This window comes from Heyndrickxia camelliae, assembly GCF_002844575.1.
In the GTDB taxonomy this organism is placed as follows: Bacteria; Bacillota; Bacilli; order Bacillales; family Bacillaceae_C; genus Margalitia; species Margalitia camelliae.
Genome location: NZ_PIQO01000005.1, coordinates 57,672 through 115,342, shown reverse-complemented (window position 1 = coordinate 115,342; position 57,671 = coordinate 57,672). Strand labels below are relative to the sequence as shown.

Annotated in this window: 58 protein-coding genes and 2 pseudogenes (1 of these 60 only partly in view); 13 read left to right on the top strand and 47 right to left on the bottom strand. The window is 36.1% G+C overall.

What is annotated here, in order from left to right; genetic code table 11:
* A protein-coding gene (locus CWO92_RS09160) for a DUF5367 family protein (protein ID WP_101353906.1) crosses the window boundary here: on the bottom strand, positions 1–260 show its 5' portion. Its footprint begins 148 nt before the window's first position; the window shows 260 of its 408 coding nt (coding positions 1–260); the start codon lies at positions 258–260; its stop codon lies beyond the left edge, outside the window.
* On the bottom strand, positions 260–847 hold the full coding sequence (locus CWO92_RS09155; RefSeq protein WP_101353905.1) for a TetR/AcrR family transcriptional regulator: 588 nt from the start codon (positions 845–847) through the stop codon (positions 260–262). Before CWO92_RS09155 ends, CWO92_RS09160 begins: the two co-directional genes overlap by 1 nt.
* Before the next feature lie 260 nt (positions 848–1,107).
* On the opposite strand from CWO92_RS09155, the gene CWO92_RS25835 reads away from it, so the two are divergent.
* Positions 1,108–1,830, top strand: coding sequence for a VC0807 family protein (locus CWO92_RS25835; protein WP_367593486.1), 723 nt, complete (start codon positions 1,108–1,110; stop codon positions 1,828–1,830).
* A gap of 89 nt (positions 1,831–1,919) precedes the next feature.
* Positions 1,920–2,258, top strand: a complete 339-nt coding sequence (locus tag CWO92_RS09145; protein WP_101353903.1) for a YmaF family protein — start codon at positions 1,920–1,922, stop codon at positions 2,256–2,258.
* Positions 2,259–2,512: 254 nt separating this feature from the next.
* Here the strand turns inward: CWO92_RS09145 and CWO92_RS09140 are convergent, their stop codons facing one another.
* The 5 genes from CWO92_RS09140 to deoR all read right to left on the bottom strand — a co-directional run bounded on the left by CWO92_RS09140 (position 2,513) and on the right by deoR (position 6,884).
* On the bottom strand, positions 2,513–3,157 hold the full coding sequence (locus tag CWO92_RS09140; protein ID WP_101354025.1) for an AmiS/UreI family transporter: 645 nt from the start codon (positions 3,155–3,157) through the stop codon (positions 2,513–2,515).
* A gap of 134 nt (positions 3,158–3,291) precedes the next feature.
* Entirely contained in the window at positions 3,292–4,470 is a 1,179-nt protein-coding gene (locus CWO92_RS09135; protein ID WP_101353902.1) for a NupC/NupG family nucleoside CNT transporter, read from the bottom strand.
* Between the two features lie 90 nt (positions 4,471–4,560).
* A complete protein-coding gene (locus CWO92_RS09130) occupies positions 4,561–4,959 on the bottom strand; it encodes a cytidine deaminase (protein WP_101353901.1) in 399 nt (132 codons plus the stop codon).
* Between the two features lie 31 nt (positions 4,960–4,990).
* Entirely contained in the window at positions 4,991–5,662 is a 672-nt protein-coding gene (gene deoC, locus CWO92_RS09125) for a deoxyribose-phosphate aldolase (RefSeq protein ID WP_101353900.1), read from the bottom strand.
* Between the two features lie 277 nt (positions 5,663–5,939).
* Positions 5,940–6,884, bottom strand: a complete 945-nt coding sequence (gene deoR, locus CWO92_RS09120) for a DNA-binding transcriptional repressor DeoR (RefSeq protein ID WP_101353899.1) — start codon at positions 6,882–6,884, stop codon at positions 5,940–5,942.
* 449 nt (positions 6,885–7,333) lie between these two features.
* Between deoR and nhaC the strand changes: the two genes are divergently transcribed.
* Positions 7,334–8,731 (top strand): Na+/H+ antiporter NhaC, encoded by a 1,398-nt coding sequence (gene nhaC, locus CWO92_RS09115; RefSeq protein WP_101353898.1) that lies wholly within the window; start codon positions 7,334–7,336, stop codon positions 8,729–8,731.
* Between the two features lie 52 nt (positions 8,732–8,783).
* On the opposite strand, the gene CWO92_RS09110 is transcribed toward nhaC, so the two are convergent.
* The 7 genes from CWO92_RS09110 to CWO92_RS09080 all read right to left on the bottom strand — a co-directional run bounded on the left by CWO92_RS09110 (position 8,784) and on the right by CWO92_RS09080 (position 14,973).
* Entirely contained in the window at positions 8,784–9,458 is a 675-nt protein-coding gene (locus tag CWO92_RS09110) for a YdeI/OmpD-associated family protein (RefSeq protein ID WP_101353897.1), read from the bottom strand.
* 206 nt (positions 9,459–9,664) lie between these two features.
* Positions 9,665–10,912 carry a multidrug effflux MFS transporter gene (locus CWO92_RS09105; protein ID WP_101353896.1) on the bottom strand — a complete coding sequence of 416 codons (1,248 nt, stop codon included), beginning with the start codon at positions 10,910–10,912 and terminating at the stop codon, positions 9,665–9,667.
* 304 nt (positions 10,913–11,216) lie between these two features.
* The gene (locus CWO92_RS09100) at positions 11,217–11,798 is read right to left on the bottom strand and encodes a hypothetical protein (RefSeq protein WP_101353895.1); all 582 of its coding nucleotides are present in this window, start codon (positions 11,796–11,798) and stop codon (positions 11,217–11,219) included.
* A gap of 72 nt (positions 11,799–11,870) precedes the next feature.
* On the bottom strand, positions 11,871–13,055 hold the full coding sequence (locus CWO92_RS09095; protein ID WP_101353894.1) for a hypothetical protein: 1,185 nt from the start codon (positions 13,053–13,055) through the stop codon (positions 11,871–11,873).
* Between the two features lie 9 nt (positions 13,056–13,064).
* Positions 13,065–13,901, bottom strand: a complete 837-nt coding sequence (locus CWO92_RS09090) for a hypothetical protein (protein ID WP_101353893.1) — start codon at positions 13,899–13,901, stop codon at positions 13,065–13,067.
* Positions 13,898–14,587 (bottom strand): ABC transporter ATP-binding protein, encoded by a 690-nt coding sequence (locus CWO92_RS09085; RefSeq protein ID WP_101353892.1) that lies wholly within the window; start codon positions 14,585–14,587, stop codon positions 13,898–13,900. The genes CWO92_RS09090 and CWO92_RS09085 overlap by 4 nt, the downstream gene beginning before the upstream one ends.
* Positions 14,584–14,973 carry a GntR family transcriptional regulator gene (locus CWO92_RS09080; RefSeq protein ID WP_101353891.1) on the bottom strand — a complete coding sequence of 130 codons (390 nt, stop codon included), beginning with the start codon at positions 14,971–14,973 and terminating at the stop codon, positions 14,584–14,586. The genes CWO92_RS09085 and CWO92_RS09080 overlap by 4 nt, the downstream gene beginning before the upstream one ends.
* A gap of 337 nt (positions 14,974–15,310) precedes the next feature.
* On the opposite strand from CWO92_RS09080, the pseudogene CWO92_RS09075 reads away from it, so the two are divergent.
* A pseudogene (locus CWO92_RS09075) lies at positions 15,311–15,625 on the top strand (FCD domain-containing protein); the annotation flags it as partial.
* A 93-nt stretch (positions 15,626–15,718) separates the two neighbouring features.
* Here CWO92_RS09075 and CWO92_RS09070 read toward each other — a convergent pair.
* Positions 15,719–16,501: an arginase family protein gene (locus tag CWO92_RS09070; RefSeq protein WP_321207762.1), complete on the bottom strand. Its 783-nt coding sequence runs from the start codon at positions 16,499–16,501 to the stop codon at positions 15,719–15,721.
* Positions 16,502–16,768: 267 nt separating this feature from the next.
* Between CWO92_RS09070 and CWO92_RS09065 the strand changes: the two genes are divergently transcribed.
* Together CWO92_RS09065 and CWO92_RS09060 are read left to right on the top strand one after the other, a co-directional pair.
* The gene (locus tag CWO92_RS09065) at positions 16,769–18,061 is read left to right on the top strand and encodes a serine hydrolase domain-containing protein (protein WP_101353889.1); all 1,293 of its coding nucleotides are present in this window, start codon (positions 16,769–16,771) and stop codon (positions 18,059–18,061) included.
* 361 nt (positions 18,062–18,422) lie between these two features.
* Positions 18,423–19,334 carry a DMT family transporter gene (locus tag CWO92_RS09060; RefSeq protein ID WP_101353888.1) on the top strand — a complete coding sequence of 304 codons (912 nt, stop codon included), beginning with the start codon at positions 18,423–18,425 and terminating at the stop codon, positions 19,332–19,334.
* Between the two features lie 127 nt (positions 19,335–19,461).
* Here the strand turns inward: CWO92_RS09060 and qoxD are convergent, their stop codons facing one another.
* The 4 genes from qoxD to qoxA are packed head-to-tail and all read right to left on the bottom strand — an operon-like array spanning position 19,462 to position 23,252.
* Positions 19,462–19,749 (bottom strand): cytochrome aa3 quinol oxidase subunit IV, encoded by a 288-nt coding sequence (gene qoxD / locus CWO92_RS09055; protein ID WP_101353887.1) that lies wholly within the window; start codon positions 19,747–19,749, stop codon positions 19,462–19,464.
* Complete coding sequence (gene qoxC, locus CWO92_RS09050) at positions 19,749–20,354, bottom strand: cytochrome aa3 quinol oxidase subunit III (RefSeq protein ID WP_101353886.1); 606 nt, start codon at positions 20,352–20,354, stop codon at positions 19,749–19,751. Before qoxC ends, qoxD begins: the two co-directional genes overlap by 1 nt.
* Entirely contained in the window at positions 20,351–22,297 is a 1,947-nt protein-coding gene (gene qoxB, locus CWO92_RS09045; RefSeq protein ID WP_101353885.1) for a cytochrome aa3 quinol oxidase subunit I, read from the bottom strand. The genes qoxC and qoxB overlap by 4 nt, the downstream gene beginning before the upstream one ends.
* 19 nt (positions 22,298–22,316) lie before the next feature.
* Entirely contained in the window at positions 22,317–23,252 is a 936-nt protein-coding gene (gene qoxA, locus CWO92_RS09040) for a cytochrome aa3 quinol oxidase subunit II (protein WP_133120546.1), read from the bottom strand.
* Positions 23,253–23,835: 583 nt separating this feature from the next.
* Between qoxA and CWO92_RS26000 the strand changes: the two are divergent.
* Positions 23,836–24,334: pseudogene (locus CWO92_RS26000) on the top strand (orotidine 5'-phosphate decarboxylase / HUMPS family protein); the annotation flags it as partial.
* Here the strand turns inward: CWO92_RS26000 and CWO92_RS09030 are convergent.
* From CWO92_RS09030 to CWO92_RS08985, 11 genes are all read right to left on the bottom strand, one after another.
* A complete protein-coding gene (locus CWO92_RS09030) occupies positions 24,333–24,926 on the bottom strand; it encodes an alpha/beta fold hydrolase (RefSeq protein WP_437177531.1) in 594 nt (197 codons plus the stop codon). The pseudogene CWO92_RS26000 and the gene CWO92_RS09030 overlap by 2 nt on opposite strands.
* 37 nt (positions 24,927–24,963) lie before the next feature.
* The gene (locus CWO92_RS09025; protein WP_101353881.1) at positions 24,964–25,443 is read right to left on the bottom strand and encodes an alpha/beta hydrolase; all 480 of its coding nucleotides are present in this window, start codon (positions 25,441–25,443) and stop codon (positions 24,964–24,966) included.
* Positions 25,444–25,458: 15 nt separating this feature from the next.
* Positions 25,459–26,019: an SF0329 family protein gene (locus CWO92_RS09020; RefSeq protein ID WP_321207763.1), complete on the bottom strand. Its 561-nt coding sequence runs from the start codon at positions 26,017–26,019 to the stop codon at positions 25,459–25,461.
* 224 nt (positions 26,020–26,243) lie between these two features.
* The gene (locus CWO92_RS26740; protein WP_496197110.1) at positions 26,244–26,411 is read right to left on the bottom strand and encodes a YjcN family protein; all 168 of its coding nucleotides are present in this window, start codon (positions 26,409–26,411) and stop codon (positions 26,244–26,246) included.
* Between the two features lie 688 nt (positions 26,412–27,099).
* Positions 27,100–27,270: a hypothetical protein gene (locus CWO92_RS25335; RefSeq protein WP_158175811.1), complete on the bottom strand. Its 171-nt coding sequence runs from the start codon at positions 27,268–27,270 to the stop codon at positions 27,100–27,102.
* A gap of 272 nt (positions 27,271–27,542) precedes the next feature.
* Positions 27,543–28,073: a nucleotidyltransferase domain-containing protein gene (locus tag CWO92_RS09010; RefSeq protein WP_101353878.1), complete on the bottom strand. Its 531-nt coding sequence runs from the start codon at positions 28,071–28,073 to the stop codon at positions 27,543–27,545.
* Positions 28,074–28,405: 332 nt separating this feature from the next.
* Complete coding sequence (locus tag CWO92_RS09005; protein WP_101353877.1) at positions 28,406–28,753, bottom strand: hypothetical protein; 348 nt, start codon at positions 28,751–28,753, stop codon at positions 28,406–28,408.
* A 79-nt stretch (positions 28,754–28,832) separates the two neighbouring features.
* Positions 28,833–30,158 carry a sensor histidine kinase gene (locus tag CWO92_RS09000; RefSeq protein ID WP_235851588.1) on the bottom strand — a complete coding sequence of 442 codons (1,326 nt, stop codon included), beginning with the start codon at positions 30,156–30,158 and terminating at the stop codon, positions 28,833–28,835.
* A 141-nt stretch (positions 30,159–30,299) separates the two neighbouring features.
* Positions 30,300–31,496, bottom strand: coding sequence for a beta-ketoacyl synthase N-terminal-like domain-containing protein (locus tag CWO92_RS08995; RefSeq protein WP_101353875.1), 1,197 nt, complete (start codon positions 31,494–31,496; stop codon positions 30,300–30,302).
* 686 nt (positions 31,497–32,182) lie between these two features.
* On the bottom strand, positions 32,183–32,749 hold the full coding sequence (locus CWO92_RS08990) for an NADPH-dependent FMN reductase (RefSeq protein ID WP_101353874.1): 567 nt from the start codon (positions 32,747–32,749) through the stop codon (positions 32,183–32,185).
* A gap of 12 nt (positions 32,750–32,761) precedes the next feature.
* Positions 32,762–33,820, bottom strand: a complete 1,059-nt coding sequence (locus CWO92_RS08985; protein ID WP_101354023.1) for an LLM class flavin-dependent oxidoreductase — start codon at positions 33,818–33,820, stop codon at positions 32,762–32,764.
* 140 nt (positions 33,821–33,960) lie between these two features.
* On the opposite strand from CWO92_RS08985, the gene CWO92_RS08980 reads away from it, so the two are divergent.
* Positions 33,961–34,302, top strand: a complete 342-nt coding sequence (locus CWO92_RS08980) for a winged helix-turn-helix transcriptional regulator (protein WP_101353873.1) — start codon at positions 33,961–33,963, stop codon at positions 34,300–34,302.
* A gap of 180 nt (positions 34,303–34,482) precedes the next feature.
* Here the strand turns inward: CWO92_RS08980 and CWO92_RS08975 are convergent, their stop codons facing one another.
* The 10 genes from CWO92_RS08975 to CWO92_RS08930 all read right to left on the bottom strand — a co-directional run bounded on the left by CWO92_RS08975 (position 34,483) and on the right by CWO92_RS08930 (position 43,639).
* Complete coding sequence (locus tag CWO92_RS08975; RefSeq protein ID WP_268877587.1) at positions 34,483–34,953, bottom strand: RibD family protein; 471 nt, start codon at positions 34,951–34,953, stop codon at positions 34,483–34,485.
* A gap of 297 nt (positions 34,954–35,250) precedes the next feature.
* A complete protein-coding gene (locus CWO92_RS08970; protein WP_101353871.1) occupies positions 35,251–35,790 on the bottom strand; it encodes an HAD-IIIA family hydrolase in 540 nt (179 codons plus the stop codon).
* A 175-nt stretch (positions 35,791–35,965) separates the two neighbouring features.
* Positions 35,966–36,469 carry a DNA topology modulation protein gene (locus CWO92_RS08965; RefSeq protein WP_101353870.1) on the bottom strand — a complete coding sequence of 168 codons (504 nt, stop codon included), beginning with the start codon at positions 36,467–36,469 and terminating at the stop codon, positions 35,966–35,968.
* A gap of 302 nt (positions 36,470–36,771) precedes the next feature.
* On the bottom strand, positions 36,772–37,245 hold the full coding sequence (locus CWO92_RS08960; RefSeq protein WP_101353869.1) for a DinB family protein: 474 nt from the start codon (positions 37,243–37,245) through the stop codon (positions 36,772–36,774).
* A 101-nt stretch (positions 37,246–37,346) separates the two neighbouring features.
* Positions 37,347–38,102: a class I SAM-dependent methyltransferase gene (locus CWO92_RS08955; RefSeq protein ID WP_207767792.1), complete on the bottom strand. Its 756-nt coding sequence runs from the start codon at positions 38,100–38,102 to the stop codon at positions 37,347–37,349.
* Between the two features lie 91 nt (positions 38,103–38,193).
* The gene (locus CWO92_RS08950) at positions 38,194–38,838 is read right to left on the bottom strand and encodes an SDR family oxidoreductase (RefSeq protein WP_101353867.1); all 645 of its coding nucleotides are present in this window, start codon (positions 38,836–38,838) and stop codon (positions 38,194–38,196) included.
* A gap of 137 nt (positions 38,839–38,975) precedes the next feature.
* Complete coding sequence (gene pepF, locus CWO92_RS08945) at positions 38,976–40,772, bottom strand: oligoendopeptidase F (RefSeq protein WP_101353866.1); 1,797 nt, start codon at positions 40,770–40,772, stop codon at positions 38,976–38,978.
* 26 nt (positions 40,773–40,798) lie between these two features.
* The gene (locus CWO92_RS08940; RefSeq protein ID WP_101353865.1) at positions 40,799–41,413 is read right to left on the bottom strand and encodes a 3'-5' exonuclease; all 615 of its coding nucleotides are present in this window, start codon (positions 41,411–41,413) and stop codon (positions 40,799–40,801) included.
* 287 nt (positions 41,414–41,700) lie between these two features.
* Complete coding sequence (locus tag CWO92_RS08935; protein ID WP_233269792.1) at positions 41,701–42,957, bottom strand: beta-ketoacyl-[acyl-carrier-protein] synthase family protein; 1,257 nt, start codon at positions 42,955–42,957, stop codon at positions 41,701–41,703.
* Positions 42,958–43,147: 190 nt separating this feature from the next.
* A complete protein-coding gene (locus CWO92_RS08930) occupies positions 43,148–43,639 on the bottom strand; it encodes a PTS sugar transporter subunit IIA (protein WP_101353863.1) in 492 nt (163 codons plus the stop codon).
* Between the two features lie 356 nt (positions 43,640–43,995).
* On the opposite strand from CWO92_RS08930, the gene CWO92_RS08925 reads away from it, so the two are divergent.
* The 3 genes from CWO92_RS08925 (at position 43,996) to CWO92_RS08915 (ending at position 45,955) form a co-directional block, all read left to right on the top strand.
* The gene (locus CWO92_RS08925) at positions 43,996–44,469 is read left to right on the top strand and encodes a low molecular weight protein-tyrosine-phosphatase (protein ID WP_101353862.1); all 474 of its coding nucleotides are present in this window, start codon (positions 43,996–43,998) and stop codon (positions 44,467–44,469) included.
* Positions 44,470–44,595: 126 nt separating this feature from the next.
* On the top strand, positions 44,596–45,261 hold the full coding sequence (locus CWO92_RS08920) for an MgtC/SapB family protein (RefSeq protein ID WP_101353861.1): 666 nt from the start codon (positions 44,596–44,598) through the stop codon (positions 45,259–45,261).
* A 280-nt stretch (positions 45,262–45,541) separates the two neighbouring features.
* Positions 45,542–45,955, top strand: coding sequence for a hypothetical protein (locus tag CWO92_RS08915; protein ID WP_101353860.1), 414 nt, complete (start codon positions 45,542–45,544; stop codon positions 45,953–45,955).
* Here the strand turns inward: CWO92_RS08915 and CWO92_RS08910 are convergent.
* Entirely contained in the window at positions 45,952–46,623 is a 672-nt protein-coding gene (locus tag CWO92_RS08910) for a GNAT family N-acetyltransferase (RefSeq protein ID WP_233269793.1), read from the bottom strand. The two genes, CWO92_RS08915 and CWO92_RS08910, sit on opposite strands and share 4 nt — an antisense overlap.
* Positions 46,624–46,789: 166 nt before the next feature.
* Between CWO92_RS08910 and CWO92_RS08905 the strand changes: the two genes are divergently transcribed.
* Positions 46,790–47,863, top strand: coding sequence for a branched-chain amino acid aminotransferase (locus CWO92_RS08905; RefSeq protein WP_101353859.1), 1,074 nt, complete (start codon positions 46,790–46,792; stop codon positions 47,861–47,863).
* A 51-nt stretch (positions 47,864–47,914) separates the two neighbouring features.
* On the opposite strand, the gene CWO92_RS08900 is transcribed toward CWO92_RS08905, so the two are convergent.
* From CWO92_RS08900 to CWO92_RS08875, 6 genes are all read right to left on the bottom strand, one after another.
* The gene (locus CWO92_RS08900; RefSeq protein WP_101353858.1) at positions 47,915–49,948 is read right to left on the bottom strand and encodes a Na+/H+ antiporter; all 2,034 of its coding nucleotides are present in this window, start codon (positions 49,946–49,948) and stop codon (positions 47,915–47,917) included.
* A 186-nt stretch (positions 49,949–50,134) separates the two neighbouring features.
* Positions 50,135–50,512, bottom strand: coding sequence for a RidA family protein (locus tag CWO92_RS08895; RefSeq protein ID WP_101353857.1), 378 nt, complete (start codon positions 50,510–50,512; stop codon positions 50,135–50,137).
* Between the two features lie 54 nt (positions 50,513–50,566).
* Positions 50,567–51,757 (bottom strand): MalY/PatB family protein, encoded by a 1,191-nt coding sequence (locus CWO92_RS08890; protein WP_101353856.1) that lies wholly within the window; start codon positions 51,755–51,757, stop codon positions 50,567–50,569.
* A gap of 289 nt (positions 51,758–52,046) precedes the next feature.
* Positions 52,047–52,694, bottom strand: a complete 648-nt coding sequence (locus tag CWO92_RS08885; protein WP_101353855.1) for an SIMPL domain-containing protein — start codon at positions 52,692–52,694, stop codon at positions 52,047–52,049.
* A gap of 116 nt (positions 52,695–52,810) precedes the next feature.
* Positions 52,811–53,893, bottom strand: coding sequence for a metallophosphoesterase (locus CWO92_RS08880; protein WP_101353854.1), 1,083 nt, complete (start codon positions 53,891–53,893; stop codon positions 52,811–52,813).
* A gap of 45 nt (positions 53,894–53,938) precedes the next feature.
* The gene (locus tag CWO92_RS08875) at positions 53,939–55,768 is read right to left on the bottom strand and encodes a PAS domain S-box protein (protein WP_158175816.1); all 1,830 of its coding nucleotides are present in this window, start codon (positions 55,766–55,768) and stop codon (positions 53,939–53,941) included.
* Positions 55,769–56,932: 1,164 nt separating this feature from the next.
* Here CWO92_RS08875 and CWO92_RS08870 point away from each other — a divergent pair.
* Positions 56,933–57,457: a DUF6886 family protein gene (locus CWO92_RS08870; protein ID WP_101353852.1), complete on the top strand. Its 525-nt coding sequence runs from the start codon at positions 56,933–56,935 to the stop codon at positions 57,455–57,457.
* Positions 57,458–57,671 lie beyond the last annotated feature (214 nt).

Sequence of the window (57,671 nt, the reverse complement as noted above, 5' to 3'; positions counted from 1 at the left end):
AACGTGTCCAATGTTAAACCAATGATAGTTCCAATTATTCCAAACTTTAATGGTGCATTTTTTGTTTTATCCAATAACAGATAAATATAAGTGATCCCCCACAAAAAAAGCCCTGTTATTATCACTAATAATAAAATGCTTATTGTAAAGTTTTCCGTTCCAGGACTAAATAGCACATGTTCTCCAAATAATACAAAAAACATTGTAGCAAAGAACCAAACTAACACACCCCATAATACAGTGATTAAATATCCTTTCATTACTTATCCCCCTCGTTAAGTAATTGAGTAAGACCTTTAAATAGTTGTCCAAGCTCTTCATATGTTTTTTCTACTGGAAAATCTTTTTGTACCAATGCTTGTAATGCTAACCCATCAACAATTGCATTGATGAGAATTCCCCACGTTTCTACAGAAACACCATCAATCGGTGTTTTTGACCATAAAGTTAATAAGCTTTGAGTCAATGCATTGTTTTCAGATTGCGTTATCTCTCCTAATTTACCTCTTATTGTTTCGTTGTTAAAACCTGAAACAACCAGTGTAAGAAATAATTTATGAAAAAAAGAATCATAAGAACACCGACTTTTAGCCGATTCTATTGCTTGACTGATAATATATTGATTACTTAGTTCTGATATCTCTGACCACGAGCTTTCACAAGTATCTTGAACAATGTCTAATAACAGCTGCTCTTTAGTTTTAAAATGATAATAGATTGTTCCCTGCGTTACTCCTGCCTGCTCTGCAACTGCCCGTAAGGTAAACTTGTCGATTCCGTTATTCACTAAACACTCCTTTGCACTTTTAATTAAATCTCCCTTACTAATAATATTAGGTTTTGCCAATTCGTCACCACCTTATTAGTTATTCAACTAACTAACTTAATGTAAATTTTACCATTTATTTTTTACAATTACAATATTTTCTTTTTAAGAAAATCCTGCTAGGTTCCATAACCATAGATGTACATCAATAGGTGCTAATCCATCTCTTTTCATCCCATTTACAAAGTGGGTAAATGGATAATAAAAAGGATAGTCATCTATGTTCTTTTTATAATTGAAAATCATATATTTTAAATAACGCTAGAAAGCACGGTGAAATTATGAAACCAGCCTTAATGTTAATATTTGATGTATTTCTGTTTTTTTTATTTCCTTTAGTATGCTGGGAAACTTGTCGGGGACTTGTAGGAGACTATCCTGCTATGATTCTCACCACTATACCTGGAATTATATATAGCTTATACAGGTTCAAAAATAATCAAAAGCTAACCTTTACAGGATTATTTGTTATTCTAAACTTAATTGTTGGTCTATTATTGGACCTACTTTCCGGTTCGGCCTTACAACTTTTATGGAATAATATTTTTTACTCATTAACCTTATTATTTATATATTTAATAAGTCTTATTTTTAAGAGGCCTCTTTATTTATATTTTGCGCTCGATCTAATGACGTTGAAAGGATATGACAGAAAGATAACGAAAGAGTTGTTTTTTGAGAAAAAGATATACAAGCTTTTTAAACTAACAACAATCATTTACTGTATAAACGAACTTATATATACCTTTTGTTTAATACAATGGATTCTCAAGTACGGTGTTGAGGCATATCGACTTGATATTATTCTGGATAATATACTCAATATGTTCTTGTCAGGTACTTCGTTTGTTGTTTTTATCATCATTCATCTGCGTGTAAACGAAATAACTCCGGTAAAAAATATCGCCTTAAAAAAAGCAAGAGAACGAAGTATATATTCCATTCAGGCGTATTCGAAATCCATTAATTTTGAGCGTGTTTTCTTTTACTTTAGTACACATTAATTTATAAACACCCCATTAACAAAACCTCGAATATAAAGGGCTATAAATGCATAATTTTTATAGAAAATATGCATCTAGGAGGGACTTTAATGAAAAGGGTGGCAAAGGATGACTTTGTGGAGGGTTTCGTCGCACATCATAATCATGGATCCGTTGACTATACATCTGTAGATAATGGGCATGTTCATCAATGTCTTGATGTTACATCGCCACCGATTCAGACGGAAGATGGAAGTCATATTCATTATACGGAGGGTTATGTATTATACGAAGACGGACACACACATTACTATAAAGCCTATTCAGGTCCGGCTATTCCAGTCGTCAATGGCATGCATGTTCATTATTATGACTTTTACACAAGTGAAGCGAATCATCATCGTCACCATGTAAAGGGTGTCGACCAACCCGCTCCCGGTACAAAATAATACAATGAAAAATGGATGAAGTCCCTGTTAAAAAGGACCTCATCCATTTTTTACTACAAGATCCCACTTCGTAGTTTTTCCATCATTTTCGCTTCAACTACTTGTCCGTTCGTTCAATAAGATTGTGATTTATCGGAAGGGATTTAACCTTAACAATAGAAAAACTGGCAGTATTATTTTGTTTGCCAGTTTTATGTCACTTTACCGTACTTAACCTCAAAATGGAGCCCTTTCGTATTCTCACAGAGAGTTCTTTATGATTTTAAGATTGGATTTATGGATACATTCTTTTGTTTTCTTTGCTTACTCGCAGCCGTTATCTCCTGTACTGTACATATACAGAAATACACTATTGATATCACTTGCACATACACCCAGATATGAGACATAATATCGGTGTTCCACGCTCCCATTAAGGACAATAGGGAAGGAATCGTAAGTGTCACCCATGATTGCACAAATGCCACTTTTCCAACATAGTTGTTGATTTTTTTATTCAAGGACATGGATAAAAAGAATAAACACCATAAATAGGCCCACATTCCCCATGTCAATGCATTGACAATATCATGAAAATGAATTAGATAAACACCCATATAAACTATGGCGATGATGGATACCCAAAGGGAAAACCACCCTAATCCGTTTCCGCTAAAGCCTGATAAATTTGTAATACCAACAAATAAATAAGTTAAACCAAATAGAAAAACACAGGCTAAATGAAAAATCGTCCAGTGCTGTTGATCCGACACAATAATTAAATAGAAAGGAATAATCACTTGCAGTAATCCCACAAACAAATTGAATACTCCTACACTCTTATGATCTGCTTTTCCAAACAACATGAGGCTGTTTAAAAATAACGTTGCTCCTGATAATAATAATCCGACATCACCCATACGTACATGCTGTGAAATCACCCTGGTATCTCACGGCATTTTGTCACCTCTTCAACTTGAATTTTAGTACCGTTACCGTGTCTAAAAAAGAAAAAGCAAATCCTAATTGATCTAGGAAATGCTTTTTATCCTTTTTACAAAATAAAGCTAACAATAATTGCTGATAAAACACTTACTAATGTTGCGCCGAATAGAAGCTTTAATCCAAATCTTGCAACAACATTTCCTTGCTTTTCACTTAAGCCTTTTACTGCCCCAGCAATGATTCCGATAGAGGAGAAGTTCGCAAAGGACACTAGAAAGACAGAAATGATTCCAATTGATCTCGGACTAAGACTTGCTTGTATTTTGGTTAAATCCATCATGGCTACAAATTCATTCGTTACAAGTTTTGTTGCCATAATCCCACCTGCTTTTACCGCTTCTGAAGCAGGAATTCCCATCAAAAATGCAAACGGTGCAAAGATATATCCAAGTATTTGCTGGAATGAGACTCCAAAAATTAAATCAAATACATTATCAATAGCCGCCATTAAAGCTACGAAACCAATAAGCATTGCACCAACAATAATTGCTACTTTAAATCCATCTAAAATATATTCGCCAAGCATTTCGAAAAAGCTTTGTTTTTCTTCCTGTATTTCCAATATATCTTCCTTACTATCCACAGTATATGGATTGATAATAGAGGAAATAATGAAGCCTCCAAATAAATTAACTACTAATGCCGTTACAACATATTTCGGTTCTATCATCGTCATATATGCCCCAACAATAGACATAGATACCGTTGACATCGCAGAAGCACATAACGTATATAGACGATGGGATGGTAAATGATGTAATTGTTTTTTAACAGTAATAAAAACCTCTGACTGTCCAACCATTGCAGACGCTACCGCATTATAAGATTCTAATTTTCCCATGCCATTTACTTTACTAAGTAATAACCCAATACCCTTCATAATAAATGGAAGGATTTTTAAATATTGAAAAATACCAATTAATACGGAAATAAATACAATTGGAAGTAATACATTTAAGAAAAAAGGAGCTTCTCCCTTATTAGTTAACCCGCCAAATACAAACATTACCCCTGCATTTGCATATTCGAGTAATTTGCTGAAAACCTCTGATATTCCTTTAATAATAAGTAAACCAAATTTTGTATTTAATAGTATATAGGATAATGCCAATTGCAAGACGATCATAATAATAATAGGCTTATATTTAACCTTTTTCTTATTATTACTTACGAGAAATGCAAGACCAAGAACGACTAAAATACCGAGTATAGAAATTAAATATTTCATTATGCTTTCTCCCTAAGTTGTAAGTTTTTTAACAAAAATGGATACGTTTACAAAAAATATAAAACTATTAATTAGTAAAGGTTAAAGCCGTTACCCGGCTAAATCCTTACTAGAAAAAAAGCCAGGTAATAGCTCCTCAATGGATGTTTCCACTATGTCACCGTTGAGATTTGCTAGAATAATTTTCGTATTCTCATCACAAAATTCGGCTAGAACTTGCCGACAAGCACCGCAAGGAGATATTGGTCCATCTGTATCACCTATGATAGCGATTGCTTTTAGTTGGTTCTCCCCTTCGGATACTGCTTTAAAGATTGCTGTTCTTTCCGCACAATTTGTTAGTCCATATGAGGCATTTTCAATATTGCAGCCTAAGTACAGCTTATCACTTTTTGTTAGTAAAGCTGCTCCAACTTGAAAAGAAGAATATGGAACATATGCTTTCTTCCTTGCTTCCATTGCTTGTTCAACGAGCCATTTTACATCCATTTTTTACATCCCCCTGTCATGATTATCATTATTAATAAGAAGAGGTAGAGGTTTGACCGTTTACAATCGCAACCCCAGAGCTTGCACCAATGCGTGTTGCACCTGCTTTAATCATTTTTTCAGCATCCTCTAAGCTTCTTACGCCACCGGAAGCTTTAACACCAATTTTTGGTCCAACTGTCTTTCTCATCAATGCAACATCCTCTGCAGTTGCACCTCCTGTTGAGAAACCAGTAGAAGTCTTCACAAAATCCGCACCAGCTTTAACCGATAACTGACAAGCGATTTCCTTTTCTTCATCTGTTAAAAGGCACGTTTCAATAATAACTTTTGTTAAGGCTTTTCCTTTTGCTGCTTCTACAACTGCTTGGATGTCTTTTTCAACCATTTCGTATTGCTTGTCCTTTAAAGCTCCAATATTAATAACCATATCAATCTCTGTGGCACCATTTTCAATCGCATTTTTTGCCTCGAAAGCCTTTACTTCAGATGTAGTAGCCCCAAGTGGAAAACCGATAACCGTACACACTTTAACCGGTGTATCTTTTAATATTTCAGCAGCGGTTTTCACCCATGTAGGATTTACGCAAACCGACGCAAAAGAATATTCTTTTGCTTCTTCCGCTAGTTTTTGAACTTCCGCTTTTGTGGCATTTGCTTTTAATAATGTATGATCGATCATTTGTGCTAAGGAATGATTCATTTTTTATATCCTCTTTTCTATTAATCTCTTATATGAAAGAAATGAAATGATGTATTTTACTCATTATCATTTACTATACAAACCATTTCTATTTGATAGCATCTTGAAAACCTTTACACAAATAATATATCAGCATATAGAACAAATGTAAATATTCATTTGAACAAATGTAAGATTTAAAATTTTCCAGATGAGCATAAAAAAGGCCTCCCAGATTAAGAGCGGAAAGCAATAATTCCTGATAACCCCTTATTGGGATAGCCTTTTTATTAATACATTATTCATCTTTCTCTAGCAGAAACTTTGCAGTTAATTGATCTACAATAACGACATTAGCGTATCCCGCCTTGAGTGCTCCATAAATCCCTTCGATTTTTTGAGGTCCCCCCGCTACAAGTATAGAATATTCCTTTTGCTTTAAATAATGTAATTCGATTCCCAACGTTCTGCTATTTAAATGTTCATTCAAAATATTACCATCTTGGTCAAAAAAACGTGAACAAATATCTCCTACAGCTTGAGAACGTATCATGCGCATATCCTCATCAGAAAAATACCCTAGCTGAAAGAGCAGTGACTCTGACTTTGTTGGACCAATTGTAAATACAGCTATGTTAGCAGCTTTCCCCATATCAAGTACTTTCTTAATATGCCGATCGGCTTCCATTGCCTGCTTTACGACAATATGATCCACAATAGCCGGAAGCGGCAAATGGATGGGATTTGTATTAAACGCTTTCCCGAAAAGATATAAAATCTCAGAGGAGTATGTGTTTGTTTCTGAGTGACTTACTCCTCCTTTCAATTGAACAACTTTGACATCTTTTACAAACTTCTGCTTCAATGCAATCGCAGTATGATATAAAGTGGTCCCCCATGTAACCCCTATAATATCTCCATCTTTTACAATATCGTGCAAGTACATTGCCGCTTTTTCACCAATATAGTTTTTTATAATACTGTCTTCAAATTGAGGGACAGAAGCAACGATTGCCTTTTTTAAATTGAACTTTTTTTCAAGTTGTTTTGATAATTGTTCAGAATCTTCCATCGGATCTGTAATTTTTATTTGGACAATCCCTTCATTTTTCGCTATTTGCAATAATCGCGATACCGTCGGCCTTGATACTCCTAACTTATCAGCAATTTGATTCTGATTGTAATCTAATAAATAATACAGCCTGGCAGCCTCAATAACCTTTTTCAATTTTTCTGATTCCACTCTTTCCTCCCCCTTTGTACGTCTTTATTTTAACAAATCATCTCAATAGATTGAACGTTTGTAAATAGCCATTCATTACCATACTAAAATATTTAGATTCATTTTCTGCAAATCTCTTAATTTTTCTCTTGATTATTTTTGAAAAACTGTTATATTAGTAATCAATTACTTTATTGCATAAAAGCTTAAAAGCGTCTAAGTGTAAAAGTTAATATTTTATCCAAATCACGAACCTTAGTAATTCTCTTATTAGCAGCAAGAAGAGACTGGATGGTTGCTGTAAATCCAGGCGATAAGAAGGATGAAATACATCGTGTGCAGTTTTGGAATGTAAAAGAGTGAATGAGTGACATCATTAACTAGGGTGGTACCGCGGAGAGTCTCCGTCCCTACTTTGGGACAAGAGGCTCTCTTTTTATTTTTAATACATCACAGGAGGTAATCAACATATGAATCAAGTGAAGAAAGTATACACCCCCACTCTCATAGAGGCACTTATTCTTACCATTTTAATTATCGGGATGATTAGTGTCAGCATTATTAGATTTTCGGCAGCACCACATATTCCGATATTATTATCCATTTTCCTATTAATCATTTTTGGATTTATTAAAAAGGTTCCGTTTAAGATTTTAGAGGATGGCATGGTAAAAGGAGCACAATCAGGATTGGCGGCTATTTTCCTATTTTTCTTAATCGGACTATTGATTGCGACATGGATGATCAGTGGAACAATTCCAACTCTTGTTTACTCAGGTTTTCAAATTGCAACAGTCCATTTCTTCTACGCCATCGTCTTTGTTGTTACGGCTATTGTCGGGATTGCAATTGGGAGTTCTTTAACGACCTCCGCCACTCTTGGCGTTGCCTTCATCGGTATTGCGTCTGCACTTGACGCTTCCTTAGCCATTACGGCTGGTGCGGTTGTATCTGGGGCCTTTTTCGGAGATAAAATGTCCCCTTTATCAGACACCGCAAACCTTGCATCCACTATCATGAAGGTAGATTTATTTGAGCATATTCGCAATATGGCCTGGACCACCGTACCAGCATTTATTATTAGCTTTATTGTGTATGCGCTGCTGTCTCCAAGTGTAACAAATGCAAATTTAAATAAACTAGAAAGTTTTCAGGACGGATTGAGAGCTACCCATTTAGTACATTGGTATAGCCTGCTTCCCGTTATCATTCTTGCAATCTTTGCATATAAGAAAGTTTCTGCTTTTATAACGTTGGCGTTTAATTCTCTATTTGCCATGATTCTTTCTTTTTTTCACTTCCATACAACTGGGAAGGAATTGTTCCAAATTATCCTTAACGGCTATGTCTCCTCGACCGGAAACAAAGCCATAGACAGCCTCCTTACTAGAGGCGGATTAAATAGTATGATGTTTACCGTATCCTTGGTTATATTAGCTTTAAGCATGGGTGGTCTCACATTTACATTGGGAATTATTCCAGTATTACTGCGATCAATCGATAAAGCATTGAACAAAGTTGGTACAGTTATTATGACAGCCGCTTTTACCGCTATCGGGGTGAATATTTTCATTGGTGAGCAATATTTGTCGATTATTCTTCCTGGCGAAACATTTCAACCATCATTTGCCCGACTTGGTCTCGCAAATAAGAATCTTGGGAGAGTAGTGGAAGATGCTGGAACAGTTGTGAATCCGCTCGTACCGTGGAGTGTTTGTGGAGTATTTTTAACGAATGTTCTTGGAGTTAATACTTTACACTACTTGCCATTCGCCTTTTTCTGCTTATTATCCCCTATTTTAACGATACTTTTTGGTTTTACAGGCAAGACATTAACTTATAATAAAGTAAACAAAATGAGTGCTTAAAAAACGAAGCTGATTACAAGAAAGAACACTGTCTCTTGCAATCAGCTTCTTATTACTTTTTATCCCTTCTATATAAATCCATCGTTTTATACCCCTCGCCTAAAACCTTCTCCATTTCCAATAAGCGTTTTTCTTGTGTTTCTTTGCGTTTTGCACTGTACACATATCGTGCCCAATCCTTTTGATATCCAGGGGTTAATTGATTATAGGCATTTAGTATTTCTTCTTTTGACTGTAAATATTGCCTAATATCTTCTACATTTGCAATATAATCGTCGACACATTGGCTGTTTGCACTTGTTAACTTTTTCGTTTTCCTAGGTGCTGATTTGAGACCCACAACCGTAAACACATCATTTAAACTTACCATTCTCGAAAATTTCAAATTACCTCCAGGTACATATCCATCCTCATCTAGATTAATTTCTTGTAAAAAACGGTCTCGGTCAATGTATTCCTTGTATTGTGGATTATTCTTTTTTGGATACGCAAAGAATAAATAACCATTGTTCTTAACTATTTGTTTTTCGGTTATGAACTGTAAGTTTTGGAGGAATTCCTCTATCGTAAAAATGAACTGGAAAACGAGATCATATTGCTCCTGCTTCATCATCGTATCATATTCCAATTCATTGAAATCCTTTATGTCTTCAGGCTTGTTCAAAATCAGCTTTGTAGGATATTTTGTTAAATTTAGTTTTTCAATCACTGTTTTGGGTGCACTCATGGTTTATTCAATTCCCCTTCTATATTTATTTGTTAAATTTAGTTTATCATTTTCTTAATCAATAAACTTTTTTTGAATCTGTCTTTTGTATTGGAGTACACCAATGCGAATAGCCTATTAGGATGGAGTAGAATGTATATAACACAACAATATAGAAAAACACCCTTTATAAAAGAAAAAATGTTTGGAGTAAGTCCCAAACAGATTTATTGAATAGTGTGTTGTGGTGCTACTTCTTTCCGGTTGCCTTTTTTAATTAGCAAAAATAAGAACAGTGCTCCAATATCACATACAGCAATAACAATTGCCATTGGCAATGCAGTGTGGCTGCCGCCAATTCCAACAAGTGGCGCTGCGATTGATCCGAAAATAAACGGCAAGAGTCCAAGTAAAGCCGATGCACTTCCTGCTGCATTACTTTGATTTTGCATTGCTAAGGAAAAGGAAGTAGTACCTACTATCCCTACGCAAGAAACTACTATGAATAGAGAAGGGATTACAGCAATTAAACCTCCTCCTGTCAGGATGACTAACAGGAAAATAGCCCCGCCAACAGCAGCTAAACTTATCCCAAAGATAAATAACTTCAGCTCAGAAATTTTTCCTGCAAGCCTCCCCGTGACTTGCGAAGCGATAATAATCCCAATCCCATTTATCGCAAAAATAACACTGAATACTTGAGGAGAAACCCCATAGATCTCCTGCAGCACGAACGGAGAACCGGAAATATACGCGAACATCGCGGCGGAAACAAATCCTTGTGAAAAGGCAAAACTCATAAAGTCACGATCTTTCAATAAGCGAAGGTAAGCGGAGAAAGTGTGGGAGAGATTCCCTTTTGCTCGCCTTTCGATTGGCAATGTTTCCTTTAATCCAAATACAACCGTAGTCCACATAAGTATTCCGATAAAGAATAATACGATAAATACTCCGCGCCAAGAAACGAAATGAAGAATTTGCCCCCCAACAATCGGTGCCAAAATTGGTGCTGCGCCATTCACAAGCATTAATAGCGCAAAAAATTTGGTTAGCTCGGTTCCGGAAAACATATCCCGCACAGATGCCCGAGCAATGACAATGCCAGCAGCACCAGATGCCCCCTGGATAAAACGCAAAATAATAAGCATCCAGATAGAGGAACTCACCGCACATAACAGGGACGCAATGGCATAAAGAATGAGGGTCATTAGCAATGGTTTTCTCCTTCCCTTGACATCGCTTAGCGGGCCAATAAAAAGCTGTCCTGCTGCCATCCCAATAAGACAGGCTGTCAGGCTCAACTGTGCAACGGAGGCACTAGTTTGAAGTTGTTTTGTTAAGGTTGGCAGTGCGGGTAAATACATATCAATCGATAATGGACCAAAAGCGGTAAGCGATCCTAATATAAGCGCTAATTTTAGCCGCCTTAAATTCGTCTGCCCTTTTATTTCTAGTATGTCATGATTATTTTTCATCGAGCTAATACATCCTTCTTTTCTTTAAGTAAAAATATCAAGTAGCACATGTACACGCATCTTTTAGGTTGCCACTTCATTTATTTTATTTTTGATAATTCCATCTATTCCCTTAATTCTAATATATCTCTCTTATAAAAAGCAAAAAAAAGAATCCAATGTACGGATCCAGTTAGATAGCTTGAATACCTAATGATAAACTAAAGCGTATTGTTATGTGAAGAACAGGAATAACCTCTTCTTGTGTCCGACGATTACTCTCCTGCCCCTTTATCGTTTTATGACAGCGATTCTTCCTTATCCTTCATTCACCAAATTTTATGGCCTCGTTTCTAAATAGACGATCATATTTCTCATATTTATCCCATTGCTTTAAGTGCTTGGCAAAGCATTTGGCTTTATAAAATTTATGATATGAATTTACTTCACCCTCGATTTTTTTAAAAGCATGTTCAATATTGGAATACCTTTCCAACCATGGCACACCAGTTAATAGAAAGGTATTTTTAATATCGTCCATTATCTCTTCCATATTTTTTCCGTCCGAACAAAACCACCAAGTATTATCTTTTTGCCATTTTTGACTGCATAATTCCATTTGTAACTGACACTCATCATACGTTGGAAATTTTTCTCTTCGGTTGTTCTCATTCCAGATGGGAGGAATAAAGTTAAAATATATTCCAACCATAGCATTTAAAGATTGAGCTGACCAACCTGATAAGTCAGAAATATAATTTCCAACATGATCTAAATTCAATACCCAAATACATTCTTTATGGAGGGCATAATAATTACGGCAATTCATGCTAATAAATCCGTATTCTCGTAATATAGGTAATAGAATCCGTTTAATCTTTCTATCCACTTTATTGCGAATCATCATATTTTTCCCTCCCTGATTTGGTTTTTTTAGTTTAAACGGCCATTATTAAATTCTAATAACGGCTGTTTATCATTAATCTATTTCCATGTCATAAAAATCTAAAGATAACCTATTCCATTTTTTGTATTTTTCTACATTTACAATATTACCTTGGAATAATTTTTTACTTGTTTTTACATCATATACATTTAAAACGCCTGCAGTTTTACCTTGTAAATAAGGTATGCACAAGTATAGCTTTTCATTTTTAATGGCATAAATCGACGTATCGGCATTCTGTCTGTTTATACTAAACTCATTTTCTACGCGTTGATTGATGAAATTATAGGCTGTAAGTTTTAATTCATTTGGATTCATTGTAACAAAATAGATAACATCTCCATGAAAAGATACCAGCTCTTCTATGTTTATTGTTTTTGGCAGTTTAATGAGTTCTTTTTTGGAAGTTTCGGTGTTGTAAGCAATTAACTCTCTATTAAGAATCTGGTCTCTACCTCTGCTCGTAGTTTTCATTAAAGAAATATTATATAATACATATTTACTTGGATCTGAGATGTTTGTATCTTGTAGATTTTGAATATTAATATAAGTATTTTTTTGTAGCCTTTGATTCGAAACCCCTGGTTGGATTGTTTCATCTTTTACAAGTTTTTGATTAGTAATGTCAACCGTATATACATGTATTTCATTGAAGTCATTTTCTTTAGATGCTACGGTATTTTGGGTAGCTATTTTCAATTGCTTTCCCACAAGTTGGACATCATCCACCGTAACATAATGATTTTGTTTTGAAAGAGGAATATGAATTTTCGTATTCTTTTTATCTTTTTTCTTCAGCAAGGAAATTTCAAGATATGGATTTTTAGTACTTCCGCTCCAGTTAGAGGAGGTGTCCGCATAAATAAGCCAAACTTTATCCTGATAAAAGGAATTTTCCTCCATCTTTCCTCGCATAAAATTCTTATACTGTTTCCTTAACTCTTTCATTCTCTTTGTACCATTATTGAATCTATCTAAAAATGAAACTTCACTGCTATAAACTGTTCCATTCCATGATAAATTAAAGTTTTCATGACCATTCCCTAAACCATAACCTCCAGTGATTTGAAGGGTTCTGATTTCTTTTGCGTCTCCGCTTTCCTTTTCTATTTTAAAATGTGGAAATGGACTCGCTGACACTGCTGAATAAATATAGAAAGTGCTGAGAGTTAAAAGTAAAACTGCTACTATAACAATCGAACTAATATACCGTTTCATATTACCCTCCTAAACTGTTACCTTATTCTTTAGTAAATAGCCGCTTACGGACAAGGAACCAAATAATACAATCAAAGCAGTAATGATGGACAAACCAAGTACTTCAATCGGATAAAAAATTCTATTTTTTAATACTATTCCTGCTACTATAAATGGAGAAAATAAAACAACGGCTGCTACAGCACAATAAACAATCCCCAGAATAATCCCTTTCAGACGATAGCTTCTTTCAAATAATATTCCTGTAAAAATAATGAAGATGCTGACAAGTCCCGCACCGTAATAAATAACAAAATTGAAAAAAGAATGAGGAATGATCAAACTCATATATTCATTTGATCCAAGTAACGCTCTTATCCCCAAGTCATATTTTAATTCGCTAGGTACAATCCCTTTAAATAAGGCATTCTCAAATGGGAGTATGATGAGTTGAAAGGCAATTAGCCCTAGTACATATAAAAATATCGCTGCAGCTTTGGATAAAAAAAGATTGATTCTAGAAGTTGGGAGCATAAGCAAGCGAAAAATAAAGGTGTTTTTCCCAAACCAATCCCGATACCAAATCAAGAAAATATACAAACCAAGCACCACTGCACAGATAGCTATTGGACCCATAAACCATAATGATTTTGAAACAATTTCAAAACTCGCATACCCATTTTCCTTTACAAATTGTGCCGGAGTCATCGACATCTCTGCCATCATCTTATTTGCTCTGTGTGTAAATGAAAATGATGTTACAATAACACCAGCAAATTGCAGCACGAAGGTAATAAGTAATAGGACAAAGAAAAATTTTCGAAAACGATTCATTTCAAAGTTTACTAGCTTTAAAAACTTATTCATGGCTGATACACCTCTCTCATGACATCCACAACTGATTTCCCTTCGGTTAGCCTAATTTCCTCTGTATGGAATTCTTTTAAAACCGTTCCGTTATCCATTAGTACAACCTTATCTATTAAATGCTCAATATCATTAATCTCATGGGTAGTAATAAGAACCCCTCTGTCTTCCACAAGACGGCTCGTGAATACCTCAGCAATTTGCTCTCTACTAAAAATATCAATTCCAGAAAATGGCTCATCCATTAAAATATAATCCACATCTAAACAAAGACCTAATAACAAATTCACTTTCGCAACATTTCCTTTTGACAATTCAGAAACTTGGTCACCTTTATCTAATTTAAAAAAAGTCAATAATTCATCTGCTCTAGTTTGATTCCAGCTATGATAGAAGTCATTCATAAATACCATTGCCTCATGAATGGTCATCTTGGGCGGAACAGTTATTGCATCAGGAATGAACGTTATTTTGTCATAGCTGTTTTTATTTAATTTTTCCCCGTCGATAAGAATACTCCCGCTTTGGATAGGTGTAAGACCCAAAATGGCCTTCAATGTCGTCGTCTTCCCTACACCGTTTATACCAATTAGACTAGTAATTTCACCTTTATTTACCGTAAAAGAAACACCATTTAGCACTTTTTTACGTCCAAATCTTTTCGTCACATTTTGTAATTCAATCACTCTATTTCCTCCCTTCCAATGTTGGCTGACTGGTATTTTTCTTTTACAATGTGCAGCAATTCGTCCACTGGAACATTGATTGGTCTTATCGATTGAATGAATGAATCCACAGCTTCCATGATGAGCTCTGAACGAACCTTATTTAATATCGACTCATCGCTTGTAATTCGACTTGGAAAGTTTTTTTCAGTATGAATCAACCCTTGCTCCTCCATTTCTTTATAGGCTCTTTGCGCGGTATTCGGATTAATTTTCAACATGGATGCAAGCTCTCTTCTCGAAGGAATTTCTTGACCGCTCTCGAGCATACCAATGGCAATCTGTTCCTTGAAATACCGAACAACCTGTACATACACAGGATCACGATTATTAAAGTTAATCTTCATAGAAACAACTCCTGTTTAGTGTGTGTATTATATAGTTCATACACTAAAGGTAAAACAAACTATGTATTACATGATTAATACACCTTTTGTGTGTATTATATGGTTCATACACATGCGTGTCAACCACTTTTTAACAATTACGTTTTTATTTGTTGAAAAGATACACACTATGTAATCTATAATAGCGTATAGAATTACTACTCTTATATCCCCCAAAAAAAGAATCCAGAGTAAGAAACTCTGAATTCTTTCATAAATAAACCTTAAGAAATAATCATAATTATAGTTAATACACCGTACCGGAATGAGAGCTATAAAAACGCTTATCCTGTTTTATCAATGTGTAGAGATTGGAAGATGCAGGACTATAGAGGAAATTATGAATGCCAATGAAGGTTTTCATGAGATCATAGTCCAGGCGAGTAATAACCCTGTCATGATTGATATTGTAGACTGTATGCAATCCATCATCTATCTTTTTAGACATACCGTTGTATATTACAATCGGCCGTTCTTAATTGACGAACTTGAAAACATTTATAAGGCAATTAAAGAAAGGGACGGAGAAAAAACGGAAAGTCTTATGAAAGAACATTTACAGTCCGACTTAGACTTTTGCATCCACTTATTTGGTGACGGTGAAAACAGATAGAATATGCAAAATAAGAAAAATTAGCATGAAGATGTGTATTTCATGCTAATTTTTTTGATTTTTTACTTCCAATCTAAACTTGTTTATTTCTTACTAAGCACCTTTTAATGTTACTGCAGCTTCTTTTAGGCAGCTTTGTAAAATTTTTAGATTTGCCTTTTCATTTTTAAGAATAATGGTTTGATAGTCCGGCAGTATGGCTTGGAGAGGAGACAGCTTTTCTTCTCCGCAAATGTCCACCCCCTCTACTTTTTTAAACTGAAGGATAGACGTTAAGTAGTGGATTAACATATCGACTGTCATCACACCTTGATCCCAGTTTGTTTGAACCTCGTTTGTATTTAAGACATCTTTATCAATACTTATATATACGTTATCGGTTGGAATAGCAGATAGAATAGCTGTTGTTGAATAGGTTTGTTTATCCTTGAATGAATATACAGATATACGCGGGTTATGAATACTCGCCGCTTGCTGGACAGTGGGACCAATAATGACGACTTTTTTCAAGAGTGGGTTGTTGGAAAGAGCATAAGAGACCCACGATCCACAAGAGAGCAGACGATCTCCTTGGTGCTGGCTAAGGTCAGGGTGATTATCGAATAACACTAAAGTAAATGGTTTTTTCATTTCTTTTAATAATAAATAAGTAACATAATGATAGTTTCCACTACCAATAAACGTAATTCCTCTTCGCTGTCTTTTTTGCAAAAAGCTATACAGCCTGGTGATAGAATCTTCTTCACAATACAGATTAACATGTTTTAATTGCTGAACATTAATGTTTTCATGTGGAAATTGTTGAAGTTTTTGCTGTGTAAAATACGTTTCGTCAAAGTTCATGATGGTTATTTCTTTATTTAATAATCCCATCATCTTTCATCTCCTATTTTTTGATCATAAGAGATTGGATTTAACACGAGCATTTTTTAAGAGAGTAATATTGAAGTTGAGGTGAAGTCAGCGCTGCATGTCATCCAATCTCGCAAAATCTCAGAAATGGCAAAAATGCTGCTGAAATGAACTTTTATCTATATTATAAGATTTTAGGTGTATAAGGTAAAAAGATTTGCATATGGGATGAAGGGTCAGGTCCCATATTTTGATACTATAATAGTAGTACTTTTATAAGAGGTGATGGAAATGGATTGGGCAACTTTTGAAAAGAGAGTGTATGAACGAATGGAGTTGGAGCATATTCCAGGGCTGGCCATTGCAGTCAGTAAGAATGGTAAGATTCTATATGAAAAAGGATATGGGGTACAAGATTTGGAAACACAGGAGTTAGTCAATACGAATACTATTTTTGGCATCGCTTCTGTTACGAAATCTTTTACTGCACTTGCGATTTCCATTTTAGAAGCGGAAGGAAAACTTTCCATAGAGGATCCGGTTACGAAATACTTGCCTGAATTCAGCATACCTACGATAACAGAGATGGATTCTATTAAAATTCACCATTTGTTAACCCATTCTACCGGTTTGGCACCGTTAAAACGGAGAGAGGAATTAAACAAGCTTGAAGAGCATTTGGATTACTTGGCTGGGGATGACCACGATATATTGGGTAGTCCTGGAGAATATTTTAGCTATTGTAATGATACCTTTCTATTACTTGGCGCTATTATTGAAAACGTTACCGGATGCTTATTCAGGCGTTTTGTTACGGAACGAATACTCACCCCATTGAAAATGTACCGCTCCACTTTTAGCCTGGAAGAATTAGCTAAAATGGACAATGTTTCTACTCCATATGTTTTTACAGATGGCCACTATCAAAAGCAGCCCTGGCCACCTCTGGGGAACTATGAGGTTGGCGGCGGTATCCGTTCGACAGTTCATGATTTACTGAAATATGGATTCATATATATTAATCAGAAGCAAGATATCCTTCCAACGGGATATATTGAAAAGATGTGGAAACCCGTTATTCAATATGCTACGAATTCCTATTACGGCTATGCTTTAGAGGTGACCCCTCATTATCATGGCGTTACCTTAGTGGAACATGGCGGCGGTCAACCTGGTGTTTCATCTAATTTTGGTTTTGTTCCGGAGGAGGGGCTTGTTGCAGTAGTTTTAACAAATGTGTCCGGCGCTCCGGCCAGGGATATTTGGTTGGAAGCAGTAAATACAGCCCTTGGGATTACCCTTGAGGAGAAAAGAAGTGTGGAACCTATTGCAGAAAATGTTTCGGCAGAAGAATTGATGTCTTATGTTGGAACGTACCAATCCAAAGAAGGTTCACATTTAGAAATTCGTTTGGAGGATCATCGTTTGTACGCAATAGTAGAAAATGATAAATGGCCATTGGAAGTTGGAGAAAATCAAACCCTTGTTAGTGAGAATGGCAGAGTTATTCGATTTTATTTTAATAAACAAAATAAATCATGGGCAGCCTTTTTCGGAATGAGGATGTTATTGAAGACAGAGTAATGGCGGTGGGATGAGCCAGTTTTTAGCCTGGCTCTTTATTATAGCTTTTAAAAAGGTTTCTTCCTGTTTAGCCCCGGGTTTTTTCCTTACTTCTTTTTGGGCACCTATCTCCCTCTTTGGTGACAGGGTGCACCATTCCAATCTATTTCTCGTTCAAGCACCTATCTGCTGATAGCTTTCTCGTTTTCCCCTGTTATACATGGCTGGCATCAACTCATATCTCCCCTGTGATAATAAGATTCTCATTTGCCAGTGATTGAGCCTCTCCTACCTTTCCATTGTTGGCGATTCTTGTATGTAGTCAATTTTTTATAGGAGGCGTATAATCTTTTTGTATGTAAAAAATGAAGGAGGAATCTTCATGGGTGAAATATCACGAACCCGTTCTGTATTGTTGATATCATTTCTAGTGCTCGTATGGGGTTTGTGCTGGCCTATATATAAAGTTGCATTAAACTACACACCGCCTATCTTATTCTCTGGAATGCGAACTTTATTAGGAGGAATTTTACTCCTGATTGTAACGATTCCAAGATATAAATTAATCCATCTGAAAGAAAATTGGCCCGTATATTTGATCTCCACTATTTTTAACGTCATTTTGTTTTTCGGCCTGCAAACCGTTGGATTACAATACTTACCATCTGGCCTATTTTCCGTTATTGTCTATTTCCAGCCAGTTTTAGTCGGATTTCTTGCATGGTTATGGCTTGGTGAAAAAATGTCTGGATTAAAAATTTTAGGTCTGATTCTAGGTTTTCTTGGCGTCGTGGTTATTAGTTTTAAAAGCTTAAGTGCTACAGTTTCTGTTATTGGTGTTGTTTTAGCGCTTATCACAGCTATAAGCTGGGCGATTGGGACAGTATTTTTGAAAAAGTCAGGAGATAAGGTTGATGCCATTTGGCTTGTTACAATCCAATGTTTAGTCGGCGGATTCGTTATGTCAGTTGTAGGAGTAGATACAGAAAGCCTAGCTGCCATCCACTTGTCCTTACCTTATATTTCCGGTTTACTATATGGGGCTATCTTCGGAATACCGTTGGCTTGGCTAGCATATTTTGTCTTGGTACGTTCCGGTGAAGCCAGCAAAGTGGCAACCTGCACATTTTTAGTTCCACTTATCGCTTTAGTGGTTGGAACCATCGTTCTTCATGAACCAGTTACGATGAATTTAGTTATTGGACTTATTCTTATTGTTTTCAGTATTTATTTTGTCAATCGCACACCCACAATGCACAACGTTGCAGATATTCAGATCAACTCATCTAAATAAACTGCAGTTTTATAATGATAAATTAAGAGATACCTATATTGTCATAGGTATCTTTTTTGTACGGTGCCAGGCACCAAAAAAGGGACACTTTATGTCCCAATTTTGGTGCCTGGCACCCGTCATTCGTTTAGTTGTGCATTACCCAGATGGAGCCGAGGACGATGGTTAATGCGATGATGATGCTGTATATGATGTTTCCGATTTGAACGGCGGAGTTGTCGCTTTCTTTAATATGCATGAACATGAAGAGCTGCATGCCAGCTTGCATGAAAGCTAAGACGCCGATTATGCTCATAATTGCTGGTTTTGGCAGACCAGAACGCAGTGCCACAATCGCAGCAAGTATGGTCATCGCTAACGATAGAAGGAAACCAATAATATGACCAATTGGATATTTAGTATGCCCGTGTTCCATTATTGTATCAGCCCTCCTAAATACACAAATGTAAAGATGAAGATCCAAACAACATCAAGGAAATGCCAATAAAGGCTAATGATAAAGAATTTTCTAGATGTCACTGGGTTTAGACCGTTTCTAACCACCTGGATAATCAGTAAAATACCCCAGAGGATCCCCAATGTAACATGGGCACCATGTGTACCAAGTAGGACAAAGAAGCCAGATAAGAAAGCACTTGTTTGCATGGTGGCTCCTTCGTGTACATAGTCAATGAACTCATGCAATTCGAAGTAAATAAAGCCGGCACCCAGAAGTAAGGTTATGATAAACCATGCTAGCATTGCGTTTTTATTATGGTTTCTCATGGAAAAAATAGCAAGACCACAAGTGAAACTACTGACTAAAAGTAATATAGTTTCTATCATAACATCTTTTTCTTTAAACAAATCCAGTTGACTCGGTCCCCCCGCGGTCATTCCGGAAAGGACAAAATAGGTGGCAAAGAGAGTCGCAAACAATGCGATCTCCGCTCCTAAGAAAATCCAAAAACCAAATATATTTAATCGACTTTGTTCTGATTGATACTCTAACGGTAAAGAAGTGTCTAAATGATCACTCATACTACCTCACCCCTTGCAGCTTCTTCCGTTTCCAATATTTCTTTCACCGGGATATGATGGCCTTTATCAGGATCAAAAGAACGCCATGCTAGACATCCAAGTACAATGATTAATCCAACAATCGCAAGCCACCACCATGAGAAGACAAGTCCGAAGCCCCCAAGTCCAAAACCAACTGCGGCAACGAATGGCATACCTGTATTATTCGGCATATGGATTGGCTTCACATCTACTTTTTTATATAAAGGTGTTTTCTTTTGTTTCATATTCCAATAGGCATCGATCTCTTCTGCAACAGGAGCTACAGCAAAATTGTAATGAGGAATAGGAGTTGGTGTAGCCCATTCCAATGTACGACCATCCCATGGATCTCCTGTAACATCCCGCTCACCATGGCGAATACTGTATGCTATGTTCCATACAAGAACGAGGAAGCCGATACCCATTAATACACCGCCGACTGTGGAAACCATATTTAAATTATCCCAGCCAAGTCCTTCCTGATACGTATACATACGGCGAGTCATACCTTTTAAACCAAGAACGAATTGCGGTAAGAAACATACGTTAAATCCAACCATCCAGAACCAGAATGTAATTTTTCCAAGCTTTTCGTTCAACTTATGGCCGAACATTTTCGGATACCAATAATGTAATCCAGCAAAACAAGCAAAGGCTACACCAGGTATCAATGTGTAATGGAAATGAGCAATCAAGAAATAACTATTATGGTACTGATAATCTGCTGCAGCCATAGCTAACATAACCCCTGTTACCCCACCAATAAGGAAGTTCGGGATAAAAGCTAAGGACCAGAGCATGGCAGATGTCAGCTTCACCTTTCCTTTATGGATCGTAAATATCCAGTTGAATAATTTTACTCCCGTCGGTATCGCAATTAACATCGTTGAAATCGAGAAAAACGAGTTAACCGCTGCCGTGTTCCCCATCGTAAAGAAGTGGTGAACCCATGTAAAATAACTAAAAAGGGCGATGGCCAACATGGAAAATACCATTGATTTATATCCAAAAAGACGTTTTTTCGCGAAAGTACTAATAATTTCTGAGTAAATTCCTAATGAAGGAAGTAATACAATATATACTTCAGGATGTCCCCAAATCCAGAACAGGTTGCTCCAAAGCATCGGCATACCGCCGCCTGCCATTGTGAAGAAATGAGTTCCGGCTAAGCGATCAAATGTCATTAATGCCAATGCCACGGTCAATACAGGGAACGCAAAGATAATAATGATACACATGATTAAAACAGACCATACAAACATCGGCATTTTCATCATGGTCATACCTTTTGTTCGCATTTTTAGTATCGTAACTAGGAAGTTAATTCCGGTAATAAGCGTACCAATCCCGGCAATTTGCAAGGCAACTGCATAATAATTGTTTCCTACGCCAGGACTGAATTCTGTTCCTGCAAGTGGGAAGTAAGATGTCCAACCGGCAGTTGGTGAACCACCAATAATAAACGAAATATTAAATAATGCGCATCCTGCCGCAAATGTCCAGAAGCTAAAGGCATTTAACATTGGATAAGCAACATCACGTGCCCCAATTTGCAACGGAACAGCGATGTTAATTAACCCCATCAAGAACGGCATCGCCATAAATAAAATCATAATCGTGCCGTGTGTGGTAAAAATCCCATCGTAATGGTTCGCATCCAATAGTTTTAAATTTGGTGCTGTAAGTTGAGCTCTCATCATTAGAGCATCCACACCACCGCGGAATAGCATTAGAACCGCGACTAATATATACATAACCCCAATTTTTTTATGATCAACGGTGGTTAGCCAGTTATTCCATAGCCATTTCCACTTTTTAAAATATGTTAAGTAAAACAGGATACCGATCATTGCAAGAGCAATTCCCGCTTCCGTTACGTAAATTATCGGCTCGCCTGTGACGAAAAATTCATCCAGCTTCAATCTGTTCTCCTCCCATCCTTTAGTGTTGATGATCGGACATGTCCATTTCATCCATGTTCATGCCCTCCATATCATGTTCTTTTGTATTTGCCTCTTTTTTGTTCATGACATTATGTTGATGTGGTGTTTCCACCCAATCTAGATGAGTACCAGTGTAGGTCATGCGACCAACTAAACCTGTTTTTAAAATTTTGTTATAGTCTTTCTTTGTTAACTTAGGTGCGGATCCCTTCACATCTTTTACCCACTTTTCAAAATCGGCCTGGGTCTGTGAAAGTACTTCAAAATCCATATGGGCAAAGCCCTCACCATTAAAGTTCGCGTTTCTTCCTTGGTAAGAACCTGGTTTATCTGCTAGTAGAATCAGCTCCATTGAGTGATTTGGCATCGTATATTTTTGCCCACCCAATTCCGGTACCCAGAAGGAAGCCATGGTGCCAGCAGAGGTTAATTGAAACTTAACAGGCCGTCCAGCAGGGATGTTGACGTAGTTTACCGTTTCAATATTTTCATCTGGATAACTAAAGATCCATTTCCAATCTGCTGACGTTACATTAATAACAAGCGGCTTTTCATCCTCATAGCCCTTAGGTACTTCTTCTAAAGCATAATTTGCTTTAACAGTTGGAATGGCTACCGCGATAATGATGACTATCGGGATAGCCGTCCAAATAATTTCAAGCCATTTATTACCATGATGATCTGGCGGAACATAATCTGCTGCTTGGCGTTTTTCACGATATTTGAATACCATAAAAATGAATAATCCCATAACTACGACTAAAATAATCATCATTAGCCAAAATGAGTAAACAATAAGATCATATTGTTTTTGGGCAACTGGCCCTTGCGGATTTAAGACTGCTATATTGCTAGTATCACAACCACTTAATAAAAATAATGCGGATAACAGTACGAGAGATAACCGTTTCCAAGGGAGCTTTTTTATTTTCAACATTCTCTTCTCCTTTCTCAGGCAAAATTTGCATATTACTTCACTTATCTTTTTAATAAAGTGTTGCGTATTCTAATCCTTTTCTCATCTTTTTCTAATCTTTACATTAGATTCTACTCGATTAAAATATTTTTGTGCACCACTTCACAAAGTCGACAACAAATCTTCAAACTGCGTTCACCACTAATTCAAATAGCTGTCAAATTTTAAGTAGGACATCCTTCATCCCGATTTTGGTGCCTGGCACCACTATGGAATATTTGGGCAAAAGGATCGAAGTTTATGTAGTATTATGTAAATGTTTGTCATGACAAACATTTGTCACATTCCTTTATTTGTATAAAGCATTTTCTTCTGTTCTTCACCGTTCATACATCATTTTGATTGCTTCAGTCACAATTTTTTCAACATGTCGCCAGCTAAAATATTTAATACACTGTTCTATAGGTAATCGGAAAGTAAATAAAAGTAATAAAAAGAAAAAATACAAATAAGCATTATATATTGTGTAACAAAAAATCCCAGGAGTGAAATATAGATGGAATGACAATTAGCATTAGATTTAGTTTACACTCCAGAAGCATTGAATTGGTAAAAGCTAGTAAAGGATCATATTGATTTTGTAGAAATTGGTACTCCGGTAGTGAACAATGAGGGTTTTGAGCTGTAAAAGAAATGAAAGAAGTATTCCTCATTTAAAACTACTAGCAGATTTAAAAGCATGGATGCTGCAGGAATGAAGTGATGAAAGCATCTGAAGCAGATGCTGATATTATTACCATTCTTGACGCTGCTGAAGACATGTCCATAAAAGTTGCTGTCGAAGAAGCAAAAAATCAAGGAAAAAAGTATCTGTCCATATGATCGCAGTAAAAGACTTTGCTCGTCGTGTAAAAGAAGTGTTTCAATGGGAGTTGATTATATTTGTGCGTACTGGGTATGCTCTTCAAGCAGTGGAAAAAAATTCGTTTGAAGATCTGCAAACCAGCAAGGTAGTTATGAAAAATGCCAAAACTACTGTTGCCGGTGGCATTAGTTTAGAAACTCTTCCTGAAGTGATTAAATTAAATCCAGCTCTTGTCAAGGGTTTGTAATTGGTAAACCCGCTCCATCGATATCCACTGCATGTATTGGCCTGTTTTTTCCGTTCATTATTGATGAATAAAAGCCTTGTTTCTCTTTCAAGACCTCCTCTAGAAATACAATGATCAGCTCCTCAATAGTTGCAGTTACATCAGATGGTATATCAGATATTAATCTCCCAATGGTTGAAAACGAGAGATGTTTTGCCCCTTTTACTTTTATAAAAGAACTACCTGCTGGTAAGCGCTCATACATCTCCGTTTGTTTCTCTATATACCCCTTTGCCACATCCTCACTTGTCCCATTATCCTCTTCATCCTTTATAGCATTCAGATATTCTATATAAGAGGATGCCTCTTGGCGAATATTTAAGGTTGGGACTTGAGGCATTTTATTATCCACAACATGTAAACTCGCATCCAATAGAATGGCACAGTTTACGCGTTTATCGGTAGCCGCTAAGTGAAAGACGGTTGCACCACCAAGAGAATGCCCTATTACGCCAATCTTGTTAGTATTGAATATTCCATTGAAAAATTCTTCTTGATTCCATTGTTTCAAAGAATCAAGTACGAGCTGAATATCCTCCATTCTTGTTGCAATCTGTGTAGCATCATCTGGAAATCTTTCAGCTTGCAAGATTGACCCTTCCATTAGGATAAACCGTGAAAAAACTATCATATGGAACACTAACAGTCACTACGATATACCCCTTTTGAACAATGGCTGTAATTATTTCTATATATAAATCACGATCTATTCCAAATCCCGGAGATAAAAGTACAACAGGAAACGAGGTATATTTTGTTGGTACAGCATTATCTTTAACTGTAATTTTTACTTCTTTCAACTTCTCTTCTTTAATACCAAACTTCGAGAATGTATCAATAGCTTTCTCTATAGCAGGTTGAAAAAGGGATGTCAAATCTGTTTCCATTTCTTCTAATGTAGGATAAAACACACTAACAGGAAAGGAACGAAATTCACCTTCAAACATCGCTTTTCTATTTATATCTTCCACTACTTTAATGACTCTACCGATTCTTATATTTGAATCCATACCGCTCCCACTTTCCAATGTTTGTTTGGAAGTTACTGAACTAAACATGCACTTGCACTCAAATTAATAGACTTTCAATTTACCCGGCCGTTGTGAGTATTCAATTTGTTCTGCTTCACATCGCAGGTGATAAAAATACTGGATTATTTCTAATTCCTGTTGAATGGATTCTTTCAGCAAATGCAATGTTCTTTTCCCTATCCTTCTATCAATCAAAGCTAGAATTTTTATGACCATATCATCCGATTTTAAAGCCTTCTCGATAGGCATATTCAAGAATTCCTCCACAGCATCATAAAAATCATACTGAGCATAAATACCTTCTTTTTTTACAAGTTCGTGTGCAGTAACACTTATCTCATGATTTTTTTGATAGTCATCATAACTAATATCATTAATTCGGTGTATTTCCCGCTCTTTTCTGTTTATCCTAATATCAGATGTGATGGTACACATATTAAGAACTTCTTTTTTATCCACCGTGATAAAAGCTCTCCCCATTTGGTCATGAGCTTTTCTATAATTTGTTACAGTGAATCCTACCCTGCCTTTAAGTGAGTCACATGTTAAGTTGTCTAATCTTTTCTTTAATTTACTCCAAAGTTGGCTGCGCAATGCTGTAATCACTCCTTCTATCTCATGTCTTTTGATTTTAGTTTTAGTTATCTACTATCGCTTTTCTATCTTTCTGGATGTTTAACTTATCTATTGAAGTAAAAGATTTATAATTCACCATAATAAGCAGCGAAATAGAAAAAGCCCTTCTTCCGCACTAGGTAATTTCTTAACTTACTTTTCGTAGCTTTTTCAAATAGTGGCTTTGTCAAGATATATGCTTTTGCATGTAATTAAGCGAGTCTTTTCTTATCCGTTTTATTATGATATTCATCATCAACTATTCCGGTATTAAAAGCGGTTATTGGGTGCCCTGTAAAAAATACCTGAGTCCTTAGAGCTAGTTTGGGATTTGAGTGTAGCATAAGAAAAAGGACTACTAATATTACTATTACCCCCATGAATTTTTTCAAAGAATTTCACCGCCTATTTTTTCCTTTTAAAGTTCTATACACCAATACATGATGAAATCCCTTCTTCCCAAGACTGCTCTTTCAGTGGTTAAGGAATGCATTATATCTATTTTCTTTGTAACTTTTATTTAGATTTATCGTATTATTACAAGAGGTGATAAACTTGTTAGAACTTGGCGCTAAAATATTTTAAATTTCTATGTTATTGGTTTTAATAGTGCCTATTATTGTTTTTATATTTTTAGTTCTAACACTTAAGAAAGGTAAGCAAAGGCTTAGTAATATTGAAGATAATCTGGATACATTATTAAAGGAAAAACCATAAAAAGCTCATGAAATTATGCCTTTTGTTGCTTTTCCTTTTCCGATTCTTAAAACTTTGCAGATAATAATATTGGCATAAATTTCTTGTATACTGCAGCCTTATCAGTTAGCATCCACCAAGCTCCACATCAACTTTAGGTAAGTCCTTAGACTTAAAAGGATAAGCTACAGAAAAATATATTCTAAATAGGATACATCTTTTTCTTCCCCCACTATCCAACAAGTGAACATATCGTTTCTGCGAAGCAATAGAGACTGAATCCCTTTTTTCTGAAGTTCCGTCCTTTGTATCTACCAAATAGCAGATGGGACGCTATTTACACGGGAGCCCAAATCAAGTTTTTATCCGTAATTAATGATGTTCAAGGAATTTAAAGGCAGCGCGAACAGACCTAACAAGGCTTGGTCCAAGTAGTTCCGCTAGATCAAAGAAAAGATCAAGGAGATCCCACCACATGGAATCCTTCCCAGCCTTTTTTCTTTTATCCCTTCGTGCTTTTCGTTTCTCTTGAAATGTATTCATCTGCACTCACCCATCCCATTTTAAAGTCTTCTGGATTACATCCACACGGCGACCATTCTACAGTAATTTTACCACAAATAACCATTTTCATGTTCTATACAGCCGTTCATTGAATAAAAAAAGAGTTGCCGATTCATCATGAATCTTCAACTCTACCCTACATATATTTTTTGTACATTGTACATTGATTTAAGTTAGAATCTATAAAATGGTTGCCAACAATATAGTCAAATCGGATAACTAGTGCTTAAGTCGAGTACACTTCGCATAATTTAAAAATCCGATATTATACGATGCAATATCTTTTTACTATCTGCATCCTTTTGTCGAAATGGACGGCCAATTTGCTCATAGATTTCCTTCTCTTCTAAAAGCTGTCTAGGGTGTAAGACTTTCACAGATATTCCGTGCAAATAATAATATTGCGGTAGTAGTGAGTCCTGTCTCCATACCCATTCAGGTAATCCGTTCATCATAAGACTTCCATCTGTATTGTAGGTTATATAAATAAATGTAATATCTATATTATCCTTTCTAAAATCAGACTGCCTATTACAAAACTCTTCTGGGACAGGTATTTGTTCATAACCGGCTTCTATAAGTGTATTTTCTAATTGTTTTCTATTGGAAATCCACGTTACTATATCGATATCACTATGCAGTCGGGTAATCTCGCCAAGCAGGAAGTCAATAGCCCAGCCTCCACGTAACCAGAAGTCAGTGTCAATTCCCTTAAAAATAAAACTGATCTCGGTCAATATTTTTAATTGCGACTTTGTTTGCAAATCAAAATTTCCTATCATAGTAATAATCCATCCCCCCATCAAGATGTTGCAGTAAAATATAATTTCATTCTATTAATTTGACATTTTAAAATATGACTATTGCCTTTAATAAATCAGACACATTTATGGTGATTTCAATTCTTTTTTGATATTTTTTCTTATTTACGAAAATAGTGTCTGAGTATTCCATTAGTATATCACTAATAAGACTAGTCAAAAGCCCAATAATATATATGTAAGTTTTTATATCAACGGTATATTACCCCTTTATAGAACTTTACTCCATAAAAACAAAAAAAGTAGCAAGTTTATAATTTGCTACTTTGATGTAATCTTTGCATACGTGGTATTTAGAAATCCGATTTGCGAGCCGCCCATATTCTCTCACAATACGATCCAATAGTCTTCTTTGATTCTTCAATTATAAAAAATTCTTTCGCGCTTATTTTATATACCTTTTTTATATCCCTTTCAGCTTCTTCAAGAGCAGTTCGAAACCTATGTAGTCTTTTTAGGATATAATGTTTGTTGGAATTTTCCTTATATATAATATAATCCATTACTTTAATCGTTCGATCCATAGTTCTTAACATTTCCTCGTTTATGGCTACTTCCATCTCCTGTGTTCTTGTAAAGAAAAGATAAAACTCAAGGGCAACTATCCCGTCATAGGTTAACTCAATAAACCTAAAATCCATGCCATTCCCCCACTTAGAATTGTCCCTGAAATATTTTACCATTTTTTACTAGTAAAGTACAAGGGAATAGATTCCAATTCTATTCCAAATTTAGTATCCCGTTTTGTGGAATTTCTATTTGGAAATGGGTTCCTTCCGGTGAACTTTCAACAATGTTGATATTCCCCAAATGTTCTATGATAATTTTTTTAACAAAAGGTAAACCTAACCCCATTCCTTTTGTTTTCAATGACATAAATGGATTGAACACACTTTCCCAATTTTCAGGGGAGATTCCTGAGCCTGTGTCCTTAAAATGAATAATAAACATCTTATTATCCAATTCAATTTCAATGGTAATCTTCTTGTTTTTCCTATCTTCTGGAATAGCTTCAACACTGTTCTTAATTAAGTTAATGAATACTTGTTTCAAATTTGTTTTATTTACATATGCATACAGCGAGTGGTAGTTGTTGCGAAAATCTATATTTGTTTGATATTCCCGTAATATCCCTGAAGAAAATTCAATAGATTCCTGAATAATAGATTCCAAGTTTTCTTTTGCAAAGGCCATTGTAGAGGTCTTCATATATGTTTTGTAACTATCAGTTAAGTCCGTTAGATGTTTAGAAGATTTTTCAATCATTTCCAATAAACCTTGATCTTTTTCATCCAGATTGTTACTTTGGCTTAACATCTGAGCGAATCCTTTAATAATCTGATTCGTATTTTTGACCTCATGGATCATACTTCCTGCTAAATTACCGGTGTAATCGAGTTTCTTTTGTCTTTCCATTATTTCATAATAATTTGCCTTGATATTGATACTTAACTTCAAGAACTCCATTACGATTAGGGTTGAGAAAATAATGACTCCAATGCTACTGAAAATAATTCCCGTATCAGATGAAAAGTTTAGTAAGCCAAATATATATAAAAGGGTCGAATACAAAATAAAAGCCGTTAAGAATTTCTTTATACTTGAGTTTAGCATCCTTCTGGAAATGACAAAGACTAGGACTAAAAACAAGAAAAAGCTGCTCGTGTGTACGATATACACCCACATTAATGGTCCGTATTTAGGAAAGTAATAAGATATATGTGAAAGTCGATTATGAGCTATAAATAGTCCTTCTGTGCCAAATGGAGTCCAGGTTATAAGGTAAACTACCACGCTCCAAACAATTAAAAGGACAAAAACTTTTTGATTAAGTAGAATATTGGATATTTTATTTAGCCATTTCTTTTCTTTTAAAATGGTCGGCTGCCCTTTTATTATGATAAAGGCCATATAGTAGACAACCGGAATAGCAAAGGTAGGACCAAATCGAAATACTTTTAAAAGAAATAGGATAGTTTCCTTACTTAAAACTGCTTCAAAATAAAGAATACCTGCATTGAATTGCCATACCGTTATCAAAAGCATATGAATTCCTAATATTAAAGATAACTTTGACTCTTTATAAAAAGATTTCATACTCAAAGCTAAAACAACAGGAATTAACCCTATGGTACAAATTAAAATTCCTACTATCGTGGCCGATCAACTCCTTTCTCAACCTTCTTTTTATTTTGTTCTATATTCTTTTATATAAGCACATGCGTTATTCCCACTATGTCCGTGGTTCGTAATAGCAACTTCCTTAATCTCCTGATAAGTTGTTTGTGTTATAATATTCATCTCTTCAAAACCCTGTTTGGTTGTTCTTATGGTTGGCGGGATAAAATTATATTGAACGCTTAATAATGCTGAAATGACTTGGAGTATCCCAGAGGCACCCAAGGGATTTCCATACATACTTTTTATCGAAGTATAGGGGATTTTATGGTCAAATAATAACTTAGAGCATTTCTTCTCAATTTGATCGTTTAGTTGAATACCAAGAGCTTGACTATTGATATAATCCGGTTTTCTTCCTGCGGTTACTTCTTTTAATGCGTTAATCAATTGCTCTCCAGATTCATCTGATGAAAAAATATCTATACCGTCATTATTCGAAACAACATTTACAATTTCACCTTTTATATCTGCTTCCCGTTGAACAGCTTCTTCCTCTCGCTCCAGAATGATAACGCCGGCAGCTTCTGACATAGCAAACCCTTTACTGCTTTTTTGAAACGGAACAGCTCCCTCTTCAAGTGTTTGATTAATAGGGAGTGATTTGGTTTTTGCAAAGGCATATGTAGTGGCATTACAAATCGGTGTATCCGTTCCTCCAACAATAGCCACATCTATCTTTCCACTTTCTAAGTATAGCATGGCTTCCTCAATAGCTTCTAAACTAGAAGTACATCCTGTGACGATTGTTTTTACAATGCCTTTTACTCCTATGTAATACCCGATTTCAGCAGTAATACCATGGTAGTTTGAAAAATGAGAAAATCTAATAGGTACTTTTCGATATTCTTTATTATTGGCGTATTGAATTGCATCTTGATATAGTTTCTCTGCTGCGGCACCTAGCGATGTACCCATAAAGAGACCTACTTTTTTATTTTTCATATCTATCCGAGAGGACTTAATCGCTTCTTTTGCAGCAACTATTCCTATTTTGGTTGCTTTCGGAAGGCGTTTTAGTTTGTGATCGGAATCTATTTCTTTCAATTCTTCTTGAATAGGTCCAAGAATATTTGATTGACCGTTTGGTCCTCCATTCTCTATAACTTTTAATAAACAAACACCATTTTGTAAATTATATAAATACTGTTCTATATTTCTAGTATCTGGGGCAAATATCCCATATCCAGTACACACGATTGTCATATATTTTTTCCCCTCTATAAGCAAAAATTCCTATCTATTATATCAAACAGGCACTAAATTGCCTATTGTCGAATCCTGCGATTGCCCTTATATTATCAGAAAATACATGATTGGCATTAACAATAATGACCAACCCTATGAAGGATCTGGTCATTATTGTTATAGTTTATTATGAAGTTACCACTTACTGTAGTTACCAAACTAAATAATTTTAAAATAGGTAATTACTTTTCAATATGACCCGGATTGTCGTAGTGAACCATTGGATTTTTTCTACTCTCTATGCGCCTCTCTATTAAAGAGGAACAACCCTTTCAATGTAATAATAAATTATTTTTTTCCATTATTATTGTCCTTTTTTATCGTTTACTTGGAAACTTCATATATGGCTTACCGACCGTCATTGCTGAACATGATTTTCATGACATCTGGATTCATTCATATCTGCCCAGATCTCTTTATTCATGCGTTTATTTGTTCCATAATCTTTTTTACGTTTGATGAGTTTACTAGAAAAATTTCAACTTCTAATTAAGGTTACTACTCTACTTTCACTTGATAAATACTAATCAGGTTTGTTATAACTGCTGCTTATTCAACTAAAAAAGCAGTTCCATTAATAGGTACAAATCATCCTTTTGTACCACAAAACAGAACTACTTTTGAAACAGGAATTTCCTTTATAATTAAAACCAGTATTCTTCCTCTTTTGCTTTACGCAGGCTTGAATATGTTTCGGTTAATACTATCGTATCTTCCACCAAACGTTGGATGCGGAAAATAATATCGTCGTTTACAATTTCTTTTCGATAAAAATCCTTTTCTTCGATAAATACATACGATTGAACAATTTGTGCTTTCATATAAGATAAAATAGGCTTTAATTGTTGTTCCGCAATTAAATAATGCTTAGGGGAACCCGCAGTAACGATCATGCTAACAACTTTATCACGAAATCCCTTTTCCGGAAGTAAATCAAAAATGTTCTTTAACGTTGCTGGTATAGACGCTTGAAAAATTGGTGTTCCTATCACAATCGCATCTGCTTCCATGATTTGTTTTGAAACAAAGCCTGTATCGCCTTCATATTCCAAGTAGTTTCGTCCATCACTAAACTGAATATCATACTCAGCTAGGTCGATTAAGTTAAATTCTACTTCTGGATATTTTTCTGAGATTTCTTTTGACAAGTAGTTCATTGCTGTTCTAGTTTTGGAACCAACAATGGACCCGGATAGACCTACTATTTTCACGATATTGACCCCCTATTTTTGTGCTGTATATTTTCTGATTGCCGGTAAAATTTCCGTACCAATGATTTCGATGTTTTTCACTAGTTTTGCATATGGCATTCCACCGAAATCCATCTGCGCAAGATAACGCTGATGTCCGAATAGTTCATGTTGGTATAATATTTTTTCAATCACTTCCTGTGGGCTGCCCACATTAATAACACTGCGTTTATCTATAGCCTGAGCGAACGCTTGTTTAGGAAAACCTTGCCCATTTGTGAGTTTCATTCCTTCATTGATGAAAGGATACATTTCCTTTAACGCATCTTGTGTAGTTTCAGCTACATGGAAAAAGCCAGTGGTTCCGACTGGAAGAGTTTCTGGATCATACCCATTATTTTTTGCAACTTCTCTGTAAGCATCAATGACAGACTTAAAGTGGTATGCAGCGCCACCTAATGTAGCAAGCATCATCGGAACCCCTGCGTAACCGGCCTTCATGGCACTTGCAGGAGTACCACCAACCGCACGCCAGATTGGGAGTGATCCTTCTTTAGGTCTTGGCAAAACTTTGGCATTCTTTAGAGATTGACGGAATTGTCCAGTCCAATTAATCACTTCTTCTTTATTAATCTTTAATAATAAGTCAAATTTTTCTTCAAATAATGCTTCATAGTCTTGGACATTGTACCCTAATAATTCAAATAGTCCGATACGAGAGGCACGTCCAGCAACAATTTCGGCACGTCCATCGGAAATTAAGTCAATGGTAGCAAAATCTTCATACACTCGAACAGGATCTGATGTACTAATAATAGTAGAAGAGCTGCCAATTTTTATTTTTTCCGTTGCTTGTGCAATTGCGGACAAAACAACAGTGTGGGCTTGTGTTGTAAAGTATTCCTGATGACTTTCTCCTACACTGAAAAAGTCAATGCCAGCTTGCTCCGCAAGTTTAGCTAATTCGATAATTTCATTGATTCTTTGCTGGGCAGAAATTCTCTCTCCCGTATTAGGATTTGCGATATGATCACCTAATGTATATAATCCAAATTCAAGACCTTTACTTTGGTCGATTCGGTACTCTTTCATATTTCTTTCAACCATCCTTATAAATAAAGTTACTTTATTTTTTTTACCTACCATAATATTATTACTCGAAAATATCTTTTTATAAAGTACGCACTTAAAAGTGGTATAGTATAAAAAAGGATACTAAGGAGGGGTAACGGATGGAATTAGAACCAGATTTATGTAGCGTAGGTGATGCTTTAGAAATTCTAGTTGGAAAGTGGAAACCAATAATCTTATTGCACTTATTAAAAAAGAGTCCGCAAAGATTCAGTGAGCTAAAGCAAAGAATTCCCGGAATTACGCAAAAGATGCTGACCAACAAATTGAGAGAATTGGAGGAGGAGGATATTATTAAGCGTGTTGTTTATCCAATCGTCCCTCCAAAAGTGGAATACTCTATTACCGACTATGGGAGGAGTTTGGAACCAATCTTAAATGCCATGCATGAATGGGGCCAAAAGCACAACTTACATAAAATGCAAAAAGCAAAACAACCATAAATTCGGGTATGAAAAAAGGTTGTCCGTGACAACCTTTTTCTACTATATTGTTCGTGTTTCTAAATAAGTAGACGTGTTTTAACATTCTTATCGAAGAGAATCATTTTACCTTATAATGAAGCCAAACTGCCCCTTTACCAACAGGCTCCGAACTTATATATTCCAATTTTGTCACATTCTTTAGTGATTCCAAATCATCACAGTCGAAAACCTAGGAGTATTTTTTCCTCCAACCGCAAGGGGAGACAACACTAGACTAATTTCATCAATAAGGTTTTGCCTTAAAAATGCCCCATTAATCGATCCACCGCCACTCAGTCCAAGTCTTCTAAACCCCATATCATAAATTTTTTGCAGAGCCAAGTTTAGGTCTATATGCTCTCCAGTTCCTGCTAAAATATAGTTAATCTTCTTGGCTTGTAACTGTTTAATATAGTTTTCTTGTACATTTTCCTTTGTCACTACAATGAGACCTTCTGTTTGATGCCAATCTATTCTCCATTGACCATCAAAAACAATATAGACATTGGATTTTTTAGGTTCATATAATGATTGTGTAAGCTCAACCCAATGTTTCCCGTATACCATTAATGTTTCACTGCCAGAGAGTAAGCCATCACATTCTAATTCATCATAAAGCTGATTGGCTATGTCATGTGCTTATCCATCAATCTTCGCAGCTGTCCATTCGGCTACGTTTCTATTCGGTGCAGTTGTTATTCTTCCATCAATAGAAGAAAAATATTTAAAACTACTCCCGGTTTAGCCACTAAACATCACTCCTATTTTCAAAATTATTCACCATTATAAGTCAATATAGAAAATTAAGTCAGTGTTTTTTATTGACCATCCATTTTATTGAAATAAGGTGCAATTATCTTCTAATCCTTGTACCTTTATTAAGTGAAGTTATGGCTAAAGGCAATTTCTATTAAAAAAGCTGAAACATTACTGGTTTAACATTAACCATTTAACTGCTTCATTAAAATCTTTCGCAATAAAATCAGGCTGAATATCACTCCACCGTCCAAAAAATTGATTGTCTATGTATTTGTTGAAATGCTCCCTCCCACTACCTGTTTTCACTAAAATTTTCTTACAGCCTACCTCATCTGCTGCTAATAAATCTGTCCATCTATCTCCAATAACCACGCAATTCCTTAAGTTTAAATTATTATCTATTGCTGCCTGTTTTAGCATTCCTGATGAAGGTTTTCTGCATTGACATCCTTCATGATGCTGATGAGGACAAAGATATATTTTATCGAAACCAAAATTTCCTAGTTCCTCGTTAAAAGCTGCAACGGAAGCCTCACCCCTAGCAATTCCTGGCTGATTTGTAAAAGCACATATTAGAGCTCCGGCCATTTTTAATAGTTGTATGGACTCAGAAACACCAGGATAAAGTGTAAACTCCCCAGGATAAGTAACTTTATCATTGCCGCCAATCGTTCCATCCCGATCGATGAAAACGGCTTGAATGTTCAATATTTTCCCCTCCAAACAGTTTTATTTCAAAACTTCTTTCACACAAACATGCGTAAATGGCAAAATTTAATTTTAATTCAAAGTTTTATAACACGCTTGCATCTTCTCCAAAAAAAGTCAAAAATATTTTTTGAGGCGGTTTACAATCCTTTAAGTAAAACAAAAAAATGCTTCGCTACAGTTTTTCTAAAAACCTTTCCACGTCTTTTGGTGATTTTAAGATAATCACTTCTTTTTCTTTAGAAAGCAGTTGAAGTCTTTGTAAAATTTGCGGTCTTTTCGTCTTAGGATAATCCCATATCCATTTAAAAAATTCCAAAGAAAACCTTTCCTGACAACCTTCCCCCATATCTGGCCGTGTCTTATGCCGATACTGAAGTATTCTTTTAAAAGCACGATAAACGCAAATGGTCCTCGGTATATCAAGAAAGATTATGGTATCAGCCGCATTCAGCCGTATATCCATTGTTCCTCCATAGTTTCCATCCATAATCCACTTGTCTTGTTTCACTAAACGATGTTGAACTACTATTTGTTCCTCTTTCGGAACACCAACCCAATTTGGCTTCCAGAATAATGCATCCAGATGATAGATTTTTATCTTTAACTTTTTTCCTAATCGCCTTGCAAGAGTAGACTTTCCAGAGCCTCCAGAACCAATAAGTACAATTTTCCGCATGATACACTCCCTTTAAGAACTAATGGAAATCCAAAAAAGAAGTTCCCTTAATCTAATAGCTTAAACATATATAACAAATGAGAAAGCTAATTTTGACTGTTAACTATATCAATTACTTAGAAAAAAGCGGGCATAAGTAAACACTTGACCTTGATAACATATTTATTTTTTCTACTATTAAGCTTCTTCAAAAGGTAGGAAATTCCTTTACTAGTGTACAAATCTAATAAAAAAATCATCTTACCTCTTATAATCGACTAGAGATAGATGACTGTAACGTTTCTAATTACCTTCAAAAGAAGTTAGGAATAAATCATTTTCTTCAATATCTTTATTTTTTCAAAATGCATCCCTTCATGATAAAGGCAAAAGCTAAGGAATTCTTCTACTCTCAATAAGGGCAATCCTTTAGATGTTGTATACCCACCTATAGGGGAAATTTCGTTAAGGCGGTGTTTGAAATTCTTTTCCACTCTCTCTACTTGCTTGCTGAGCAGTTTTTTTATTTCCTCAATAGTTGGTACATTCTCTTTACCTTCCTCGGGGATTGACCCGGGACAAAACAAGTTTGAAAATTCTTCAGAAATACTCATTTCCTCCCCTGCAAAATGAAAGGAGAATTTTTCTTGAATAAAGAATATATGTCCTGCGTTCCACTTGATATTGTTATTAAAACCTTCAGGGATCACTTCAGATTGTAGTTCTGTTACATCCGCCAACTCATTTAAAGTGTTGTTTCGAACAAAGTATAATTGATCAAATAAATAATGTTGCATTTCTATTCCCCTCTTTTTTATCCTTATAGTTCTCTTCAATTATCATTCCACTTTTTTTCCCCACAGATAAAGCCCCATGTTATACGAAAACAAAGATTCCATTAATGGACAAAACCACATCGATATTTAGTTAGGTTAGGCACTGCAATAACGTCATCTTTACTGTATTTATCAAATATGTTGCTTAATGCTTCTACTAAGTTCGGATACAATCTATCGCCTTTCGTTAAGGAAAAGGAAGAGGATAAGTGCCGGCCAATAAAGCCAGTTTTATCAAATAATAGCGGGTTATTGTATATTTTTCTTGAATAGTTTTTTTGAAAAAATCTATCGTAAATTTCTTCAGAATTAGCAAATCCATTTGAAAATCCATTAAAATCTGGACAGCATTGTTTATAGGCGATTTCAATTTCTTGGTTAATAGAAGTTGCTGCCATTCGTTCATTGGATATTATGGCGACTTTACCATTTTTCTTTAATATTCTTTGACATTCCTTTTGAAACCTTTTTACATGAAACCAATGAAATGCTTGTGCAACTGTTATGAAATCAACACTCATTTTTAATAATGTGGTATACTCTGCAGATCCTTCAATAGAATTGAAAAGTTTGTATTTCTGCAGCTTTTCTTCCGCAACCATACGCATTTCGGTATTTGGTTCAACGGCGAATACTTTGAAGCCTTCGTCTAATAATTTCTTTGTCATTATTCCCGTTCCTGATCCAATGTCGGCAATGATCGAATTACTGGTTAATGTATTTTCAAAAATCATGTCCATCACTAATTCATTTGGATAATCTGGACGGAATTTTGAATACATGATTGATTTTCCATTAAATTTGCTTATATTTTTCATCATCACACACCAATGAGCATTTTCTTAAGGAATTAATGCACTCCCCTTTTTTGTCTTTATATGTAGAAAAGGTGCATATTAAGAACAATATTTATATATTTTTTACCGCTTCAGAAATAGGGATTTCACCTGAAACAATATCAAAGGACTTATGAAAGGTATTGGCTTCGTTCAAAACTGCAAGGATAGTCTTGGCCACATCTTCCCTAGGTACAAAGCCTCTTTCAAGGTTTTCGGCTATTTTCACCTTCCCTGTGCCAGGCTCGTTCACCAGTCCACCTGGTCGTATAATGGTGTAGGTTAACTGACTTTGTTCAAGCATTCTATCAGCATAATGTTTTGCGACATAATATGGCTTGATTTTCTCGTTCCAATTTTTGCGATGATGAGCTTGTAGAGCACTGACCATAATAAATCTTTTCACTCCTGCCTTTTCAGACGCCTCCATCATTTTTACAGCACCATCAAGATCAATTAAAAGTGTTTTATCATATCCTGTATGTCCTCCTGAACCTGCCGTAAAGACCACTGCATCACAGGTCTTAGCAGCTTCCTCAAGCTGCTCCACTGTTCCTTCAAGGTTACCTAATATTGCCTCCATACCTAAGTGTTCAAACTCCTCTACTTGCTTTTCTGTTCGCACTAACGCTCTTACGCTATATTCCGGACTGTCGTGCAATAACTGTACCAACTGTTTTCCAATTTGTCCGTTAGCTCCAATTACCAAAACCTTCAAAATAAAAACTCCTCTCTTTCATTTCTATTACAGTTCACTGTTCCATATTATTGCCCTAGAGGCAGCTTACATTCCCATCTTACGTAGAAAAAAGCATACCAGATTTGTTAAATTGGTATGCTTCATTGGAGCAGATTTTATTTTGTCGGTGCTTTTGCAAATTCTTCCACTAATTCGCTAAACTGCTTTAGTGCGTTTTCTACCGGCTCTGGAGTGGTTAAATCTACACCAGTTTTCTTTAAAAGATCAAGTGGATATTCAGAACTTCCACTTTTCAAAAATTCAAGATAGGAAGCTTGCGTCTGTGCATCTCCATCTAGGATTCTATTAGCAATATGGACTGCGGAAGCAAAGCCTGTTGCATATTTGTATACATAGAATGGGCGGTAGAAATGAGGAATCCTCGACCAGCCATATTTTACTTCCTCATCAAAGACGATCTCATCGCCATTGTATTCTCTAAACAGCTTTTCATATACTTCACTAAATACTTTTTCATTTAATGACTCGCCTTTTTCCGCTAATTCATGTGTGATTTTTTCAAACTCGCCAAACATAACTTGCGTAAATAAGGTTCCTTTAAATTTGTCGATAAAATGATTGAGCAAATACTGACGGAGTTTTTCATCCGTTTCCTTATTTAGCAGGTAGTTAATTAATAGAACTTCATTCACAGTGGAGGCCACTTCCGCCACAAATATACTATATCTTGCTGTATTCTGAGGCTGTGTTTCGTGAGAATAATGACTATGCATAGCGTGACCCATTTCATGTGCCAATGTAAATAATCCATCGATATTATCACGATGATTTAATAAAACATAAGGATGAACGCCATATACCCCCATGTTATAAGCACCGGATCGTTTCCCAGGCGTTTCACGAACATCAATATATCGTGCATCCTTGAAGGAGGCGAGTGTGTTGATGTAATCTTCCCCTAGCGGACGGAGTGCATTTAACATTGTTTCGTATGCCTCATCAAAGGAAATTTCTTTTTCTACTCCTTCCACAAGTGGAACACTTAAATCATATTGACGAAGCTCATCCAATCCAAGCCTGTCTTTACGAATCTCCGCATATTTATGAAGCGGAGCAATATTTTGTTTCGTCGTAGAGATTAAATTATCATACACTTCTTTTGGCACATTATCTGCAAACAATGCTTTTTCTAGAGCAGAAGAATAATTTCGCAAACGGGAAACCGTCACATTGTTTTTAATGGCTGCCCCAAGAGTGGATGCGATTGAGTTTTTCAGGTGTACATATGGCTGATAGTATGCCTTATATGCTTCTTTCCGCTTATTTCGGTCTGTATCTTCAATAAGCTTTGCATACATGCCGCGTGTAAGCTCTACTTTTTCACCATTATCCTTCGTTACTTCACCAAACTTAATATCTGCATTATTCAACATGCCATATGTATGACTAGGTGCGGATAGTGCTTCACCCAACTGTGACAAGACTTCTTCCTTTTCCTTTGATAAGACATGTGCTTTATAACGATAAGCATCACGTAAGTCTTTTTCAAAGTATTGGAGTCCTTCTTCTTCCTCCATATAAGCTTTCAATGTTGACTCTTCTAAGCCAAGTAAGAATGGCATGAAAAAGGAGGTGGCCGCATTCACCTTTACTCCCAGCTGTTTTGCCTTATCCTGAAGGGATTGGGAAGCTGTATCTCTTGTATCCAGATCCACGTGAAGCATCCCATAAGCAAATACTTTGCCAAATTTATACGATACTTTTTCACTTTCTGTTAAATACGCAAGCAAAGACTTGCCATCATGAATATTCCCATCGAATTTTTTCAAATTCTCGGCAGCCTGCTCAATATACTGAACATCTTTTTGCCAATCTTCTAAGGTTGGATAAATATCTGCTAAATTCCACTTTTCCTTTTCTGGCACTTCTTGTCTTGAGGAATATGTAGTCATTTTTTTCATTTCTCCTTTTAATAAGTTTAAGAAGCATCACTTGAAATCTGTTTTTTCGATACTAACGAGGAACGATAGTAGCTTGGTGCAATTTCGCCAGCCCTGATATTTGTTTTTTGAAATATTGATTCGAGGTCATCCAGTGCAAATTCGGTGGCAAGATTTATCATGATTTCGGCGCAAGCTTTTGCATCATCCAAGGCATTATGATGATGGAGAAGGTCAATGTTATAATGCTCGCACAAAGATTTCAGTGTGTAGCTTGAACGTCCTTTTAACAGTTTTTTAGATAGTTGATAGCTGCAAAGCAATTTGCTGGAGACAGGTGTTACATTGTAACGATTTAAATTATCCCTTAAAGCATAACCATCAAATGGTAGGAAATGGGCAACCATAACTTGATTCTCAATCCTGTCTTGAATCGATTCATAAAAAGTATTAAAGGTTGGCGCTCCCTCTACATCTTCCGCTCGAATACCGTGGACTAAAATGTTATGATAATCAAATGATTCTTCCGGATCAACCAGTGAATAAACAGAATCCACGATTTTGCCATTCTCCACAAATACCATCCCAACAGAACAAATGCTGTGGCGATTTCGGTTTGCCGTTTCAAAATCGAATGCGATAAAATTTTTCATTCTAGCTCCTTTCTACCCTACTAGAAAGTATTTAAAATAATCTTAACTTTTCGGTTACAAAAATACTTCACTTACTATATTCTTATTATACCCTTTATTGTCCTGCATTTTTTATGATTTTGCCTATAAAAAATGTCTTAGTCTTATTAGAAGACCCAGAAGCCCCTAAAGCCTAAAATCATTAGTAAATCACTGATTTTTTGCTTGATGACAGATCTTGGGTCCTCCCTCCCGTCCATCTATTTTACAATAAAAGACCAAATCCTATGCGACTTGGTCTTCTATCCTTACTCTACGTTTTTCCAAATTAGCGAGCCATTCTGGCCACCGAATCCAAAGGAGTTAGATAATACATGTTTTACTGGATGCTGTTGCGTCTGTAATACAAGATTACTTGGGGCATCAGAATCCGGCTCTGTACAATGAAGTGTTGGCGGCAGCATTCCCGTTTCGATAGATTTAATGCATGCTATACTTTCAATAGCACCCGCACTTCCAATTAAGTGGCCAATCGCACCTTTGATAGAGTTAACTGGGATATGAGCGAGCTGATTGCCAAAAACTCTCTTAAGAGCAAGTGATTCCGCCTTATCACCTGCAGGCGTTGCTGTAGCATGAGCATTGATATAATCAATTTCATCCGCTTTGATACCGGCATCTTCGATTGCTTGCTCAATAGCCAGTGCCGCTCCTGCACCCTCAGGATGTGGTGCTGTTTCATGATAGGCATCGTTGGAAGCACCATAGCCGGCAAGCTCCGCATAAATTTTCACACCGCGTTCCACTGCACGTTCATAAGGCTCCAACACGATAAAGGCAGCACCTTCTCCGGCAACCATTCCCTTCCGATTAGCATCAAATGGTCTACTCCAAGTACTCCAATCTTCGGGACCTTCTGTCGCAATAGCTCCCGCGGAACGCAAACTGGATAATACGACCGGAGAGAAGAGAGCCTCAGCGCCTCCTGCAATCACCATATCTACTTTTCCAGTTTGTATCCATCCCATTGCCTCACCTATCGAATTCGCTGAAGAAGCACATGCTGTTGTATAGGTCATGACTGGTCCGCGAACTGCATAATGCAAGGCGAGCGCTGCCGCCGCCGCATTCGGCAATGATTTCGATAATAAGCGCGGACTCATTCTTTTATCAGGATTGGCTGCCAATATTTCAGCTCCTTCTGCTAGAGTACCGACACCGCCGTATGCTGTACCAACAGATATGCCTATCCTATGAGCAGATACATTAGGTTGCCAAGCAATTTCTGGATCATCCGAAGACAATCCTGCATCCCTGATTGCTTCAGCTGCTGCGATAAGGGTAATTTGTGTAAACCGATCAGTATTTCTTACTAATTTCTTTGGCAGAAACTCTAACGGATCAAAATTAGGGATTTCTGCTAAAACCGGAACCCACTTTTTCCAAAGCTCATTTCTTGTTTCTTTCACAGCAGACTTTCCGGCAAGCAATGATTCCCAAAAGGGGTTAACTCCAATCCCGAACGGAGTAACTGCCCCCATTCCGGTCACGACAATTCGTGTCATTTTATTCACTTCCTACTATTCCAAATAAGAGATATTCGTACCGATATGGTAGATAAAAAATATATGATGTCATAATTAAATATAACTCTTTTTTTCATATTCATACAATAAGACGCTTTTTTTGTATTTTCAGTTTTCAAGGAATAAAAAAGTACCTTTACCTAATGGCAAAAGTACTCTATTTTTAAAATTATTTTTTATTTATTTCTAGCAGATTATCTGTTCCACCATTAACCTCATTACTAATAGATTGATGATTAATTTCGAACTGGTCATCATTTAATAATATAATCGGCGTAATGACTTCATAACCACAATCTGTTACTTTCTTTATATCAAAATATGCCAGCAATTTACCCTTACTTACCTTTTCTCCATCCGATACCTTTATCTCAAAACCTTCCCCCTTAAGATTAACGGTATCCAATCCCATATGAATTAATATTTCCGCTCCCTCATTTGAGCGTAACGCAATAGCATGTTTTGTTTGAAAAACACTGGCAACTACACCATCGATTGGTGAGTAAACAGCATTATCAGATGGAACAATAGCTACACCATCTCCCATCATTTTTTCAGAAAAGACTTGGTCTGGAACTTCATTAAGCGGAACAACTTTCCCAGTTAGTGGTGCCACTAAATTAATAGTACTTTCAGCTCTTTTAAATAACGATTTAAACATGTAAATTCCTCCTAGCATGCGAATAAAAAGGAAGTTCATTAATGGGGGGCATTCTTCTAATGGACGGTATTGATAAAAAAAGAATACCTATAGTTGAAAACGATTTCTATTCTAACACAAGAATAGGTTTTCAAAAATCCTAAACATCAAATCTTTTAAAATATTAACATAAAAGTAGTAGGATAAAATCCCCACTTTTCCACTCCGATTCCATATTTAACGAAAACACTTTAGTTTATTCTTTCGGTATGCATCTGTAAAATTAGGTTTAAAAAGGCATATCACTTTCAATTAGCTTTACATTATTATCATCCAAAGTAGCGGTATATTATAATAGAGGAAAAGGAGTTGTAAACATGATTAATGTTCTATTTGTTTGCCTTGGCAACATCTGCCGCTCCCCTATGGCAGAGGCATTATTTCGCGACATGCTTATAAAAGAAAATTTAAGTGATAAGATATCTGTGGATTCAGCAGCAACTAGTTCCTGGCATGTTGGAAATCCTCCGCATAAAGGCACCCTTTCTATTTTGAAAAAATACGATGTTTCGACTGAGGGTCTTGTTGGACGCCAAATGAAAAAAGAGGATTTTGAGAAGTTTGAATACATAATTGGAATGGATAATAGTAATGTTAGAAACATTTATCAATTAACTGGACAGCCCAACCATCCGAAAATTTTTCGACTGCTGGATTTAACCGAACACAAAAAGGACGTTCCGGATCCGTATTATACAGGTGATTTTCAGGAAACATATGATTTAGTTTCAGAGGGCTGTAGCGCACTACTTGAAAAAATTCTTGAAGAACATCCGTTATTAGTGAAATAACTCGATTATGAATTTTTTCCTCGTTTCAAAGCCATGTATTATGGGTATTAATGAAGAGTACTTTCTGAATACAAACACATTGGTGTAACCCAATAGTGAAACATTGTATAGAGGGGAAAGAATACTATGACAGAATTGGAACTCATGGCAAGACTTGTGATAGCTGGAATTCTTGGAGCACTTGTTGGCTTCGAAAGGGAAAAGCGTTTTAAAGAAGCAGGCTTGCGCACTCATTTTTTGGTTGCAGTTGGCAGCGCCCTTGCGATGATAGTATCTAAATACGCCTTCTATGATGTTGTACATACAGGGACAATAGAGTTAGATCCAAGCCGTATTGCAGCTGGGGTAGTCAGTGGAGTCGGTTTTTTAGGAGCTGGCACCATCTTAGTACAGCGACAATCCGTTCGCGGTTTGACTACTGCAGCAGGACTTTGGGCAACAGCAGGCATCGGGCTAGCGATTGGAGCTGGTATGTACATCGTTAGTATTTGTGGAACAATTCTTGTTTTAGTTGGGCTAGAGGTGTTAAAAAGACTATTTCAGCCGATTATATCCAAGGTTCATAAATTAAATATCCATGTTACTTCCAATGAAGTCATAGTAAACATCTTAGATATCTTAACATCCCAACAGATTGACGTAGTGAGCTATCAAGTAACAGTTATATCCTCTGATACACATACTCACTACTCCATCGACTTTCAACTAAAATCAAAGAAGACAATAAAGGATAACGAAATTGTAAAATTACTGCAAGTATTGCCGGAGATTGAAAGGATTAAATTTGACTAGAAATTATAAAACCCTTTTCTCTATAAAGCGCTTATTTTGAGTCCTATAAAGAATTATTCCGTATCTTTCAGAGCCCGAATCTAGTTTGATATCCAGCTTTCGGGCACCTCTCCCTTTTTAGTTGATTCCGTCTTCGTGCACCTATCTCAATTCTTGATAACCCTTTTCTCATTCCACTCCCACCTTCGTATATCACATAGCTTCGCAATTCAAAACCGTATAGATTAAACCTATTTTCACAAACTAAAAAAATCAAGTTACTTTATAAAAGGAGAATAAGATGTTTTCTTTTCGCGGAGATGCTCATAAAGTCTATTTACAAGTAAAAGAAAAAGGCGTCAGCCAAGCCGAATTTTTGAATGAAATTAAGGAAGTAAAGGAATTTTATGAATCGATTGATAGCAAAACATTAACCCTTATATACTATCGCATGCTAAAGGAGAAGAGTGCATCTGGCATTATTCCTCTTTTTGTTTCCTCTATTCCTTGGCTGTTGTTTCTGTTCGCCACTCAATTACAGAAATTTCTTTTTCATGAGGGGAGTAAACTATGGGCTATTTTTGGTTTTATATATCTTCTTATTCTTGTGATTAGTGTTCTCCTCCATTTTCGTGAAAAAGCCTGGGCAGCTTTTCATTTAGCAATAATCCAGGATATTTTAAAGGAAAGAGAAAAAGCTCCAACCCCAAATTAGCGAATATGTATATCTGTTCCAAATTGTTTCAAATTCAGTTTCTTCGCCACTGATTGTGAGGAAAAGTTATCCCAAGAAGTGCTATACAAAGCTACCTTCCCCTGACTCTGCACTTCAGCAGCCCATGCGTTTGCAACATCTACCCCATAGCCCTTTCCGCGATAATCTTCCATGGTGTATAAGCTAGCCTCAGCAGCAACATCGGTTTGTCTAGCACTCATGCATAATGAAACCACCATCCCATCTTGAACAATTGCGTAACATGGTTGCCTTAACTCAAATTCATTAAATGTAAAGGGGAATTGCGGTAATAACATTTCTTTATTGGATGGAGTGATTTTCACCGCTTTTGTTGCACTGCTTTTCACATATGGAAAAATATATGCAGGTCCAATCCATACACTGTCTAGCTCTCGATTCTGGTTTAGGATTTGGATTATTTCAGCTAAAGGAGGATTACTATCTGAACCTATAATTCGGGCCAAGTCTTTGACCATCTCTTCACAGAGAGAATGATGATACCTTACTACGTATCCATCTTTTGTCCCACCGATAAATAACCGTGGCGCCTCCTCATGTGGAGGTTCGTTCACATATGTAATTTTATTTTCGCCATTATGTTGAAATAAAACATTTACATGAAGCTTCATGAGTTCTAAATTGGACAACTGTACTATTCCTCCTATAATATTTATCTCTATATATAGTTCGATTTAAACCCAAACTACTCCTCAAATTTATTTAATATTCTTGCAAAAGGGATTGCTTTACTACTTTAAAACTGTAATAATAGTACTTAAAATTATTAAACTCACATGAAAAGAAGGATCAAACATGGAAAATCAACAAATTCAAATTACCCACAGCCAATCAAGGAAAGCAAAACCCGCTTCAGATCAACTAGAATTTGGCAGAATTTTTACTGACCATATGTTCATGATGGATTATTCTGAAGAGAAAGGTTGGTACGAGCCTAGGATTGTGCCCTACCAGCCCATCACATTAGACCCCGCTGCCATGATCTTTCACTATGGACAAACGGTATTTGAGGGATTGAAAGCTTATAGGACAAAGGAGGACAAAGTACTTCTTTTTAGACCTGAAAAGAATATGGAAAGATTAAATCTTTCAAATGAGCGCTTGTGTATCCCACAAATAGATGAGGATTTTGTATTGAATGCTTTAAAGCAGTTGGTTAATCTCGATAAGGATTGGGTACCTTCTGCTGAGGGGACATCGTTATATATCCGTCCTTTTATTATTTCAACGGAACCTTATCTTGGTGTAGCAGCATCAAAATCATACAAGTTGATGATTATTTTATCGCCGGTAGGTTCCTATTACAAAGAAGGAATTCATCCTGTTAAAATTTTTGTAGAACGAGAATTTGTCCGGGCAGTAGAAGGAGGAACTGGAAAGGCGAAAACAGCCGGAAATTATGCTGCTAGTTTAAAAGCTCAGGAAGTATCGGAAAAACAAGGGTATTCCCAAGTATTATGGTTGGACGGTATTGAAAAAAGATATATTGAAGAAGTAGGGAGTATGAACATTTTCTTTAAAATCAATGGAAAGGTTGTAACTCCTGAACTAAACGGCAGTATTTTAGCTGGGGTTACGCGTGATTCTGTTATAAACCTTCTTAAATATTGGGGTGTTCCAGTCCAGGAACGAAGAATATCCATCGATGAAATTTATGACAGCTTCAAAAATGGAGAACTGGAAGAAGTGTTTGGGACTGGGACAGCAGCTGTCATTTCACCAGTTGGAGAATTGAACTGGGAAGGCGAAAAAATGGTGATTAACAATGGAAAAACCGGATCGCTTTCTCAAAAAATCTACGATACACTGACCAGTATTCAGAATGGATTAGAACCTGATTTATTTGATTGGACAGTTGAAGTTAAGTGATAAACAAGCCCCTTTTTCTTTGCAACGAGAAAGAGGGGCTTATTCATGACTTCAAATACTATTTCCTTCCATCCAATAAACTTCTCTCATATTTATTTGCCTCCGCAGCTTTCTTACTAAATCTATTGGAATTTCTCCTTGTTCAAACATATTTTGAATTTCATCTCGTTCTGCTTGAAATGCCTTGTCTTTTAATTCTCTTTCAAAACGTTCGTCCATCCTTGAATCCTTGTTATTCCTGGCTCCCTCTAGTTTTTGAATTAACTGATTGTATTCACCAATCACAGCATAACTAATATCCCGATTTTCCAGAGTCATGTTCTTTATTAAAAACTGGATAGCTGCTTTCGCCATATCTATCTTTAGCTCTGCTATTTTACGAAACTTTTTCCTGTGTTGTCGGCGTATTTCCACTTTTTTAGGAGAAAAAAATTGCAAAAAACGAATACTGGCCCTCCTTAACATATTCCAAATAATGAGGGCTCGAAATCGCTGCTGGTTTGTAATAGCGATTTCCATCCTATGAATATGTTCTTGTAATTTATAAGCAGTCTCGCGATCCACTTCTTTCCTTTTTACGATTTTTCCAACGTATTGTGACTCCGCTTCTAAGGCCTGCAAACGCGTGAGTTTCTCTACCTTTTTAAAATCAAGGGAATCACGTCCCCCTATTCCACTTTGCAGTTCGATAATTCTCTGGTTATAAGAAGAAATAATAGACAGTGCAGCCGTGCGATTGTCTTCATTCATTACCTTTCTTGTTTCTCGAATCGCTGCAATTTTCATCTGAATCATCGCTGCTTTCTCCATCTTTTCCCGCTCCAGAGCGATGTTCCCTCCATCCGGTTTCGCCATGAGAGGTAAAAATATACTTGCTATTATAAGCGTTAATAAGATAACTCCAGCTGCAATAAAGATAATTAACGATCGTTCAGGGAATGGGCCGCCATCCGATAAAACATACGGAATCGAAAAAGCTCCAGCTAGAGTTACTGCTCCCCGTACACCAGCAATGGTAGTAATTCCTGCATGTCTAAGCTTGAACCAATCAGCTTTTTGTTTTTTTATCTTTACACCCATCCACCCAGAAAGAAGAACCCAAACAAAGCGGAGGAAAAGCAATGCTGTAGTAATAATAATGATATATTTAATGACAACAAAATTATTAAATAATGGATCTTTAAAGATTGTGGTGGCCACACTCGGAATTTGAAGCCCCAGTAAAACAAATACGAGCCCATTTAAAACATATAAAATAACCGTCCATGTGCTTTTGGAGACCACTTGCAGTTCAACAGTCGGCGATTTTTCACGATCCCTTTCAATCGCATGCACGATACCAGCAGCAACTACCGCCAAAATTCCAGATAGATGAATATGTTCTATCAATAGATAAATGACAAAAGGGGTTAGAATTTGAATAAGCATATGAATGGTTACATCTTCCATTCCAAGGCTACGCAATAGAACCCTAATCCGTATAATGATAAATGCTAAAAATGCTCCGCCCACAAAGCCTCCAATTGCAATAATAAGGAAACTTATGCTTGCGTTTACGAGAGAAAAGGCACCTGTTACCATTGCTGTAATGGCAAAATTGAAAGCAACTAGTCCTGATGCATCATTCATCAATCCCTCTCCCTCTAATATATGCATAATGATTCTTGGCATCTTTACGCGGCTTGACATTGCACTTACTGCAACTGCATCTGTCGGTGACAAAAGAGCAGCAAGGGCAAAAGATGCAGGCAGCGGGATAGTTGGGATTAGCCAATGAATGAAAAATCCAATGACAAATACAGTTACAAACACAAGCCCAAGTGCCAACAGCAATATAGGGGTCCTCAATTTCCATAAAGCAATTCTGGATGTATTCCGGCCATCATTAAATAGTAATGGTGCAATAAATAATACCAAAAACAATTCTGATTCCATTGGGACATGAATGCCGAATGGAAGTACAGCAATAACTACACCAAGTGCAATTTGAATTAGAGGAACCGGAATATACGGAACTAGATGATTGATAACATTAGAAAGTCCAATAATAGCTAATAACAATAACACAATCAAAAAATTATCCATTCATTTTCATTCTCCTTTATCCCTTTTATTTTTCTTATTATTTTTGCTTTTATAACACCATTTGACTAATTAAGGAAAATATTATTAAATTTACTGCCTTTTTCCCCTTTCACAATAAAAAAGACCCTGACACTAATACTCAGGATCTTTACATTCATCCAATACGCAAACTTAACTACAAGTTTATTAAACTGTGGCAATGGCTTCGATTTCAATTAAGGCATCTTTCGGAAGACGGCTTACTTCGACAGTTGATCTAGCTGGGCGATGGTCACCGAGATATTTTCCATATTCCTCATTTACAATGGAAAATTGGTTCATATCTTTTAAGAAAATAGTCGTTTTCACCAAATGGTCAAGGCTCAGTCCTTCTTGTTCTAAAATGGCTTTAATATTTTCCATTGCCTGACGAGTTTGCAGAACAATATCGCTCTCCACTATTTCATTTGTTTGAGGATTAATGGGAGTTTGCCCAGAAATAAACATGAAATCACCCACTCTAATCGCTTGGGAATACGGACCAAGCGCTTTTGGTGCCTTTTCCGTAAAAACTGCCTTATACATTTCTATTCAACTCCATTTCTTAAATATCTTATTCGCATAACATCTAGGAATTTTTTATTTCGAAGCAACCCCTCTAATGCTTTTTACTGCTTTTTCAATTCTTCTTAAGCCCTCCTCTAATGTAGTTCGCGGACAAGCAATGTTCATTCTGGTAAAGCCTTCTCCCCATTTGCCAAATATATAGCCTTCATCTAAAGCAACTTTCGCTTCCTTTTGCATTAAATGTTCAAGCTGTTTCACTTCAAGACTGAGATCTCTGCAGTCAATCCATACAAGATAGGTGCCCTCTAATGGGACTACTTTCAGCTCAGGTATATATTGATTGATATAATCTGTTAAAAACTCTGCATTTTGCTGTAAATATTCTAGTAATTGATCAAGCCATTCGTCCCCGTAACGGTAGGCACTCTCTGTTGCAACAAGCCCAAAGGTATTAGTCATACCTATAAAAAGGGATTCTATAGTATTTGTAAATTGTTCCCGTAAAGATGGATTCGGAATAATAATATTGGATGTTTGCAATCCTGCAAGATTAAATGTCTTACTTGGAGCTGTACAAACAATGGAATTCTGAGCAAATTCTTCTGAGATGGAGGCAAAAGGTGTATGGGTATGCCCTTTTAAAATTAAATCAAAATGGATTTCATCCGATACGACAAGGATATTATTTTTCAAGCAAATATTACCTAATTGGGTGAGCTCTTCCTTCGTCCAGACTCTGCCAACAGGGTTATGAGGACTAGAAATAATGATCATCTTCACATCTTGGTCGATTTTATTCTCCAAATCTTCCAAGTCCATGACATATCTACCGTTTTTGTATTTCAAAGGATTTGGAACAATGACTCTTTCATTTTTCTCTACGACATTTGTGAAAGGATAATAGACAGGTGGTTGAATGATAATTTTATCCCCTGGTTTGGTAAACGTTCTAACAAGCATTCCCAGCGCAGGAACGACACCTGGTGCATGACAAATCCAATCTTTTTCCACCTTCCAATTATGGCGCCGCTCCATCCAGCCGATGATGGCTTCGTAATAGGAATCGTTTCTTGCTGTATAACCAAAGATTCCGTGCTCCGCTCGTTGTTTTACCGCTTCGATTACAGGCTCGGGCACTTTAAAATCCATATCCGCCACCCACATCGGTAATAGGTTTTCTCCGCCAAAAATAGTGTCTACTTCATCCCATTTTACAGAGCTGGTATTATAACGATTAATTTCTTGGTCAAAGTTATATTTCATGTTCATTTCCCTCCATTAAGCTTTATTTAAGCATCGATAGTTTATTGCTTCCATTGTTTCCTATGCTTTGCCACCTCTGATACAGCCCATAATGAAAAAGACATTTTTTTCATTTAATGCATTGAATCACATCCATGTTTTCTTCTGATGAGATTGGGGCCAATACCTGTTTCAGCAGAAATTTTTATTATGATAAATATATTTTATTTCCATGTAGGAGTCAATTTTCTTATTGAAAATTAAAAACATTCAAATTAGCGCTTTTCAGCTGTAAAGAATATGCAGTTATTCACCCGTAGAACTCCATTTGCACTTCGACCTTCGCTTGTATTACGATTTCCCCTGGTTCAATCGGGGTGGACATACTATTCTCCACCACTGCGAATTTTTGCATAAGATGAGACATTTCATGCATTTCCTCCACTATTTTCATTGGAATCGGATCCATTTTTACCTTTAATGTTTCAGCAATTGTTTGTGCCTTGGACACAGCATTTATGAGAGCATTGCTCAGTGCCTCTCGGTAAAAACGATGATGATTTTCTATGGAGAATTGAATATTAGAAACCTGGTTTACTCCATTTTGGACAGCTATATCAATCATTTGACCGGCTTGATTGAGGTTTTTTATTCTTACCATTATCGAGTTGAATACTTGATAGCCCTTAAACACTTGCTTTCCATCAGCATAATCATATTTCGGATGAATAATATATGAAGAAGTTTGGATATTTTCCTTTGTTAATCCTGCTTGTAATAGAGCTTGGATGACTCGATTCATCTTAAAAGCGTTTTCCTGTTGTGCTTGCTGGAGTTGTTGATTTTCTGTCATTATTTCTAAATGAATAGTAACGGTATCCGGCTTTTGAGATAGTTGTGCGGTTCCAATCACCGTCATAACACGAGGAGATTCACTTCGATAGGAAGGATAATACATAAGAATTCCACCTTTTTCTTTTCTTACTAATGTTTTATGAAGAAAAAGGTGGAATGGAGATTGCTTTCATTTTATTTTTACATCTGGTTTAATTGCTTTGAATTTGCCTTTCCCTGTTATTCCAAAGCTGCCTTGGCAATCCAACCGACCAATCCGTCTTTCTTAATTAAAGTAAAACCTGTACAACGATCGTCAATGATGGAAACAACATCCCCTTGTTCTACGCTTAATTGGGAACAAGATACTTCCTCTTTCGCTTCATATCCAGTTTCCGTTTGACGGATATATTCATTTTTCACATAAAGAGAGTGATTTGTTTCCGGTTGTTTACATAAGGTGAAATGCTCGCCTTTTTCCACCAGTTGCAGTGCATAGTTCATATATGAAATAACGCCTGACCAGGATGGGTCTGCTTTAAATGCCTTTTTCACCTTCATTTCTGGAAAGTGATCCACATAGGTTGTAGAAAAGACGTCTCCCGATTGGATAATAAATGCATTTAATTGTCCTACATTTTTCACATTATTGCCGCCGTCAATGGCGATGATTTTTTTCTTATCATCGATGATTGGATTGTTTGATAGTAATTTTGTGGTATAATTTCCAACTGGCCAATGACCGACGATAACATATTTATTTGCTTGATGAGACTTATATAAAAACTCAGGAATGGAGATAGCAGCATCTCTACTGGAGTCCTTCCAGTCTTTTTTATCCTCAAGCCCCGCGTGAACAAAGATATGCTGTTCTGTTTCAATGACTGTTGGTAATTCTGTTAACCAGTTTATTTCCTTTGAGAAATGACTCATTATTTGTTCTTTTACCTCTTGAACGCTTGATTCTGACGTAAGCTGGTACCCGATTTTCTCCAGCCATTCATTCATGATAGAGTGCTTTCTTGCACATAGATAATTGATTATATTGGGATCTTCGTTTAAAAGGTATTCTACTAAGGTATCACAATTGCCCTCAATAACATGAACTCTCGGGTTATTGGCAGCTAATTCCATAATGTATTGAACTACTCCCATACTATTGCTGCCCTTTTCACAAAGGTCACCATTGATAATGAGATAATCCTCTTTGCCGAAACGAACTTTTTCCAGTAGCCTTTGAAAAAGTTCTAATTCTCCATGGATATCGGATATAACAATGATTCTTGCATCTTTTGGAATGGATAATTCCGTTATTTTCTCCAATGTTATGTACTCCTTTTTACCAGCAATCTTTTAACCCCGTCTTCACTACTGTCCATCCCCGAAGGACAATTCAGCTAAATGTCCACGAGTGGTGCCTGGCACCCTAGGGAAAGTTATGGTAAAGGTGGTGCCTTGATGAGGTTTACTGTTGATGGTCAGCTTTCCGCGATGTGTATCTATGATATTAAAGCTGACGGCCAAACCCAACCCTGTACCTTTTTCTTTAGTCGTATAGAAAGGTTGACCTATTTTGGAAAGAGTTTCTGGCGGAATTCCGTAGCCAGTATCAGAAACTGTAATCATTACTTCATCGGCTACCGGTTCTGTTTTAATCAAAACCTCTCCCCCTCTCGGCATTGCCTCAATTGAATTTTTTACAAGATTAATAAAAAGCTGTTTTATTTGGTTTTCTTCACAATTAATTATTAGAGGATTGCAGTGCAAATCCGTTTCTATTCTAATATTCTCCTTAATTGCTTCAGTCCCCATCAGTGTTACAACGTGGTTCAAAAGGTTGTTTATATTTTGCTCAGCAAAAATCAATTTGGTTGGCTGCGCGAGGAATAAAAGCTCATGGATGATTTCTTCAATTCTCGTAATCTCAGAATACATTACATCTAAATATTCCTTTCTTAATTCCCCCCCGCTTTGCAAAATCTGTAAGAAGCCTTTTACCGCTGTTAATGGATTGCGTATTTCATGGGCAACACCGGCTGCTAATTGCCCAGCCAAGGATAGCTTTTCTGATTTTCTCATCAGTGTTTCAGCCTGTATGCGTTCACTGATGTCTCGCACAACAGCAAGAATTTTTTCAATATCACCATTTTTATCCCGAATAATTTTACTATTGATTTCGAACCATATATAATTGCCATCTTTATGTCGGATTCGGCCTCTCGTTACGCTCGTATCCTTTGTAAAATTCAATAATTTCGCGATATCATCTGGGTGATAGTAATAGGAGATATGTTTATATAATATTTCTTCGGGCTTGTACCCTAATAAATTTTGAACTGCAGGGGTAATATAGGTTACGATTCCATCAGGTGAACAGATAGAAATAATGTCCTGGGAGTTTTCGGAGATTAATGTGTGAATTTCTTTACTTTTACAAAGTTCCTCTTGCTCCTGTACACGCCCGGTTATATCCTTTGCAATTCCATAAACCCCTACTATCTCACCGTTTACTACTATCGGCACATTCGTTATATTCGCTATTATTCTTCTGCCCGATTTGGAAATGATGGTTACATTATAATTTTGTACTTCACCAGTTGCTGCCTTTTGGAAATGCCCGTTCGTTCTTTCTAGATCTTCCTTGGCTATTAATGTATGGTAGTTTATCTTTAGTGCGTTATCCAATGAATATCCAAATAATTCTTCAAAACTCCGGTTAACAGATAAATACTTTCCACTTAAATCTAATGAATAAATCGCATCTGGATTATGATCAAACAGGGATTTGTAATGCTGCCTACTTTCGTCCAGTTCTCTTTTCTCTTGTGTAATATCGTGAAAATGGACAAGTAGACCTTCCTCTGTAGGGTACGCTCTAACTTCAAACCATGCTCTCAAAGGAAGATAAAACTCTTGAAAATGAACTTGCTTATTTTCTCTCATTGCTTTGTTATATTCATAATAAAAGGTGGTACGAAATGCCTCCGGAAACTCATCCCAAACCATTTTTCCAATTATATCTTCTTGCTTCCTTAAAAGTAACTTTTCCGCTTCTGCATTGAAATAAGTAAAACGCCAATTATGATCCAACACAAACAATGCATCAGATAATTGATCCATAAAAGTATGACTAACTTTTGAGATAGATTCCTTTTCCCCTTCTATAAAGGAATTTAGCGCATTCATTAGAAGTTTCACTTCCTTATTCCCCATAAATTATTAATATGTATAGATATTTGAACTAACATCTACTATTTTACTATAACTTCCCCTCTAACGATACTGAATGTTTTCAATAAATAGAAAACATGGTGCCAGGCACCACTCGTGGACATTTTACGATTTTGTCCTCCACACGTGGACACTTTTTTGGCATTGTTAACCCGTCTATTGAAACAACCATTTACTGCCTGTTCGCATGCAGCTGTGAGGATAGATATCCTCTGCTTTTGCAAGAAGAATAACGATAAATACGAGATTATAAGTCCCAACCAGCAAATCATATTGAAGTAAATCAGAAGCAACTGTTTAACTGATAGGATTGAGTTCGACTCGCAGGTACTCTCTACCAGCTACCCCTTTCAAATATCAATATAAAGATGGTCACCCAGAAATATAGCGGGGATTGCAATACGAAGGATATAATACATTTAGTTGAATAAAAGGACTCAAACTTAGCAGAATCAAAGAGTATTGATGCGCTCCTGTTTTCTTGGAACATAGGTTTAGTGAAAAACAAATTTAAACATTTACGAAATAATGCTATCATTAAGAGTAATTATACCTCACCCTTTTCTCTAAAATTTAATGTATCTTATGAATTATCTTTCTCTTTTGAATACATTGTGAAATAGAGGATAACTTGAAAGAAACCGAACCTTTTGTAGTGGTATTTTTTAAATATCTCTTTTGTTTAATTTCATCTTCATTATTGCTGGATATTATGCTGCTAAATGATTTTGGTCTTTTGGGTTTTGTTTTTTATTTCATTTGTGCCTTTATTAGTTATTTGATAGTAGCAGTACCTATTCAAATCGTATTAAATAGGTATCCAAAGAAATTTTATTTCTTATATTTTGCTGTTTTATTTTATTTTTGCATGTATACCTACATTTATGCTTGTACAACCAGCCAATTTTCCAAATACTAACCCATTTTATACGTTTGGCTTTTATATAACAGCTTGTTCATCTGCATTTGTATTTTGGATCTGTGACTCCGTTTTTTTACAAAAATACAAAGTTAAAATCTTCTTAGTCAACATTTATCTATGCTAAAAACCCATACTTGGAAAGCGAAATTGTGATTTTTGAACTGAAACATAATTTGAAAACCATCATTTAATGCTGGAAGGAAGATGCTATGAGGTTATTTCATGTAAGTGAAGAAGCTGATATTTCTGTTTTTAACCCCCGAATACCAACCAGAAAAGATATAGATCAGAATAAGGGATTAGTTTGGGCGATAAATGAAGAGTGTTTACCCAATTTTTTAACACCACGTAATTGCCCAAGAGTTACATATCATTGCACCAAAAATACTACTGAGATTGATAAAAAAATGTATCTTTCATCGGAAACAACAAATCATGTAATTGCCATTGAACATGAATGGTTTGAAAGGATGAAAAATACTACATTATATTTATATGAATTTGACACAACGGATTTTACTTTACAGGATAAGTCTGCAGGATACTATGTAAGTGAAAAATCTCAAATTCCGATTGCTCGAATTGTTATACAAGACTTATTTAAGGAGCTATTAAATAGAAAAGTTGAAGTACGAATTATTGATAATCTATGGGATTTATGTGAAAAAATTAAAAATACTAGTTTTAATTGGTCTATGTGTAGAATGGGGAATGCTAAGAAAAAAGGGTACTAAAGAAAGCTTTGCAACAGTGCAGTCGCTTCCTTTTGTAAGGTTAGATAAATAAATAGTATCTGAAAAAAAGTTGCAACCTCACGTAGCAACTTTTTTTATGCCTGGATAATCACTTAAACCAAATCAAATTTATTTTTCCCAAAAAAAAATTTAGTTGACTATTATTCTTGTCCAGTTAAAAATGCGGTAATCTACATAATTCTATATAAAAAAG

Coding starts and splice junctions, on each gene's coding strand:
- CWO92_RS25835 (WP_367593486.1), top strand. CDS start 1,108: ATGAAACCAGCCTTAATGTTAATATTTGATGTATTTCTGTTTTTTTTA.
- CWO92_RS09065 (WP_101353889.1), top strand. CDS start 16,769: ATGGATTGGGCAACTTTTGAAAAGAGAGTGTATGAACGAATGGAGTTG.
- pepF (WP_101353866.1), bottom strand. CDS start 40,772: ATGACTACATATTCCTCAAGACAAGAAGTGCCAGAAAAGGAAAAGTGG.
- CWO92_RS09000 (WP_235851588.1), bottom strand. CDS start 30,158: ATGCTTTTGATAACGGTATGGCAATTCAATGCAGGTATTCTTTATTTT.
- CWO92_RS08890 (WP_101353856.1), bottom strand. CDS start 51,757: ATGAAATATAACTTTGACCAAGAAATTAATCGTTATAATACCAGCTCT.
- CWO92_RS08900 (WP_101353858.1), bottom strand. CDS start 49,948: ATGGATAATTTTTTGATTGTGTTATTGTTATTAGCTATTATTGGACTT.
- CWO92_RS09140 (WP_101354025.1), bottom strand. CDS start 3,157: ATGGGTGATGTCGGATTATTATTATCAGGAGCAACGTTATTTTTAAAC.
- CWO92_RS09110 (WP_101353897.1), bottom strand. CDS start 9,458: ATGAGTGCACCCAAAACAGTGATTGAAAAACTAAATTTAACAAAATAT.
- CWO92_RS09105 (WP_101353896.1), bottom strand. CDS start 10,912: ATGAAAAATAATCATGACATACTAGAAATAAAAGGGCAGACGAATTTA.
- CWO92_RS08960 (WP_101353869.1), bottom strand. CDS start 37,245: ATGCAACATTATTTATTTGATCAATTATACTTTGTTCGAAACAACACT.
- CWO92_RS09100 (WP_101353895.1), bottom strand. CDS start 11,798: ATGATGATTCGCAATAAAGTGGATAGAAAGATTAAACGGATTCTATTA.
- CWO92_RS08885 (WP_101353855.1), bottom strand. CDS start 52,694: ATGTATTATCCTTCCTATCGAAGTGAATCTCCTCGTGTTATGACGGTG.
- CWO92_RS09010 (WP_101353878.1), bottom strand. CDS start 28,073: ATGATAGGAAATTTTGATTTGCAAACAAAGTCGCAATTAAAAATATTG.
- CWO92_RS09145 (WP_101353903.1), top strand. CDS start 1,920: ATGAAAAGGGTGGCAAAGGATGACTTTGTGGAGGGTTTCGTCGCACAT.
- CWO92_RS25335 (WP_158175811.1), bottom strand. CDS start 27,270: ATGAATACATTTCAAGAGAAACGAAAAGCACGAAGGGATAAAAGAAAA.
- CWO92_RS09005 (WP_101353877.1), bottom strand. CDS start 28,753: ATGGATTTTAGGTTTATTGAGTTAACCTATGACGGGATAGTTGCCCTT.
- CWO92_RS09130 (WP_101353901.1), bottom strand. CDS start 4,959: ATGGATGTAAAATGGCTCGTTGAACAAGCAATGGAAGCAAGGAAGAAA.
- CWO92_RS08905 (WP_101353859.1), top strand. CDS start 46,790: ATGGAAAATCAACAAATTCAAATTACCCACAGCCAATCAAGGAAAGCA.
- nhaC (WP_101353898.1), top strand. CDS start 7,334: ATGAATCAAGTGAAGAAAGTATACACCCCCACTCTCATAGAGGCACTT.
- CWO92_RS09135 (WP_101353902.1), bottom strand. CDS start 4,470: ATGAAATATTTAATTTCTATACTCGGTATTTTAGTCGTTCTTGGTCTT.
- deoC (WP_101353900.1), bottom strand. CDS start 5,662: ATGAATCATTCCTTAGCACAAATGATCGATCATACATTATTAAAAGCA.
- CWO92_RS09070 (WP_321207762.1), bottom strand. CDS start 16,501: ATGATGGGATTATTAAATAAAGAAATAACCATCATGAACTTTGACGAA.
- CWO92_RS26740 (WP_496197110.1), bottom strand. CDS start 26,411: ATGGGGGTAATAGTAATATTAGTAGTCCTTTTTCTTATGCTACACTCA.
- qoxD (WP_101353887.1), bottom strand. CDS start 19,749: ATGGAACACGGGCATACTAAATATCCAATTGGTCATATTATTGGTTTC.
- CWO92_RS08925 (WP_101353862.1), top strand. CDS start 43,996: ATGATTAATGTTCTATTTGTTTGCCTTGGCAACATCTGCCGCTCCCCT.
- CWO92_RS08980 (WP_101353873.1), top strand. CDS start 33,961: ATGGAATTAGAACCAGATTTATGTAGCGTAGGTGATGCTTTAGAAATT.
- CWO92_RS09060 (WP_101353888.1), top strand. CDS start 18,423: ATGGGTGAAATATCACGAACCCGTTCTGTATTGTTGATATCATTTCTA.
- CWO92_RS09080 (WP_101353891.1), bottom strand. CDS start 14,973: ATGAAGATTAACTTTAATAATCGTGATCCTGTGTATGTACAGGTTGTT.
- qoxC (WP_101353886.1), bottom strand. CDS start 20,354: ATGAGTGATCATTTAGACACTTCTTTACCGTTAGAGTATCAATCAGAA.
- CWO92_RS09030 (WP_437177531.1), bottom strand. CDS start 24,926: ATGGAGGATATTCAGCTCGTACTTGATTCTTTGAAACAATGGAATCAA.
- CWO92_RS08995 (WP_101353875.1), bottom strand. CDS start 31,496: ATGACAATCGTGTGTACTGGATATGGGATATTTGCCCCAGATACTAGA.
- CWO92_RS08935 (WP_233269792.1), bottom strand. CDS start 42,957: ATGACACGAATTGTCGTGACCGGAATGGGGGCAGTTACTCCGTTCGGG.
- CWO92_RS08930 (WP_101353863.1), bottom strand. CDS start 43,639: ATGTTTAAATCGTTATTTAAAAGAGCTGAAAGTACTATTAATTTAGTG.
- CWO92_RS08920 (WP_101353861.1), top strand. CDS start 44,596: ATGACAGAATTGGAACTCATGGCAAGACTTGTGATAGCTGGAATTCTT.
- CWO92_RS08985 (WP_101354023.1), bottom strand. CDS start 33,820: ATGAAAGAGTACCGAATCGACCAAAGTAAAGGTCTTGAATTTGGATTA.
- CWO92_RS09095 (WP_101353894.1), bottom strand. CDS start 13,055: ATGAAACGGTATATTAGTTCGATTGTTATAGTAGCAGTTTTACTTTTA.
- CWO92_RS08965 (WP_101353870.1), bottom strand. CDS start 36,469: ATGCGGAAAATTGTACTTATTGGTTCTGGAGGCTCTGGAAAGTCTACT.
- CWO92_RS08955 (WP_207767792.1), bottom strand. CDS start 38,102: ATGAAAAATATAAGCAAATTTAATGGAAAATCAATCATGTATTCAAAA.
- CWO92_RS08915 (WP_101353860.1), top strand. CDS start 45,542: ATGTTTTCTTTTCGCGGAGATGCTCATAAAGTCTATTTACAAGTAAAA.
- CWO92_RS09090 (WP_101353893.1), bottom strand. CDS start 13,901: ATGAATAAGTTTTTAAAGCTAGTAAACTTTGAAATGAATCGTTTTCGA.
- CWO92_RS09025 (WP_101353881.1), bottom strand. CDS start 25,443: ATGTTTAGTTCAGTAACTTCCAAACAAACATTGGAAAGTGGGAGCGGT.
- CWO92_RS08940 (WP_101353865.1), bottom strand. CDS start 41,413: ATGAAAAATTTTATCGCATTCGATTTTGAAACGGCAAACCGAAATCGC.
- CWO92_RS08870 (WP_101353852.1), top strand. CDS start 56,933: ATGAGGTTATTTCATGTAAGTGAAGAAGCTGATATTTCTGTTTTTAAC.
- CWO92_RS08895 (WP_101353857.1), bottom strand. CDS start 50,512: ATGTATAAGGCAGTTTTTACGGAAAAGGCACCAAAAGCGCTTGGTCCG.